Consider the following 57,671-nt stretch of genomic DNA (forward strand, 5'->3'; position numbering starts at 1 on the left):
CGGGGGCCACCGAGGCCTTGTTTGCCGCCATTACTGCCGTGGTCCGCCCGGGTGATGAGGTCGTGGTTTTCGAACCGGCTTTCGATTCTTATGTACCGGCCATCCGCCTAAACGGCGGGACGCCGGTCTATCTCTCCATGAAAACGCCCGGCTACCTTATCGACTGGGATGAGGTCGACGATGCCATCGGCGAGAAAACGCGGCTGATCATCATCAACTCGCCGCACAACCCCACGGGGACCGTGCTCTCGCCGGCGGACATCGCGGCCTTGAGGCGGATCGTGGCGGACCGGGATATCTTTATCGTCTCCGATGAAGTCTACGAACACATCATCTTTGACGGCCTGGCCCACGAAAGCCTGTTGAAAGACCCTATGCTGTACGCAAAAAGCTTCGTGATCAGCTCCTTCGGCAAGACCTACCACACCACCGGCTGGAAAATCGGCTACTGCGTGGCACCGCCAGGCCTTACGCGAGAGATCCAGCGGATTCACCAGTTTCTTACCTTTGCCTCGAACACTCCCATCCAATGGGCCTATGCCGATATGCTGGCGGACAAATCCCTGTATCTCGGGCTGTCGGCGTTCTACCAGAAAAAGCGGGATCGGTTCCTCTCCCTGCTCGGCAACTCACGGTTCAAGCCCCTGCCCTGCCACGGCACCTATTTCCAGATGATGGACTATTCAGCCATTTCCGACCTGGACGAGGTGGCCTTTGCCCGCCAGATGACCCGGGTGCACAAAGTGGCGGCCATCCCGCCGTCGGCATTTTACCACGACGGACAGGACAACCGGGTCCTGCGGTTCTGCTTTGCCAAGAAAGATGAAACCCTGGAACAAGCGGCGGAGATATTGTGCAGGATCTGAAACATCGCCGATCGGACCTCCTTGCGGCCGGCCGCGGGGTATGTTCCGCCGCAGCGGGTATAGGTTACCTGAGATGAATTGCCGGCCTGGACACATGCCGATGGCAAGATGGCGGCCGGGTCGTCCGGGAGGGTTATCGGAACAGAAAACGGCCCAGCTTGCCGTAGTGGTCGGTGGTTTGGAAGTCCAAACCCACGATGTTGGAATGGATGCGCTGGACGATGCCCGCTTCGCGAATCTGTGAGCGGTCTTCGTCGTTCAGGGTGAATTCGATGGTCAGTCTATCCCCCACTTTGAATTCGGGCATGCTGTTGACCGAAAACTGGATGCCCGACTGGGAGATATCCCGTATCCGGATCAATCCTTTGACCGGATCACCTTTGACGTCCTGAAATACATAGGTACCCACCAGGTTCACCGGCTTTCTGAAATGGCGCCGGCGTTCCAACAGCACCCGGTAGGCGTTGCCGCAGCTGCATTTGCATTTGAGCCGGACCGCGGTGCGGGTCTCGGCGAACTGGCTCAAGTCCTTGATGACGCCTTTGTCGCAGGCCGGACAGATAAACGTCCCCTCTCCCCGGTCATTGATGAAAATCCGGTGTTCTTTCTTTTCAACGGCCACGTCGCCCGCGGCAGGGGGTTTCGGTGATGACTTTGCTTCCGGAACCATGAAGCGCTCCTTATTTATCCTAATCTATTTGACATCTTGATATTTGTATCGCCACGCAATCGAAATACTTGAGAGGGAATCTGCGGGGTGCGTGGTCTGGCAACCACGGCCAGGCGCCGCTTCCGTCCGCACGGCATCTGCCGCCGGGCGACGCGCTGCCATATCGTGGACACGATCGGCTTCGGCCGGTTGGAGAAGTTCCGGGTTGAACCCTTTACGCGGCAAGCCGCGGGGGTTCGCCGCAAGGATGAATATCGATTTTCAGTTTGCCCGCCAGCCCCGCCGCAAGCGGCGGGAAATACTCCCGCTATTGCGGCTCATAACCGACATCCGGAGGCAGATCCGGCAAGGCGGCCGCCTGGGTGGCCAGCTGGTCGCATCGCTCGTTTCCGGGGTTGCCCGCATGCCCCTTGACCCAGACCCAATGGACGTCGTGCCGGTGGCAAAGTGACAGCAGGCGCTCCCACAAATCGATGTTCAGGGCTTGCCCGCCGTTGCTCTTGCGCCAGTTGTTGCCCTGCCATTTTTTCGCCCAGCCCTTGGTGATGCCATCCACCACGTAGCGCGAATCACTGTACAGGGCGACCGCCGAGGGGATTTCGAGTTGTTCGAGACCGACGATGCAGGCCAACAGCTCCATGCGGTTGTTGGTGGTCAGACGAAAGCCGCCGGAGAGTTCCCTCTCTTCCCCGGACGACGAAATGACCACCCCGTAGCCGCCGGGACCGGGATTGCCCAGGCTGGAGCCATCCGTGTAAATGACGGTTCGCCCGGCAAGGGCTGCCGTCGGGGTCGCCTGTTGTGCGGCGGTCGATCGGGGTTTTTTTGGTCGTGACGGCGTGGCGCGCGGCTTTTCGCCTGAACGCCGGTCCCGGATAAACTCCAGGGCTTCCTCGCGCGTCGCAAAGCCCTTGTACCGGGCGCCTTGAAAACCGACCACCTGTTTCTGGGCGCCGTCATCGCCGAACCACTGGGTATAGACGCCCGGCCGCCTGCCGACGGCAACGGCATAGTATTTTTTCTTGGGCATGACGATTGATCACATCCGTCCCGCGGCAAGCCGCTGAGACGGCTAAATAGATGGGTTCGATTGACTGTCCGTTGTCCTGTCCCGCCGTTTTGGAAAGGGGTTCTATACCCGACATGACCGGTGCTTGGCAATGGTCGATTTCATCCGCCGACCTGGGGCGGACGAACGGTTGCCCGCCCGCGGGTCACCGTTTTCTTTTGCCGAACAGCCAGATGGCCATCAATCCGTAGACACAAAGGATGCCCACGCTGATGAGAAAGGCATACAGAAGGGAGCCCGACCAGTTGTAGATGATCGGGAAAAAGAACCCGTTGACCATGGCAATGATCACCAGATGGACAAGCAGTGGCGGGCCTGAAAAAAAAGCTGTCATTGGCTGCTCCTGAAAAGGAGGGTGCCGGATCCGGTCAGGGGGAAATCCCGAACCGGAGCCACTTGAAATCCTGGCGAAGCGCGTCTGACACCTCGCTGCCGATGCGACCCATGAAGAGGTTTTCGGGTTTCAGGCAGATATTGGGCTCGTTGGTCTGCAGTTCGATAAAACCGTGGGGGCTGAACAGCCGGATGAGCATGTTGCGGTATTGCTGGGCGTTCATGCCCGACCCATCCAGGTCCCAGGTCCATGAATAGCCGACCATGTAGGCAATCATGCGTTCGATCTTCGGGTGGGTCAGCATCAGGCGGACCATGTCTCCCGCGATCCTGCAGGATCGAAGGATTCGGCTCACCTCCACCGCCCTTACCTCCATCATCTTGCCCGGCCCCAGCTCCGCCCACCGCTCGTCGGCCTCCGGTTGGCTGAAAACGCCGAATCCCACGATATTCCGGTTGTCCGTCAGGGCGAGCACCACATTGGCATCCGTCCGGGCGGCATGCTTTTCAAGGGTTTCTCTTTTGGTGTAAATGGATTTGTACTGGGCATGGGTGCCGAACTGATCGTCGAAACGATAGGTTCGGATTTCATCGGGGGTGCAGAAGGACCGAATCTGTACCGGACCGACCGGGGTGGACCGGACCGTCTCCTTTGGCATGGGATCGTTCAAAAGCGTCTGCCTTCTCCATGGTGATGGGATGCCGCAACTGTCCGGATAGGCGTGAATGCCGCCGGACGTGGACCCGCATGCGGTCAGAAGTCACTCCACTCCTTGTGCAGTCGTTTGACCATGATCACCAGGTCCTGGCGGTTGCCCTGGATATCCTTCATATACTCCTTGAGTTCGGCAAACTTGAAAAAATCGAACTTCTTGACGGCTTCGATGGCGCCGTCCTCGACGCCGGCCACCAGGTCCGCCCGCAGCATCTCCAGGTTCCGGTCCATGGCCAGTTGAATCAGGTCCAGCAGCAGCCAGGTGCCCAGGCGCATCTGCCGGTATTCGGGCAGGACCACGATGCGGAATCGCCCCACATGGCTGGTGGCGCCGAAACCGCGCAGATAAAGGCTCCCCTGCCCCACGACCGTCTCGTTGCAGAAGGCCAGGATGGAGCAGATGTTGCCTTTTTCCACGGCGTCGAACCACATGTCCATCACCGCCGTGTCCATGACATCGTAATTCATGAACCAGCGGTCCGATTCGGGAATCCGGCGGTAAAATGCATCCAGAAGCGGCCGGTCTCCGGGTTCCAACGGGCGGATCACCGCCTCCACACACTCCTTCAGGACACACTCTTTCGGGTATCTCACGGTCTCGACCTCCTTGGCCGATGGTGTCAGTCGGCCCCAGAATGTTATGAACTAACCGGTTCGGAGCGGTGCAGTCAAGGTTTCCGCACCCATCGCACGGCCATCCGGAAGGCAATCCGCCCGTCAGGAAAGCGATGGGCGGAAGATGTCCGCTGGCCGGGCGATCATGTCAACCGCCTGCCCGTAAAAAGGATATCAAACAGGCTGGTTTTTTTTCTTGACTAACCCTATTCGTAGCTAATATATAGCTAATATGTAACCTTTTATCAAATGAATTTTATCCATTATTTGATTTTGTTTCAAAACTGATGTCGTCCAGCTTGTCCCCCGAACCATACGTCCCGGTATCACCGGAACAAAGCGATTCCTTAACCTGCGGTCTGTAAGCGAGCCGCCCAAAGGGAGGTAACGATGAGTGACCTGAGTTGGCTGCCGAGAGAATCCGGTATCAAGAACCATCACCTGTGGAGCGAGGAACACTTCTCCAGCGAGGCACCGGGAGTCATGTTCGAAAAACGCCCCATCCTGGATCCGTCGGGAAATCCGGTTGACGGCCTTTACTCGGCCTGGATTATCCTGAACAACCCGAAACAGTACAACTCCTATACCACCGAAATGGTCAAGGGCGTCATCGCCGGGTTCCATCGCGCTTCCGCCGACAGTTCTGTCGTGGCCGCGGTCTTCACCGCCATGGGCGACAAGGCGTTTTGCACCGGCGGCAACACCAAGGAGTATGCCGAGTATTATGCAAAGCGGCCTAACGAATACGGGCTTTACATGGATCTGTTCAACGCCATGGTCGACGGCATCCTCGGCTGCAAGAAACCCACCATCTGCCGGGTCAACGGCATGCGCGTGGCGGGCGGCCAGGAGATCGGCATGGCCTGCGACCTGACCCTGTCCAGCGACCTGGCCATCTTCGGCCAGGCCGGCCCCCGGCACGGCAGCGCACCCGACGGCGGCAGCAGCGATTTCCTGCCCTGGATGCTGCCCATGGAGCTGGCCATGTGGAACTGCGTCTCCTGCGAGATGTGGAGCGCCTACAAGATGCAGCGGCTGGGCTTGATCTCCAAATGCGTCCCGGTCATCAAGGATGCCGATGGGTGGGTGCGCAATCCCGCCATCCAGACCGATCGTTATGTGGCCGACGGTGAAATCGTCTACGGCGAGTACAAGACCGGGGATGCGGCCAAGCAGGCCCGGGCCTACGTCAAGACTGCCAAGACCGATTTCGAGCGGCTGGACAACGAAGTCAACCGCATACTCTGGACCTATACCAACCTCTTTCCGGGGTGCCTGATCAAGAGCGTGGAAGGCATTCGCCTTAAAAAGAAGTTCTTCTGGGATCAGGCCAAGGTCATCAACCGCCACTGGCTGGCCGCCAACATGAACGGCGAAGCCTTCCTGGGTTTCAACGCCTTCAACACCAAAAAGATCACCGGCAAGGATACCATCGACTTCATCGAGTACCGGCGCCGCCAGGCCGCCGGGGATGCCTTCGACGTCGAATTCATGGCCGCCGTACTTGGCCGCCCAACGACATAAGGGAGAAACGCATATGCTGCTGGAAGGTAAAAATGCCATCGTCACCGGCGGGTCCCAGGGGATCGGCACGGCCGCCAGCCTGGAGCTGGCCAAAGAAGGCGCCAACGTCTGCCTCACCTATCGACGCCATGAAGAAGAGGCCAGGGCTGTTGCGCAACAGATTGAGAAGATGGGCCGCAAGGCCGTCTGCGTGGCCTGCGACATTGCGGTCTTCGCCGAAGCCGAAGCCGCGGTCAAGGCGGCCGTGGACGCATTCGGCCGCATCGATATCCTGGTGAACAACGCCGGCATGAACTGGGACGGCGTCTGCTGGAAAATGTCCGAGGAGCAGTGGGACCGGGTGATCGCCGTCAACCTGAAGGGGTATTTCAACTTCACCCGCCAGGTGGCGCCCTTGCTCAAGGAGCAGAAGTACGGCAAGATCATCAACGTCACCTCCATCAACGGCATGCGGGGCAAGTTCGGGCAGACCAACTACTCGGCCTCCAAGGCGGGCATCATCGGCTACACCAAGGCCGTGGCCAAGGAATTGGGCGCTTTCGGCGTCAATGTCAACGCCGTGGCCCCGGGCCTGATCGAAACCGCCATGCTCAAGAATTCCGAGGCCAGGGACAAGATCGTCGACCTGGCCATGGGCGAAATGGCCTTGAAGCGCATCGGCCAGCCCGAAGACCTGGCATCGGTGATCGCCTTTTTGGCTTCCGACAAGGCCCGCCACATCACCGGCGAAGTGATCAAGGTTGACGGCGGACAGTACATTTAGGTCAGAAGACGGATGTCGGCGGTCGGAAGACCGATGACGGATTTTCCATATCGGGCCACGGATGGTGTGTGCCGTATCGCACTTAAACGATCCACCTGCAGCCTAAAAACCTATTTTACCGAGGACTGCCACTATGAATGACGTTGCCATTATCGGTGCGGGACAGAGCACCTTCGTACGTTTCTACCCGGGATCGGTGCGGGAACTGGCCTTCGAAGGCTTTTCCGATGCCCTGGGCCACGCCGGCATCACCGCCGCAGACATCGACGCCTCGGTGGTCTGCTCGGCACCGGAATACGACCTGCAGCGCTCACCGGCCGGCGTGTTCGCCGAATACCTGGGACTCAACCCCGGTCCCACCTTTTATGTGGAAACCCTGTGCTCATCGGGCAGCACGGGCCTGAAACTGGCCTACAGCCTGGTCAAGTCCGGGCTGCACGACGTGGTGGCCGTGGTCGGGTTTCAGAAAATGTCGGAGATCTCCTCCGCCGAAACCCAGGAGCGCATGGGACGCGGTGCGGACATCCAGTGGGAGAGCCCCTTCGGCACCATGATGCCCGCCTACTACGCCATGTACGCCCGGGCCCACATGCAGGCCTACGGCACCAAGCCCGAAGACCTGGCCGCCATTCGCGTCAAAGCCTCCACCTACGGCCAGCTCAACGACCGGGCCGTCTACCGCAAGGCCGTCACTGCCGAGATGTTCACCGACACGGAAAACATGATGAGCGGGTCCGTGGCCTCTCCCTTGCGGGTGGGCGACTGCTGTGCCAATGCCGACGGCAGTTCCTGCATCATCGTGGCCAGCGCTGAAAAAGCCAGATCCCTGTGCGACAAGCCCGTGTGGATCCGGGGCATCGGTTCGGCCTCCGCGCCGGTCAACCTGGCCGGCAGGGATCTCTTCAACGGGTTGGCCGTGGCGCGCCAGGCAGGCGCCCAGGCTTACCAGATGGCCGGTGTCGGCCCCAAGGATATCGACGTGGCCGAAGTCCACGACTGTTTTACGATTGCCGAAATGATGGCCTACGAGGACCTGGGCTTCGCCGGACCCGGCGAAGGCCGCGACCTGATCAACGGCAAGGAGACCTATCTGGGCGGAAGCATACCGGTGAACGTGGACGGCGGACTGCTCTCCAAGGGCCACCCCATCGGCGCCACCGGCGGCAGCCAGATCCGCACCATCGTGCTGCAGTTGCGCGGCGAAGCCGGTGAGATCCAGGTGCCCGATGCCGCCGTGGGACTGGTCCATAACATCGGCGGTGTGGGACTTTACGGCAACGTGACCATTCTTTCCAGATAAATCGATCCCGGCCACACGGGTGGACGGGCATGTGAAGATAAGGAAAAACAGCCATGGGTAAGAAGGAAAAGGACGAACGGTTCAGAAAATTCGGCACGGTCAGTTTTACCGGCACCACCCGGGTCAACGACTTCATCGACCACCTGGAGCAGGGCAGGGTCACCGGCACCCGCTGCCAGTCCTGTGGGAAGGCGTTCTTCCCCCCCCGGGCGGACTGCTGCACCTGCCGCTCATCGAAAATGGAGTGGTTCGATGTTCAGGGGGCGGGAAAACTGCTCACCTACAGCACCCTGGCCTTCGGCCCGAAAGGGTTCGAAGGGGACCTGCCCTATACCATCGCCCTGGTGGATTACGGCGACTATAAGGTATTCGGACGAATCGCCGCCGGCATTGCCGAATCCGAGCTCTCCATCGGCATGGCCCTGTCGGCCAAAGCCAACCCGCTGGTCGACGGACGGGTCAATTACGTGTTTCACAAAGCCTGACCATTTTTCCACTCACCCTCCCCTCTCCAGCCAAAAAGAAGGGGAATACAAGGAAAAAAACATGTCACATCTGAAATTCATCAACCATGAGATCGCCGACGGTGTCGCCACCCTGACCTTTAACCGGCCCAAACACAACGTGCTGAACATTGAGATGATGAACGAACTCAACGGCCAACTGGAGACGCTGGCCAACGACGGGTCGCTCAAGTGTGTGGTCCTGGCGGCCGAGGGCCCCAGCTGGTGTGCCGGCGTCGAGGTGGCCGACCACCGGCCGGAAATGGTGGACGAAATGATCGCCACCTTCAACCGCATCTTCGAACTGACCCGACGCATGCCGGTGCCCACCATCGCCGCGGTCCACGGCGCCTGCCTGGGAGGCGGCATGGAGGTGGCCATCGCCTGCGATATCATCGTGGCATCGCCCAAGGCCGTGTTCGGCCAGCCCGAAATCAAGCTGGGGTTTTTTCCACCTTACGCGGCCATCCGGCTTCCCGAATTGGTGGGGCCGGCCCGCGCCGTGGAGATCTGCACCACGGGCCGCCGTTACAAGGCCGACGACGCGCACCGCATGGGCCTGGTGGCCCACCTGTCCGGCGAAGACGACTTTAGCGACACGGTGGACGGCATCGTCGGTGAAATCAAGGCATGCAGCCCGCTGATCATCCGGCTCAACAAGCGGGCCGTCAACGCCCACCTGGGTTTGGATTTCAAAAAGGCGTTGTCCGGCGTCAGCGACCTGTTTCTCAACACCCTGATGAAGACCGAAGACACCCTGGAAGGCATCAAGAGCTTCGAGGAAAAGCGCCGCCCGGTGTGGAAGAACAGGTAGGCGTCCACCTTTCCGGAGCTGCCCTTTTTGGTCCGCATCCACCCGCCCCATCCGGTTGCATGCAGACACGGCTTCCGGTTGATCATCGACCGTTTAACCGATAACCGCTTAACCCGATAACGGTGATGAAAAGCAAATCGAGAAAAGGAGAACCAGCGATGGCGTCCATGATATCCTGGCAGATGACAGAACCCGGAAAACCACTGGCAAAGATCGAGTCACCCATCCCCCAGCCCGGCCCCGGCGAAGTGCTGGTCAAGGTGGCCGGATGCGGGGTGTGCCACACGGACCTGGGCTTTTACTACGACGGCGTGCGCACCAAATCCCCGCTGCCCCTGACCCTGGGCCATGAAATCAGCGGCATCGTCACCGCCACCGCTCCCGATACCCGACAATGGGAGGGCAAGGCGGTAATCATCCCGGCGGTCATGCCCTGCGGCGAGTGCGATGTCTGCAACCGGGACCTGGGCAACATCTGCACCACCCAGAAGATGCCCGGCAACGACATCCAGGGGGGCTTTGCCAGCCACATCGTCGTGCCGGCCAAGCAATTGTGCCAGGTTCCGGTAGACGACCAGTACCGGCCCGTCGGCCAGGCAGACGTGACCCTGGCCCAGATGTCCGTCATCGCAGACGCGTTGACCACGCCCTACCAGGCCGTTGTCGATGCCGGCCTGTCCGCCGACGACACGGCCATCTTCGTGGGCGTGGGCGGCGTGGGCGGCTTCGGCGCCCAGATCGCCAAGGCCTTCGGCGCCCTGGTGGTGGCCATCGATGTGGATCAGGCCAAGCTCGATGCCCTGGCTCCCTATGTGGACCAGACCTTCAACGCTGCCGAGATGGCTTTCAAGGATCTGCGCAAGGCGGTGTCCGCCTTCGTCAAGGAGCAAGGCAAACGCCGCACGGAGTGGAAGATTTTCGAGACCTCCGGCACGGCCGCCGGCCAGAAAACCGCCTTCGGCCTGATGACCTTCGGGGCCAATCTCTCCGTGGTGGGCTTTACCATGGACACGGTAGACATCCGCCTGTCCAACCTCATGGCCTTCAACGCCACCGCCCGGGGCAACTGGGGCTGCCTGACCCGCTACTATGCACCGGTAAGGGACCTGGTCCTGTCGGGCAAGGTGAAGATGGCGCCGTTTGTCAAAACCTTTGCGCTGTCCGAAATCAATTCAGTCTTCGACATGGTCCACCATAAAAAGATCGTCGAGCGGGCGATCATGGTGCCCTGACGCGATCGCCGGCTGCAAGCGCTTTTGCGGCGGCCCGGAACGCTGCCATCCCATCAAACCAGCCGCCCCCGTGTGGCGAAACCCAAACAGGAAACAACGATGCACAAATTACTTACAGACAGTCCCGGAGAAAAGATGCTGCTCCTGGGCAACGAAGCCATCGCCCGCGGCGCCATCGAGGCCGGCGTAGCCTTTGCCTCCACCTACCCGGGCACGCCCTCCTCGGAAATCTCATTGAACCTGTTCCAGGTTTCCCAGGAGAGCGATCTGTACTTCGAGTACAGCACCAACGAGAAAGTGGCCCTGGAAGTGGCCGCCGCCGCCGCCAACAGCGGTGTGCGCACCTTCTGCATGATGAAGCATGTGGGCCTGAACGTGGCGGCCGATCCGCTGATGACGCTGGCCTACGTCGGGGTAAAAGGCGGGATGGTGATTCTCACCGCCGACGATCCGTCCATGTTCTCCAGCCAGAACGAACAGGACAACCGCTACTACGGCAAGCTCTCCGGCCTGCCCATTCTCGAACCGTCATCGGTGGAGGAGGCCCGTCAGATGACGGCCGAGGCCTTCGACCTCTCCGAACGGCTGGGCGAACCGGTGATCCTGCGCACCACCACCCGCATCAACCACTCCAGCGCCTTCGTGGAACTGGGCCGGCTGACACCGCGCAACACCAGGGGAGACTTTAAAAAAGACCCGTTCAACCTGGTCACCGTGCCGGCCGTCTCCCGCCGCCTGCATGTGCGCCTGCTGGAAAACTGGGACAAGGCCCAGGCCCTGGCCGAATCCTCCGCCTACAACTTTATCGAGGGCACCGGTTCCTGGGGTATCATCTGCAACGGGGTCAGCTACAGCTATGTGTCCGATGCGGCCAAGGAGTTGGGCATCACGGACAAGGTCCGGGTCCTGCGCCTGGGTTTTTCCCACCCCGCCCCGCCGAAGCTGATCAAAACCTTTCTATCCGATTGCGACCGTGTGCTGGTGGCCGAGGAGGGCGAACCCGTCATGGAGGAGTCCGTCAAGGCCTATGCCCAGGAGGCCGGATTGACCCTGACCATCGCCGGCAAGGGAGAAGGTCTCTTCTCCCGGCTGTACGAGTTCGATCCGGCCATGGTGCGCCGCGTGATGGCCGGATACTTCGGTGTGCCGCACACGGAAAGCCGGCCGCCCGACTTGTCGGACGTGCCCGAAATACCCCAGCGGCCGCCCAACCTGTGCGCCGGCTGTTCCCACCGGGCCACCTTCTATGCGGTCAAAAAGGCCGCCGAGGGCGAAGAGACGATCTATCCCACCGACATCGGCTGCTACACCCTGGGCTTCCTGCCCCCGTTGGCCATGGGCGATTTTCTGATCTGCATGGGCTCGTCGGTGAGCACGGCCAGCGGCTTTTCCCAGACCACGGACAAAAAAGTGATCTCTTTTATCGGCGACTCGACCTTTTTTCATTCGGGCCTGACCGGTCTGGTCAACGCCGTCTACAACAACCACAACTTCACCCTGGTCATCCTGGACAACGGCACGACGGCCATGACCGGCCACCAGCCCAATCCCGGGGTGGACATGAGCAACTTCAACCTTTCCGGTTACGGCCGCATCTCCATCGAAGCGGTGGTTCGCGCCATCGGTGTCGAACACGTCACGGTCATCAAGCCCTACAAGGTGAAAAAGAGCATCGAGGCGGTGCGAGCGGCCCTGGACCACGAGGGCGTGTCGGTGATCATCTCCCAGGAGATGTGCACCCTGTACGCCCGCGGTCTGAACCAGCTCAAGGTGCGGGCCTTCGCGGTCACGGACAAATGCAAGAACCACCGGGACTGCATCAACGAGATCGCCTGCCCTGCGTTTTACCTGGATGGCGAACGGGTCCAGATCAATCCCAACACCTGCGTGGGCTGCGCGGTCTGCGCCCAGATCTGCCCGGAGAACGCCATTACACCGGTCAAGGCGAAACAGGCCGGTTGAGCGCCTGAACGGCAAGACATCAACCTTCGGCTGCGGTCCACGGCTTTCCGGGAGATTCGATCAACCGGGTCAGCCGACCGGCAGCCCTTACCATACAGGAAACGACCATGGAGACAACAAGACTGATTATCGTGGCGGTAGGCGGTCAGGGCAACCTGCTGGCATCCAAAGTGCTGGGAGAAGCGGCCCTGCTTTCAGGTGTACCGGTGCGCATGAGCGAAATTCACGGCATGGCCCAGCGCGGCGGTGTGGTTGAATCGGCCATCGTTTTCGGCGATGCCAAGAGCACGATCATTTCCGACGGCGAAGCCAACGTGCTGGTGGGCTTCGAACCCTCCGAGACCCTGCGGGCCCTGAACAAATGCAGTGCCGACACCACCGTGATTACCAATCTGGCTCCCCTGCCGCCCTTTACCGTGGCCATCGGCCGCGGCACCTATCCGGACCTGGGCCAGGCCCAGGACCTGATCAAAGCCAAAACCAAACGACTGATTGCATTCGATGCCGTTGACCTGGCCACGACCGCCGGCAGCGTCATGTCGGTGAACATCGTGCTGCTCGGCGCGCTGATCCAGACCGGCATCCTGCCGATTTCCAAGACGGCTGTGGAGGAAACCATTCGCACCAAGACCAAAAAAGCCTTTGTGGACGCCAACTTGAAGGCATTCGAATTGGGCTATGGTGCTGCGGCCCATGCATGAGGGTCTGTCCATCGCGTGCATGGACCGGTTGCATATAAACGGGATGCCCCCCCGGCGGACCCATGGGTCTGCCCCGAAGGAAAACGACCACTGACAAGGAGGAAACGATGCCCTGGAATGAAAAGAGTGAATGCATGCCGGTAGCCCAGATTCAGGCGCTTCAGGTTGAAAAGCTCAAGGAGACGCTGGAGTGGGTCACCAAACGCGTTCCGTTCTATAAGAAAAGCTTCAAGGAGGCCGGTATCAAAGCCGCCGACATCAAGGGCATCGAGGACGTTGCCAAACTTCCTTTCACGGTAAAAAATGATCTGCGTGACAATTATCCGTTCGGCCTGTGCGCCGTTCCCTTGAAAGAGGTCATGCGCGTTCACGCCTCGTCCGGCACCACGGGCAAACCCATCACGGGCCCCTATACTGCCGACGACCTGGCCCAATGGGGCGAGTGCATGGCGCGCAACTTTCATGCCGCGGGCGTGCGGCCCGGCCACGTGGTTCAAAACGCCTACGGCTACGGCCTGTTCACCGGAGGCCTGGGTTTTCACCAGGGTGCCACGACCATGGGCTGCACCGTCGTGCCCACCAGCTCCGGGCTTACCGAACGCCAGATCACGCTTTTGAAAGATTTTGAGACCAACGTCCTGTGCTGCACCCCGTCCTATGCCCTGACCATTGCCGAACGGGCCGAGGAACTCAAGGTGGATCTGAAAAAACTGCCCCTTTCCATCGGCATTTTCGGTGCAGAACCCTGGACCGCCGGCATGCGTGACGAGATCGAGGCGCGCATGGGCATCAAGGCCATGGAGGCCTATGGCCTCACCGAACTGGGCGGCCCCGGTGTGGGCTTCGACTGCGAGGCCCAGAGCGGTATCCACATCAACGAAGACTATTACCTGGCCGAAGTGGTCGACCCCATCACCCTGGAGCCCGTTCCGCTGGGCGAAAAGGGCGAACTGATCTTCACGTCGCTGCAGCGCCGGGCCATGCCGATGATCCGTTACCGCACCAAGGACATCACCCGCCTGTACCGCGAAAAATGTGTCTGTGGCCGGACCTTCGTCAAAATGGACAAAATTTTTGGTCGAACGGATGACATGCTGATCATCAGCGGCGTCAATGTCTTTCCATCCCAGATCGAATCCCTGCTGCTGGATATCGAAGAGGTGGAGCCCCAGTACCGCATGCTTGTCCGCAAAAAAGGATACCTGGATCAACTGGTGGTGCAGGTAGAGGCCAAGCAGGAGGTCTATGCGGCCGGTGACCGCAAGAAGTTCGAAGTGGAAGCCAAGATCATGGCCCATATCAGAGGCAACATGGGGATCAGCGTGGAGGTGAACCTCGTGGAGCCCAAGTTCATCGCACGAAGCGAGGGCAAGGCCCTTCGCGTGGTTGACGAACGTCCCAAGCAGTTCCGGTAGTCTATGGGGCACCGACGGCCAGGCCGAACAACCACCAGAACAATGGGAGGTGCAACCATGCCAGACAAACAACCCTTTGTCCCCAAAACCTTTGCCGTTATCGGTGCGGGCCCCGTGGGCTGTATCGTGTCCGCCTTTTTGGCCAAAGGGGGCCATCGAGTGATCTTGTGCGATGTCATTCCGGATCTTCTTGAACCGACGCTAAAACGGGGAATCATCATCGAAGGCGCCGAGAACGTCACCCAGACGGTCAGCCACACCTGCACCAGCATCGACGCCCTGCCCGACTACAAGCCCGACGTCATTTTTGTCACCGTCAAGGCCAATGTCCTGCCGCTGATCGCCTCGGCCATCGAGGGCTTCCACCACAAGGGGATCTACGTGGTGAGCTGGCAGAACGGCATCGACACCGAACTGGTGCTGGCCAGCAGTCTGGGCAGGGAACCGGTGATGCGTGCAGTGGTCAACTACGGCTGTGGCCTGCTGGGGCCGGCCCATGTGACCATCCCCTTTCACCACCCGCCCCATTTCATCCAGGAACTCGACCCGGAGGCCAAGTTCGCCGCCGTGGCCATTGCCGATGCGCTGACCACCTGCGGCCTGCCCACCCGCCATACGGACGACATCGTTGCCATGGTATGGCGCAAAGGCGTCCTCAACGCCTGCATGAACCCGGTGTGCGCCGTCACCGGCCTGACGATGTCCCAAGCCATGAACGACCCGATTATTTTCAACCTCGTGGACGCGTTGGTCAAAGAGTGCGTCAAGGTGGCCCGGGCCAATGAGATCATGATCGGCTGGGATTACTATCCCAAGGCCATCGAATACATGCGCAACGCCGGGAACCACAAACCATCCATGCTCATGGACATCGAGAACGGCCGCCGCACGGAAATCGACTACATCAACGGGAAATTCGTGGAATACGGCCGTCAGGCAGGCATCGAGACCCCCTACAACATCAGCCTGCAAAGCCTGGTCAAAGGGTTGGAGTCCCGCCTTTGAAGCGCAAGTCAATCGAAAGGGATCAGGGGGATTGATCAATCAATGACCACAGCGCAACCATCCACCGTCGATCAGGTCGCTCCGGTCTACTTCGCCGGCACCGACGTGGGGGCCTCCAGAACCAAGGTCGCGGTCATCGATGCCGATGGGCACATGGCCGGTTATTGTGTGCTCCGCTCGGGAACGGATTTCACGGCCACTGCCGATCGATGCCTGACCGAGGCGTTGGCCATGGCCAATATCGGCAAGGATCGGATCGGTCGCACGATCTCCACCGGGTACGGTCGCAAGAATGTTTCCTATGCCCAGGATCACCGTACTGAAATAAGCTGCCACGGAAAAGGGTGCTTCCACTATTTTCCTTTTGCGATCACCATTATCGATATCGGCGGGCAGGACAACAAGATCATCAAGATCGATGCAAAGGGCCGGCGGACAGCCTTTAAGATGAATCGCAAGTGCGCCGCCGGTACCGGTGCCTTCCTGGAGGAAATGTCCCCCCGCCTGGACATCCCTCTTTCGGAAATGAACGGCCTGGCCGAGGCATCCACGGACATGGTCAAGCTGGGCAGTTTCTGCACGGTCTTTTCCGCCACTGAAGTACTGGAGAACATCCGCCGGGGCAAGCGGGTCGAAGACATCGTCAAGGGGTTGTTTTTTTCAGTCATCTCAAGAATCACCGAGATGGATGCCTTCACCGAAAAGGTGGTCATGACCGGCGGGGTGGTGGCCCACAACCCCTACCTGGTTGAGATGACCCAGGAGCTGATCAGCCGCCCCATCCTGGTGCCGGAGCTGCCCCAATTCACCGGCGCCCTGGGAGCGGCCCTTTACGCAAGAGAAACATTTGAATATTGAGGATTGAGGGATTGGGGAATTGAGGAATTAATAAGTGCTTTTCATCCGCCAATTCTCGAATCCCTCAATCCCAGAATTCCTCAATTACGACATCGGAGGTAAGGCATGACCGAAGAGAAAAAGATAAAACTGAAACGGCTGGAATCGTCCAAGGTGCTGGGCAAGTTCATGGCCGATTACTACTACGAGCTGGACAACGCCGCCAAGACCGGCGAGCGAAAGATCGCCTGGTGCACCAGCGTGGGACCGGCGGAAATTCTGCGGGCCATGGGCTTTCTGGTCTATTTTCCCGAAACCCACTCGGCCATGCTGGGATCGTCGCGCATGGCCACGGAGCTGATTCCCAAGGCCAACGCCATTGGCTATTCACCCGACATCTGCTCCTATCTCACCGCGGACATCGGTGCCTACCTAGAAAAGGTCTCGCCCCTGGCCAACATCTTCGAAGGCATCCAGGGCCCGCCCAAGCCAGATGTGCTGGTGTTCAACACCAACCAGTGCCGCGACGTGCAGGACTGGTTCAATTTCTACGGCGAAGAGTACGACGTGCCGGTGGTGGGCGTCCACTCTTATGTGGGTGTCCAGGAGGTCGAAGCGGCCCACGTGAAATCCATCGCCCGGCAGATGGAAGATCTGATCCCGCCGCTTTCGCGCGTCATCGGCAATACCCTCGACATGGATCGCTTCAAGGAGACCGTGGCCTTGTCCAGGGAGTGTTCGGATCTGTGGAAGCAGGTTCTCGATACGGCCGCCGCCGTCCCATCCCCCCTCACCTTCTTCGACGGCACCACCCTCATGGGCGCTGCCGTGGTGGGCCGGGGAACCCAGCGGGCCAACGACTGCTATCGCACCCTGCTGGCAGAGCTGAATCAGCGCATCGCCGACAAGGAAGGCGCCGTCGAAGACGAGCAATTCCGGATCTACTGGGACGGCATGCCCGTGTGGGGCCGGCTGTCCGCCCATGCCAAGCTGTTCGCCTCCCTGAAAACCAACGTGCTGGCCTCGACCTACTGCAACTCGTGGATTTTCTCCGCCCTGGATCCGGACGATCCGTTCAACTCCATGGCCCGGGCCTACACCGAGCTGTTCATTGTGCGTGCCGACGCGCCCAAGGAAGCCTATATCCGGAAGATGCTGGAGTTCTTCAAGGTGGACGGCATCATCTACCATGACGCCAAAACCTGCCCCAACAACTCCAACTGCCGTTATGGCATGCCCCAGCGCATCGAACGGCAGTCAGGCATCCCCAGTTTGACCATCAACGGCGATTTGAACGATCTGCGCCTGATTTCCGACGAGCAGACCAAGACCAATGTGGAGGCGTTCATCGAGCAGCTTTCTGAAAATAAATAAGAATTGCGAATTAAGGAATTAAGGTATTGAGGAATTTGGTTCTAACTATAGTCGGCAGCATTCCTTGAATCCCTGAATTCCCCAATTCCTCAATTCCCAATTCATTCTTATATCGCTCTCGCAGGTGATGGACCGAAAAAAGGAGCCTACAAATGAGCAAAAACATGCTTGAGACCCTTTTCAACCCCAAAGGCGTGGCCGTCATCGGCGCGTCCGGAAAAGAACTTCACATCGGCAACCGGGTGATCAAGAACCTGGTCGATTTCGGTTACCAGGGGGGCATTTACCCCATCAACCCCAAGGCCGACGAAATCCGCGGAATCAAAGCTTACCAATCCATTCTCGACGTTCCCGGGCAAGTGGACGTGGCCCACATGGTGATCCCGGCCCGGTTCGTGCCCATGGCCGTTGAAGACTGCGGTAAAAAGGGCGTCAAACACATCATCATCAACTCGGGCGGTTTTTCCGAAACCGGCCCCGAGGGCGCGGAAATCGAAAAGGCCTTCATGGAAAAGGCCAGGGCCTACGGCATCCGTGTCTTCGGCCCCAACTGCCAGGGCATCATCAACACCGATCCGGCGGTCAAAGCCTACTGCAATTTCACCTTCACCTTTCCGGAGGCGGGCCACATCTCCATCGTGGCACTGTCCGGCGGGGTGGCCGAAGTGATCCACCAGGGATTCTCCGCCATGGACGTGGGTACCCGCATCTACGCGTCCAACGGCAACGCCTGCGACGTCTCCATCCCGGAGATCATCCGCTACCTGGCCGACGACGACGGCACCCGTGTCATCGTCACCTACGTGGAGGGTCTCAAGGATCCCATGGGTTTTTTCGAAGCGGCCCGCCAGGCCACCAGCCGGAAGCCCGTGCTGGCCATGAAGGCCGGCCGGACCATGGAAGGCGCCAAGGCGGCCGCCTCCCATACCGGCGGACTGGCCAGGGAAGACATGGCCACGGACCTGATCTTCAAAAAAGCCGGCATCGTCGATTTCAGGGACGAAGGTCACCTGATCAACGCCGCCGTCGCTTTCGGCTCACAGCCGGTTCCCAGGGGCAACCGGGTGGGCATCATCACCAACACCGGCGGGCCGGCGGTGATCGCCACCGACATCCTGGTAGATGCCGGCCTGACCCTGCCGCCGCTGTCCGAGAGCACCCGGGCGCTGCTCGCCAAAAAGCTCTACCCCGAGGCATCGATCAGCAACCCGGTGGATGTTCTGGCCACGGGCACGGCCGACCATTACCTGGCCTGCCTGGAAGCCCTGATGGCCGATGACAGTTTCGACTGCATCCTGGTCCACTTCGTCACGCCTTTTTTTGTGGACACGAAGCGCATCGCCGAGGCCATCGCCCGGATCAACCAGCAGCAGCTCAAACCCATGGTCTGCAACCTGATGACCGACCGTCGCCAGTGGGCCGAAACCGTTACCATCCTCAAAACCGGCGGCGTACCCTGCTTCGCCCTGCCCAGCGATGCGGCCCGTGCCTTGGGCGCCCTGGTACGCTACCGCAACATTCTCGACCGGGAACCGGGCCGGGTTCGTTCCTACGCGGACGTGGACACCGATGCCGCCAGGGCAGTCTTCGACCGGTCCGACGGCCAGACGATGCTGACGTCCGATCAGGTTTACGAGATTCTCGAAGCCTACGGCATCGATGTCCCCGAATGGCGCATGGCCGCCGACATGGATGGCGCCGTGGCTGCCGCCGATGCCATCGGCTACCCGGTGGTCCTCAAGGCCGATGCCGCCTCCGTGGTCCACAAGAGCGACATGGGCGGTGTGGCCGTGAACCTGACCGATGCCGATGCAGTGAAGAAAGCCGCCCGAAAGATGACCGAACGGATCGACGCCCCGGACCTGCGCTTTTTCGTCCAGCAGTTTGTTCCCGGTGGGCGGGAGGTGATTCTGGGTGCCAAGGCCGAGCCCGGTGTGGGGCATCTGATCATGTTCGGCCTGGGCGGCATATTCGTCGACGTGCTCAAGGACGTGGTCTTCAACCTCACCCCGGTTACCGACGCGGAAGCCCGGGAAATGGTGGGCGGCATCCAGGCTTCCGCCCTGCTCGACGGGGCACGCGGCGAAAAACCGGTGGACAAAACCGCCCTGATCGACCTGATTCAACGCCTGTCCAAGCTGGTGACCGACTTTCCCCAGATTAAAGAGCTGGACCTGAATCCGGTCCTGGCCTTCGAAAAAGGGGCGGTGGCGGTGGATGCGCGGATTGCCCGGTAACATCGACGGTGTCGGCGGCCAATCCGTATTCTGACTTCTGTCTTCTGACATCTGAATTCGGTTGGGACCGAAAGCGTGCGGCAAGATCGACTGACTTCAAAAGTCCCATAATATGACATCGAACAAATTGGAGGTCCTTTCCATGGCCCACTGGATGAACCTGGGACAGCAGCTCAAGATGAACGCCAAGAAATATCCCCGGACCGTCGCCTTGTGCGACGCCCGACGCCGATTCACCTACCCCGAAGTCAACCGACGGGTGAACCGCCTGGCCCACCGCCTCATGCAGATGGGCCTGAAAAAAGGTGACAAGCTTGCCGTGCTCATGGAAAACAGCATCGAAATCATCGAGTTCTACCTGGCCACCGCCAAAACCGGGATTGTCATCGTCCCGGTCAATTTCCGCTTGGTGGGACACGAGGTGGCCTACATCGCAGACAATGCCGACGCCAAGGCCATGGCGGTGCACCACGAATTCACGCCGTGCGTGGACGCCATCAAGGATCAGCTGAAACAGATACCCCCGGAGAATTACATTGTGGTGGACCAGCCCAAGGACGGCTACCGGGAATACGAATCGCTGCTGGAGGAGGCGCCGGACAGTGAACCGGATGCAGCGGTAGCCCCTTCGGACACATGGATTCTCATCTACACCTCCGGCACCACCGGGAAACCCAAAGGGGTCCTGCGCTCCCACGAATCCCACATCGCCTTTTACCTGATCAACGCCGTGGACTTCGGGTTCGAGCAAAAAGACGTGTGCATGAATGTCATGCCGCTTTGCCACATCAACTCCACCTTCTTCACCTTCACCTTCACCTATATCGGTGCCACGGTTTACATTCACCCGGCCCGTTCGTTCAAGCCGGAAGAGATTCTGGAGATTGTGGAACGCGAGAAAATCAGCTTCATTTCCCTGATCCCCACCCACTACAACCTGATCCTCAACGTCTCCGACGAAGCCAGGCGACGGGACATCCGTTCCATCAGAAAACTGCTCTGCAGCAGCGCCCCGGTGAGAAAAACCATGAAGACCGCCATCATGGAGTTCTTCCCCGGGGTCGACCTGTACGAGGGGTATGGCTCCACCGAGGCCGGCATCGTCACCATGCTGCGCCCCGAGGATCAGATGCGCAAGCTCGGCTCCATCGGGATGGAGAGCCTGGGCACCGACCGGGTCAAAATTCTGGACGCGCAGGGCAACGAAGTGGCGCCGTGTGAGGTGGGTGAGCTCTACTCAAAGGGCCCCATGCTGTTCGATGCGTACTACAAGCTTCCCGAAAAAACCGCCGCCGCTTTCAAAGACGGCTGGTTTTCCGCAGGCGACATGGCCCAGATGGACGAGGACGGCTTCTACCAGATCGTTGACCGCAAGGACAACATGATTATCACCGGCGGCGAACACGTCTACCCCAGCGAGGTCGAAGAGACCATCGGCAGCCACCCGGACGTGTTCGACGTGGCGGCCATCAGCCTGCCGGACGACAAATGGGGTGAGAAGGTCGCGGCGGTAGTGATCCCCATGCAAGGGTCGGATCTTTCGGAATCGACCATTTTCGATTGGTGCCGCGAAAGGATGGCCGGCTACAAGCGTCCCAAGAAGGTGATTTTCATCCAACCGGACCAGATGCCGCGCACGGCCACGGGAAAGATCCTCCACCGCGTTCTGCGGGAAGCGTACGCCGAGGGCAAACCCGTGTTCCCGGAAACCGACAGCTGCCCGGCGCCCAAGCCATGATGGTCGCGATCATTGCATGAACTGATTGCTAACCTGAATTATTCTGAGGACTTTAACTCACAAGAATAACATTAATGACGAGGAGGTTTTTTTCATGCTGAGCAAAGCGTTCATTCCCTACAAGGGTTACTACTCCACCCCTTTTTGCCGCTGGCAGGGTGCCATGGCCAATGAGAATTCCATCGTGCTGGGCGCCAAGACCGCTGCCCGCTGGATTGCCGACAAGGGCTGGGAGCCGGGCATCTTCGACTACCTGGTCTTCGGCAACACCATCAGTCAGCTGCACCAGTTCTACAGCGCACCGTGGGCCGCCGCTCTGATGGGCTGCGGCGGCATTCCCGGCATCGCGGTCAGCCAGGCCTGCACCACCGGCACCACCTGCATTTTCCAGGCGGCCACATTCATCGAAACAGGCATGGCGTCCAATGCCTTCGTTCTCACCACCGACCGCACCTCCAACGGCCCCCACACCATCTGGCCCAACCCCAACGGTCCCGGCGGCGAGGTGATCAGCGAGAACTGGCTGATGGACAACTTCAATGCCGATCCCAATGTGGGGCTGCGCATGGTGGAAACCGCCGAGAACGTGGCCAAGGAGGAGGGCATCACCAAGGAGGATTGCGACCGCCTGGCCGTGCGTCGCTACGAGCAGTACCAGATGGCCCTGGCCGACGACCGGGCCTTTCAGAAGCGCTACATGTTCGCCGCCGAAATCCAGCTCTCCCGCAAGAAAAGCATCCTCGTGGAAGCGGACGAAGGCATCATGCCCACCACCGCCGACGGGCTGGCCAAACTCAAACCCCTGGTGCCCGGCGGCGTGCTGAGTTTCGGCGCCCAGACCCACCCGGCCGACGGCAACGCCTCCATGGTGGTCACCACCAAGGAGAATGCCGAACGCCTGAGTGCCGACGCATCCGTCCCCATCCAAGTGATCGCCTATGGCTTTTCCAGGGAAAAGAAAGGCTACATGGCGGCCGCACCGGTACCGGCTGCCCGAATGGCCCTTGCCAAAGCCGGCCTGTCCATCGGCGACATCACGGTCATCAAGACCCACAACCCGTTTGTGGTCAACGACATCAATTTTGCCAAAAAGATGGAGATCGACGTCGACGGTTTCAACAACTACGGCTCGTCGGTGGTTTACGGCCATCCCCAGGGCTCCACAGCCACCCGGCTGATCATGGAAGGCATCGAAGAAGCGGTCATGCAAGGCGGCGGGTACCTGCTGTGGACGGGCTGTGCCGCCGGCGACTGCGGCGCCTCGCTGATACTGAAAATCGGTTGACCAAAGACCCTACTGCCATGGGGCATAGTAAAAGCGGACCGGAGGGGGTTACCCCCGGTCCGCTTTTCTCTTTTTGGCCTCGTCAGGCCAATCGAATAGGTTTCACCGATCGTCTGAACCCATCGGTCCGGTCGCCCCGCCAGGCCGGTTGCGGCCCGTCGCCAGCTGTTTTCCGGCCCCTGCCTTACTTGCCCAGATAGATATTTTGCCTCTCCTGCCTGCGTCGCCAGGCCCGCAGACCGAGCATTCCACCGGCACAAAAGACCATCCCCGCCGCAACCGTCAGGTAGGCCGACCATACGTGACCGACCTTCAACACGGCGATGGATGGTTCGTCGGGATCGTAGTAAACGGTGAGGTCCATGCCCTCGGGGTAGTCGTCCAGCACCTGTTGCGCCTTCCCGCGGCTGATACCGGAAGCGACGCCGAAGGCCATGCGGTCTGCCGTGTAGGCTTGCCCGAATACGCGATAGACGTATTGAATCCTGGGATAATAAACGACCACCGTTTCATTTTCTTTCCTGTGTACCACTTCCTGAAGCGTTGAAAGCGATACGGTACCGATGGTCGACGGCCAGCGCTGGCTGTCCATGGCCCGCTCCAATTCAAAACCGCCCCACCCCCCGATCGCCAGGCCGACGGCAAGCATGATTAGGGCCACGATGCGCAGGCCGCTGCCTGTTTTGGCATTCGACGAGGATGACATCCTCGGCTGTTGCGGACGCGGCCGGTTCAATTCGCCCCCATGGGGGGGTGGGGGTTCACCCTTCCCTGACGGCTTGCCGATCACCCTGGAACCGCCCGCGGACAGCCAGATGGACCCAAACGGCGATGCGTAACGACGTTGTCACCCATTGGCGTGGGCTTCCTTGAATTCGTGCCACTCATCATGATCGACGATACCGTCGCCATCAAGATCGACGGCCTTGAATACGTCCGCGGTGGTATCCGGGAACCGCTGCTTGAACTCCTCCCAGGTCACCGCGTCATTACCGTCGGCATCCAGCTCATGGAAATGGATCATGTAAGGTCCGGGATCGGGCATTGAGCCCTGGTGAAATTTATTATGGCCGCAACCACCGACAAGGATGGCGATCGACATCAGGACTGCCACGAAAATTATTCTCATAAGACTTCATCCTTTCTGATTGTTGACATCCACCCGTCAGAAATCCCACCGTTGGACCCAGGTGAGGTTCGGTGAGACATGTATCGATCAAAATAAGGCATCCTGCGCTGTCTGCAAATGGAGAGACCCTTTTTTTGAATCATCTGCTGCGCTTCGGACGATACACGCCTGTCATCCGCCGGCTTGCTGATTCGCCCGTTGAACGATTGCACAACGCGCGTCCAAGACGAATCTGCAGTATTGCGTTCAGAGGACAGATAGGTTACAGATATTAATTATTCTTCCAGCCGATTCGGCATCTCAATGAAAGTGGTCCAGCTTATGTTTGATCGGGTTGTTTTGGGGACGGGTGCGTTTTAGCGATACGGATTGCCTGTTCGCCATGACCCGGGCTGTTGAACAGCGGGAGCCCGAAATGAAGAAACGCTATCTGTTATGCCCTCAGTGTGGGACCCACCGGTTTTTCATAATAACCCAGCGCGGCGAGAATCTCTATTTTCATGTGGGCTGGGATCAGATCCCCTTCCCCACGGAAATCTCGTCAGCCGACCTGTCCGGTGTCGATTTTTCCGTTGTGCACAGCACCGGTTGTGCATGGAAAGGCAGCATCAGCGGGCTGGTAAAATACCTGCGATAGGCAGCATCGAGGGACCGTCGGATAAGCGATCCGTTGACGTTTCTTGCAAGAGTGATTGACTTGTCATCGGTTTCGACCGATGATTATACCAATGGAACAAACGCCAGTTTGTTTTGACCTGTCGACCTGAAGCTGAGTGAGAGCAGCGAGAACTGCTATAATTAAATCCAGGGAGAGGCACCATGAAGAAGCTGGTCGAAGAGATTGCCAAGGCACTTGTTGACGCTCCGGAGCAGGTATCGGTCAATGAAATTGAAAGCCAGCAGAGCATCGTCGTCGAGTTGGCCGTTGCCAAACAGGATCTGGGGAAAATTATCGGGAAAAAGGGCCAGAACGTGCAAGCCATCCGGACCATCCTGAACGCCGCTTCGGGAAAAAGCAAAAAACGCATCATCCTCGAACTGCTGGAATAGACATGCGCGTCGCTGGATTACGCCATTCATGGCTGCGTACTCCCGGCCTTCAACTTGGATTACGCATTCCTATTGAAAGCCTTCCGCGCCAAGAGGAGTAACGCGTCATCCGGAAACCACACGGACCGGGTGAGGATCACACGCCCCCGCCTTTCATCGTTCTTGGAAAACCGATTCACGCCATTCCATCGCTTTCACAGCATTTTCAGGAAGCAACGATCACAGGGACATGGGGGGGGGCGACGACCGCCGGCTTTTACCCTGCAACCGCAACCCGGCCCATCGTACAACCGGACCATTCCTGCACACGAAGGTCACTCATGCCCGACTCGTTCAAACAACGAGCAAAAGCCGCCGCCATCAGCTTTCTGGCAGCCTGGTTTGCCCGTTTTTGGTTTGCTACCGTCCGTATCTCCATTGTCAACAGGGAGGTTTACGATCGGCACTTCCGGCAGATCGAGATCCCTCACCATGTTGTCGGCGCCGCCTGGCACCGCAATGCCGTTTTCCTGTTCTACTTCTTCCGGAACCTGGGTGACCGGCTGATCATGATCAGCCGCAGCCGCGACGGCGAAATCGCCGCCGGCGTGGCCAAGCGGTTCGGTTACACCCCGGTTCGCGGTTCCTCTTCACAGGGGGGCGGCGAAGCATTGCGGCAGATGATCGATGTCATGAACGGCGGGCCGAAAAAATTCCTGTGTGGCACTGCCGTTGACGGCCCGCGGGGACCGGCCCGCAAGTTAAAAAAGGGCATGGTTGCCCTGGCCGGGCAGACCGGCGCCCTGTTCGTACCCATGGCCTGTTCCGGCAACCGCCTCATCACCTTTCACAAATCATGGGACAGGACCATTGTTCCGAAACCGTTCAGTCGCATGACCGTCGCTTTCGGCGAACCGGTTGCCATCCCGGCCGAACTCCACCCGTCGGACCTGGAACGGCTCTGCCGGAAACTGGAGGATGACCTGAACCGACTGACGGATACGGTGGACCACAGCTGCGGTTATCCGGAGTCAAGGAGGCCTCGATCAGGGGCAAAGACCATTGACCGGTGAGATCACCATCTCCGTCTGGTTCTTTGTCCTGCTGGTCGCCGTGGCCGTGGTCGCGGTGCTGGACAGGGTGCTGATCCCCAGCAGCCGTTGGTTTCTGCGCCGGCGAATCAACCGGGTCATCGAGGAGATCGGAACCCGGTTGGACATCGAAATCCGGCCGTTTCAACTGACCAAGCGCCAGGTCTTGGTGGACCGCCTGGTTTACGATCCCATCGTCATCGAATCGGTGAGAAACTACGCCCGCGAGCAGGACATGCCCCTGGAAGTGGTCCAGGAGAAGGTGGCGGCCTACGCGCGTGAGATCGTCCCTTCCTTCAATGCCTATTTTTATTTCCGCATCGGTTACTGGATCGCCAAGCGGGTCGCCCGCATGCTCTACCGGGTAAGGGTGGGGCTGCTGCAGGATGAGCAATACCGGTCCATCGATCCGGCCTCAACGGTGGTATTTGTCATGAACCACCGCTCCAACATGGATTACGTGCTGGTGGCCTTTCTGGCGGCCGAGCGAACCACCCTCTCCTACGCCGTGGGCGAATGGGCCAAAATCTGGCCGCTGCACATGCTGTTCCGCTTCATGGGCGCGTTCTTCGTCAGGCGCAATTCCGGAAATCCGCTCTATCGCCGCATTCTTGAGCGGTACATCCACATGGCGACCCAGGAAGGTGTCTGCCAGGCGGTGTTTCTGGAAGGCGGCCTCAGCCGCGATGGCCGCCTGCAGCAGCCCAAGCTCGGACTAATGGACTACATGCTGCGCCGGTTCGATCCCCAACAGGACCGCGATATCGTCTTCATCCCGGTGGGGATCAACTACGACCGAACCATCGAAGACCGCAGCCTGCTGCGCAGCCTGGACCCGGATTCCCGGCGACGCAGCCTGTGGTTCGTCTTCAGGACGACCCTCGGTTTCACCCTGCGCAATCTCACCTTGATGGTTCTCAGCCGTTGGCGACGCTATGGCTACGCCTGCGTCAACTTCGGCTTGCCCCTGTCGGTCAAGGCCTATTGCGCTGACACCGGAACCGATTTCAGCAAATTGGAACGAAAGGACCGTTTCCCGGAAATCCAAACCCTGTGCCAACGGCTCATGGATGCCGTCGCGCAGGTGATACCGGTATTGCCCGTTTCCCTGGTATCCGCGGTGTTTTTAGACGCGCCGGCAACGGCATTGGATCCGTTGCAGATCGAGCAGCGGGCGAGCCTGCTAATCGACGAGCTTCGTAAAACCACCGCGCCCATTTTAGACACCCCGCACAGCACCCGCATGGCGGCCATTGCCGACGCCATCGACCTGATGCGGCTGCGCGGACTGGTTACCCCATCCGACGGCCGGTTCATGGCCGCAACAAAGGAACTGCCACTTTTGCGTTACTATGCCAACGCCATCGTCCATTGGCTGCCCGATCGCAAGTGGTAGCAAGAAAGGATTTTTCGATGTTCTCGGAAAAAATCAGCATCGGTCTCGACGAACACGGCCATGTCTCGGGCATTCTGGCGGGTCCGGATCATCCATCCCAAGCAGGCCGCAGCGGCGTGATCATCGCTCATGGCGCCGGCAACGACATGAACCACCCGCTGCTTGCCTCCGTTGCCGAAGGACTGGCCGCTGCCGGCTACGCCACCTTGCGCTTCAATTTCCCCTACGCCGAAAACGGCAGGAAATCGACCGATTCCCAGGCAAAGCTGATCCAAACCTGGCAGCATGCATACGACTGCATGGCGGGCAATCAACACTTTTCAATCGAATCGATCATCGCGGCCGGAAAATCCATGGGCGGCCGGGTGGCCTCGCAGGCTATCGCCGACGGACGAATGGATGCAGCCGGACTCATCTTCCTCGGCTATCCCCTGCATGCCCCGGGCAAAAAGGATCAACTGCGGGATGACCACCTCTACCGGATCGACCAGCCCATGCTTTTCTTTGCCGGAAGCAAAGACCCCCTGTGCGATCTGGAACAACTGAAACGTGTGACGGACAACCTGTCATGCCCTTGCGAGGTGGAGGTTGTCGAGGGTGGCAATCACTCGTTCAGGCTGGCCAAGTCGGCCAACCGGCCCGAAGCCGACGTACACAGCCAGGTCCTGAAAAAGTGCGTGTCGTGGCTCGGCCGATTCGAAGAGTGATCGGTCCCGGCGGGCATGGTGGTGGGCTGGCAACAAGCGCAGGCGATCAATAGGACCGGATTCCTAAAAGGGGCAAACGCCAGTCGGAGGGCGATCGATCGCCTTTTCAAGCTGCTCCAGAAATGATTTTCTCGGTATTTCCCGGGCACCAAAACGGATAAGATGATCCGTTCTCACCTGGCAGTCGATAAGCTTGAATCGCAGACGATTCAACGTCTCAACGAGGGTAACGAAGGCGACCTTGGAGGCATTGCTGACCCGGCTGAACATGGATTCTCCGAAAAAAGCCCGTCCGATGGAAATGCCGTAAAGCCCGCCGGCAAGCGTTCCCCCCTGCCAGGCTTCCACCGAATGGGCATATCCTTTGCGGTACAGATCGCAATAGGCGTCTTTCATCTCACCGGTGATCCAGGTTCCCTCACCGTACGACCGCTTCGCTTCGGCACACGCCTGAATCACGGATTCAAATGCCTTGTCGAACGTAATGCGAAAGTTCTTCTTCTTGATGACCTTGCGAAGTGATTTCGAAATATTGAGCTCATCCGGATACAACACCAGCCTCGGATCCGGCGACCACCAGAGGATGGGGTCGCCTGAACTGTACCAGGGGAAAATACCGCTTCGGTATGCCAACAACAGCCGCTCGGTGCTCAGGTCACCACCGACGGCCAGCAAACCCTCCTTGATGGCGAGATGGGCAGGGGGAAATGAAATTTTATTGGAGAGGGTGAAAACGGGCATCAACTATACTCGAAAACCAGTTCTTCTCCCTTCAGATCCAGCCTGACAGATCCACCCTTCTCCAAGCGGCCGAAGAGGATTTCATCCGCCAGCACATCTTTGATCTCGGTCTGGATGACACGGGCCAGGGGCCGGGCACCGTATTTGGGATCATGGCCTTTCTTTGCGAGCCATTGTCTCACCTTGCCCGAATACTCAATGGCAACTTTTTTGACCGTCAACTGGTCGGCAAACTCTTTCATGAATTTATCGACGATCATGGCCATGATTTCACGGTCGAGGGCGTTGAAGGTGATAATGCCGTCCAGTCGGTTTCTGAATTCCGGGCTGAATATTTTCTCGATAGCCTTTTTACCCCTGCCGGTAGAATCGCTTTTGGGATCCCCGAAACCGATGGTTGCGCTGCTCATCTCGCGTGAACCGGCGTTGGATGTCATCATGACGATCACATTGCGAAAATCCGCCTTTTTGCCGTTATTGTCCGTCAAGGTGGCGTGGTCGAGCACCTGCAGGAGGATGTTGAACAGGTCTTCGTGGGCCTTTTCGATTTCGTCGAGCAACAGAACACAGTATGGGTGCTTGCGGACGCCATCGGTGAGCAGACCGCCCTGGTCGAAGCCGATGTAACCGGGGGGCGCACCGATAAGCCGGGCAACGGCATGCTTTTCCATGTACTCGCTCATGTCATAGCGCATGAATTCCACATCCAGCTGCCGGGCCACCTGCCGAGCCACTTCGGTCTTGCCGACGCCCGTGGGGCCGGTGAACAGGAATGAGCCCACCGGTTTCTCCGGCTGTCCCAGGCCGGCACGAGAGCGCTTGATAGCGGTCACCAGCGCATTGATGGCGTCGTCCTGGCCAAACACCACCCGACGCAGCTGATCGCCCAGATTTTCGAGTTTGGCCTTGTCCGGTGTGGAAACGTTGACCGCCGGGATTCGAGCGATCTTGGAGACGATCTTTTCGATATCCGACGGATGAATCCATTTTCGGTTGGTTGCTCCGGAAAGCCGGATCGCCGCGCCGGCTTCATCGATGACGTCGATGGCCTTGTCCGGCAGGAATCGATCGTTGATGTACTTGGCCGACAGTTCACAGGCGGCTTTAAGCGCCGCTTCCGTGTATTCAATCTCGTGGTGCGCCTCGTAACGCGAGCGCAGTCCCTTGAGGATCTTGATGGCTTCCTTGACCGGCGGCTCCATGATGTCGATCTTTTCGAAGCGCCTGGACAGGGCACGGTCCTTTTCGAAATGATTCTTGTATTCCTCATAGGTCGTGGAGCCGATGCATCTCAGCTCACCGGTGGACAGGAAGGGCTTCAAGATATTGCTGGCATCCATGGAGCCGCTGCTGGTGGCGCCGGCGCCGACGATGGTGTGAATCTCATCAATGAACAGGATGGCGTTTTTGCGCTTTTTGAGTTCGGCCACGACGCCCTTGAGGCGCTGTTCGAAATCGCCCCTGAATTTCGATCCGGCCAGCATGCCGCCCAGATCCAACGAATAAATTCGCACCTCTTTGAGCAGGTCCGGGACCTCTCCGCCCCAGATCTTCTGGGCCAATCCTTCGGCCATGGCCGTCTTTCCCACACCCGGATCGCCAACGAAAATGGGGTTGTTTTTCCTGCGCCGGCAGAGGACCTGCATGGTGCGCTCCATTTCCAGTTCGCGGCCGATCAGCGGATCCAGCTTGCCTTTGGCAGCCTGGTCGATCAGATTCACCGTATAGGCTTCCAGCGGGCTGGATTTTTTCTTAACGCTTTTCTGTTCGGCCGGCGCGTCGGTTTCAGGCGTATCGTCGGTGATGCCCGTCGGCATTTCATGGGAGATATTGCGCAGCACATCCAGCCGGGAAATCCCCTCTTCGTTCAGGAAATAGACCGCATGGGAATCCTTTTCCATAAAAATGGAGGCCAGGATATCGCTGACGGCCACCTCTTTTTTCTCGGCCGAGCGAACGTGGTTGACGGCCCGTTGAATCACCCGCTGAAACCCGATGGTCTGCTGGAGCACGTACTCGCTCTCTTCCGGAAGCATCTCGATATTGTCCTTAAAGAACATTTCGAGATTGGCCTTGATGTTCTCTGGATTGCCGCCGCACCGTTCGACAATTTCAAGACCTGAACTGTCATGCAATATGGCAAAAAGCACGTGTTCGACACTGACGTATTCATGTCGCCGTTTTTTGGCCTCGCGTACCGCAAAGCCCAGTGTGGCGCTGAGTTCCTTACTGATCATAGTCTATTCCTGTTCCATGCTGCAGCGCAGCGGATAGCCGCTTTCACGGGCAAGATTGTGAACGGTATCGACCTTGGTTTCGGCAATTTCATGGGAGTAGCTGCCACATACCCCGATGCCCTTTCGATGGACATTCAACATGATTTTTGCCGCCGATTCAGGCGACTTGTTAAACACGTACATCAGTATCTCGACGACAAACTCCATCGTGGTGTAATCATCGTTGTGCAGCAACACCCGGTACCTGGGCGGTTCCCTGGTTTCATCCCGGGTTTCTGAACTGAGCTCTTCCTCTGTCTGGTAACGCTCGCGGGCCATAGGGTTGCGCTTGTCGGGCTTAATCGTCACTGACCGTTCATGGCCAACCGCCGGTTAACGGCGAATTGAATCCGTAGTGGTCATCTGGACCGGTGGCCGGCCCATAACTGATTTAAATCACGAGTTTCCTTTTATCTTGGGCGACTACCGGTCCGTATCGGCATAGTAAGATTATAATCATCGCCGATATGGATTGTAAAGTGCATTTCTTGGCCGGAAAAAAGGCGGGGGGGATCCGATTCCGTTGATCGGATTGTCCATCTGCAGGCATACCGTCGAGCGGTTGCCATGCGCGACGATCAGCACTCGATGTCGATAATACGGGAAATCGCGGCACCGTTTTCAATTCGAACGCTGGCGATAGAAACCGGATAGTTGAACCGTCGGTGTCCGGCACTTCCCGGATTGAGGTAGGTGACGCCATTTTTATTGAACACTTCAGGCTGGTGGGTATGTCCGCTGACAACCACATGGATTCCGGCGGTATACGGGTCAAGGTCGAGCTGGTGCAGGTCATGGAGAATGTAAAAAAAGATCCCTTCGATCTCGACCATCTCCCTGATCGGCAGCGTATGGGACCAGGAACCGTGGTCCATATTTCCTCGGACCGCCATTACCGGCGCGATCCGCTTTAGCCGGGTCAACACCTGTCCGTCGCCCACGTCACCAGCGTGTAGAATGTGCTGGCATCCCGCCAGTGCCTCTTCTACCTCCGGGCGGAGCAGTCCGTGGGTGTCGGAAAGGATGCCGATGGTTGTCGGGTTTGTCGGGTTTGTTGGGTTCATTGAGTTTGTTGGGTTCTGGGTTCGGATTGTAGAATGAAACCAAAAAAAATGTTTGACCGGCAGCCGGGAAACTTAGCTTTTTTTTAAGTCACCGATATTTTATGATTTTAATTTTCAGTCCGTGTGCGTTCAGAAGTGGTAGATTGCGGTTCAGATCAAGGCCGCAGCGTTTTTGAAACCGGAGGCGTAGCAACGCTAGGTCGAGGATATCAAAAAGGCGAGAACACTGACCTGGGCCGCAAGATGCCGTTTCTGAATGCACGCTATCCTCCGCAGCACTTCTTGTACTTCTTGCCGCTGCCGCAGGGACAGGGATCGTTGCGGCCGATTTTTGCGGATTCTCGCTTGACCGGTTTTTTGGTGGCCGGGGAATCGCCGCTACCGGAAAAGATCAGCTTCTGCTCCTTGGGCTTTTGCAACTCATCGATGTGGTCGGGCTGGGCCAGTTGGATCCGGAAGAGAATGCCCAGGGTTTCCGATTTGATGCGGTCGATGGTCTCCTGGAACATATCGAAACCTTCTTTTTTGTATACCAGCAGCGGGTTCTGCTGGGCGTACCCGCGCAGCCCGATGCCTTCCTTCAAGTGATCCATTGACAGCAGATGGTCCTTCCACAAATTGTCCACGGTCTGAAGCATCACCATCCGCTCCAGCTGGCGGAAATCATCCTCACTGCCCAGCATGGCGACTTTTTTGGTATAAATCGCGTGGGCCTGATCGTATATCTCCTGGATCAATCCCTCGTCGGTGAGCCCGTCCAGGGTATCTGCGTCCATTTTGGCCAACCGGAAATTGAACTGCTGGAATACGGCGTCTGAAATAGCCTCCCAGTCCCAATCGGCGGGAAGGGCCCGCTCATCCGCAAACTGGGTTCCGATCTCCTCGGCCGCCTCCATCATGATATCTTCGATGGTGGATTTCAGGTCAACGCCGGTCAGCAGGTCGCGGCGCTGCTTGTAGATCACCTCGCGCTGCTGGTTCATGACATCGTCATATTCGATCAGGTGCTTGCGGATATCAAAGTTGTGCGCCTCAACCTTGGATTGGGCATTCTCGATGGCCCGACTGATCAGGTTGTGCTCGATGGGTTCACCTTCTTCCATGCCCAGGCGCTCCATGATACCGGTAATGCGCTCGCCGCCGAAAATGCGCAGCAGGTCGTCCTCCAGCGCCAGATAGAAACGGGAGGAACCCGGGTCCCCCTGGCGTCCGGAGCGGCCCCGCAGCTGGTTGTCGATACGCCGGCTCTCGTGGCGTTCGGTGCCCAGGATATGCAGACCACCCAGTTCGGTCACGCCCTCGCCCAGGACAATGTCAGTACCGCGCCCGGCCATGTTGGTGGAAATCGTCACCGCCCCCTTCTGTCCGGCCATGGAGATGATCTCCGCCTCCTTCTCATGATTTTTGGCGTTGAGCACCTCGTGGGGGATGCCCTGCTTTTTCAGCTTCTTGGCCAGCTGCTCGGAGATGTCGATGGATACGGTACCCACCAGCACCGGCTGACCTTTCTGGTGAAGCGCTTTGATCTCTTCGATCGCGGCGTCGAACTTTTCCCTGCGGGTCTTGTAGATCACATCGGGAAAGTCGATGCGGATCATGGGCATGTTGGTTGGGATGACCGAGACGTCCAGGTTGTATATCTTCTTGAATTCTGCGGCCTCGGTGTCTGCCGTACCGGTCATGCCCGCCAGCTTGTCGTACATCCGGAAGTAATTCTGGAAGGTGATCGTGGCCAGGGTCTGGTTCTCGTTCTCGATCTTGACGTTCTCCTTGGCTTCGAGCGCCTGGTGCAGCCCTTCGCTGTATCGGCGGCCAGGCATGAGCCGCCCGGTAAATTCGTCAACGATGATCACCTCGCCATCTTTGACGATATAGTCTACATCGCGCTTGAACAGGGTGTGGGCCTTGAGGGCCTGGTTGGTGTGGTGAAGCAACTCGATATTGGAAGGATCGTAAAGGTTTTCGACACCCAGCAGCTTTTCTGCGTGGGCCACCCCGTCCTCGGTGAGAGCGGCGCTCCGGGCCTTCTCGTCAATCTTGAAATCCACATCCGCCTTGAATTTGGGGATGATCCCGTTGACCTGGTAGTAGAGCTGGGTCGACTTTTCGGCAGGACCGGAGATGATCAGGGGTGTCCGGGCTTCATCGATGAGAATACTGTCCACTTCGTCCACGATGGCAAAATGAAGATCCCGCTGGACCAGCGACTGCGCGTCGAATTTCATGTTGTCACGAAGATAATCGAAACCGAACTCATTGTTGGTCCCGTAGGTGATGTCAGAGCCGTAGGATTCCTTTCGCTGCCGGTCGTCGAGTCCGTGCTGGACCGTTCCCACTGACATCCCCAGGTAGGTGTAGATTTGGCCCATCCACTCCGTATCACGCCGTGCCAGATAATCGTTGACCGTGACCACATGCACGCCGCGGCCGGTGAGTGCGTTGAGGTAGACGGGCAGCGTGGCCACCAGGGTCTTGCCCTCACCGGTCTTCATCTCGGCAATTTTTCCACCGTGAAGCACCATTCCGCCGATGAGCTGAACGTCGTAGGGACGCATGCCCAGTGTGCGCATCGAGGCTTCCCTGACGGTGGCAAAGGCTTCGGGCAGCAGGTCATCCAACGGTTCCCCGTTGTCGAGGCGCGTCTTGAGCCGCGGTGTCTGGTCTTTTAGCTGCGCCTCGCTCATGGCCTTCATGTCCGGCTCCAGGGCATTGATGGCTTCCACGAAGGGTTGAAGTTTTTTCAGCTCACGTTCATTTTTGCTGCCGAACATCTGAGTTAAGAATTTACCAATCATCTATTCAATCTCCAATTTCTTCGATCGGATGTTTTCTCTGGGCGAAGTTTGCACGGGGATATCATTTTGGTATCCATACCGGTATCAGCGCGCCGGCATCCTAAACCATTTTGCCGGACCACTCAAGCGCAAAGGGGCGATTCACCTTCCCAGCACCATTGGTTCGGCCGATAAAGGCGCGATACGACCAATTTCGGGTCGGGAAAACCGCTATGCAGGTCGGTTGGACGTCTGCCTGTCAGTTCAGGATATACGTGGCGGGATTCACGGGAACGCCGTTGAGGTGAACCTCATAGTGCAGGTGGGGGCCGGTGCTGCGGCCACTATTGCCCATCTGGGCAATGATGTCGCCGCGTTTGACTTTTTCCCCCTGTTTTTTCAAGGCTTCGTTGAGATGGGCGTACCGGGTGAGCATGCCATGGCCATGATCGATGACGATCACATTGCCCATGGGCCCCTTTTTCCCCGCATAGGAAACGATGCCGTTTGCGGTCGCCAGGATAGCGGTACCCTCCCGGTTGGCGATGTCCACTCCTTTATGAAACTCTTTTCTGCCGGTAAACGGAGAAATCCGGTGACCGAAACGGGAGGTCATCCAACCATCGGTCGGTCGAATGGCCGGTGTCGAAGCCAACAGGTTGCGCTGGCCTTCCAGTTTGTCCAGCAGGTTACCGAAGCTGTTCTCCTGGCGCTGGGTCGCCGTATTGAGTTCATCCACCTGCTGGTGCATTTCACGCATCAGCCCTTCGTGTCGCTGGGTCAGCTCGAGTTGAGGGTCCAGATCGTCGGGAGCGGCCCCACCCACACCGAAAAGGTTGTTGTCGACGTGGCTGGGTGCCAGATTGGCAATCACGCGAATTTTTTCCTCGAACTGGTCCAAACCGACCAGCTTTTCCTTGAGCGCATTGATTTCATGGGCGAAGGCTTGAATCTGAAGCCGCTGCTGTCCGATCTCTTCCCGTTGCTCCTCAATGGTTTGGGCCACATAATGATTGGCTGCAAGGGATCGTCGAAGCATCTGGTAATCGTGGAAGGAAATGCCGACAAAGGCGATACCGATGGTGGTTGCCAGTGCCATGGCCACCAGCAGGGCAACGGGGATCGACAATTGTTTGACCGTCGTTCCCGAGTTGCTCAGAACAATAAGCGATAACTTTTTAGCCATTGCCTTCCGGAACCAGAATCAGATATTACATTTTTTATCAAAATATCAATTAGTTACTGACAAATTGAGCACAAACAAAAAAAGGCTACCATGATAAAGACATCATGTCAATACCACGGTAGCCGTTATGTACTTTTAACTCCCCATTTTAATTGGCAAATAGATCCAATGGGATCTAAGGGAAGTGCTTCTTTTCTCGCCTATGCGATGCCCAGTTTGAACTTTAGCGACTTCAGGGTGTTGAGCATGAGCATAGTAATGGTCATGGGGCCCACGCCGCCCGGAACCGGGGTGATGGAACCGGCAATTTCCTTGGCGGCATCGAAGTCCACATCGCCTTTAAGAATCGCTATCTTCTTGCCTGTCTTTTCACTGATTTTCTCACCCACGCGGTTGACCCCGACATCGATGACACAGGCACCGGGTTTGATCCATTCCGGCTTCACCAGATCCGGCACACCGGCGGCGACGATCAGGATGTCGGCCCGCTTGCAATGGCCGGCCAGGTCCTTGGTCCGGGTGTGGACGATGGTGACGGTGGCGTTGGCCCCGGGGCCTTTCTGGACCATCATGTTGGCAATCGGCTTGCCCACGATGTTGGAGCGTCCCACCACGACAACCTCGGCACCGCTTGTCTCGACCCCGGCACGAACGATCATCTCCTGGATTCCGGCAGGGGTGCACGGAGGAAACTTGACTTCCGAGCCACCGATCATCAACCGGCCCACGTTGACCGGATGGAAGCCATCCACATCTTTGTCCGGATCGATTGCATTGAGAACCTTTTTCTCATCAATGTGTTTGGGCAGCGGAAGCTGAACCAGGATTCCGTTGATGCTCTCATCCTTGTTGTACTTATCGATCAGCGCCAACAGATCCGCTTCGGAGATGTCCACCGACTGGTTGTCCTGAATTTCCTTGAACCCGACGCGGTGAGCGGTTTTTATTTTCAGGGTCACGTAGGAAATGGATGCCGGGCTCTCACCAACAAGGATGGTGACCAGGCCGGGAACGACGCCGTGCTTTTCCTTGATCTGTTTTACCTCGGCGGTAATTTCCTCGAGGATCTGCTCACGGATATCGGTCCCCTTAATAAGCGTTGCTGTCATCTCCACTCTCCTTTCACATTGATGGTTTCGGTGCGAAATGGTTCAAATAAAAAGCCGTTGGCGTTTTCAAAAACGATTGTGGGCAAATGGTAAAACGGCAAGGGATACGGATTTTGTCCATGGTGAAAACGCCCCTTGTTTAGTCCAAAACAGCCTGGATGTCAACATAGCGATCCCGCCGGAAATACCTGCCGCAGCTAAAGCGGAAAGGGAACGCCGTCCAAGCCGGCGGTTTCCTCGAAGCCGAACATCAGGTTCATGTTCTGGACGGCCTGCCCGGCGGCTCCCTTGACCAGGTTGTCGATGGCCGACATCAGGACCAGCCGGCCGCTGCCGGGGTCCACCACCCACCCGATGTCACACACGTTCGTACCCCTGACATGCAGGGTGTCCGGGAAGCGACCGCCGGGCAGCAGACGAATGAAAGGCTTGTCGCGGTAGTGCGACTCGAGGCAATCTCTGATTTGCCTTTCATCGGCGCCTGGCGAAAGCGTGACATAGACCGTGCTCTCCATCCCGCGGGTCATGGGCAACAGGTGGGGCACGAACGTGATCTTCACCGGCGCGCCCGCGAACCGGGCGATATTTTCCTCGATCTCCGGTGTGTGACGGTGTGCACCAACCTTGTAGGCTTTGAACGACTCGTTGACGTGGCAGAAATGCGTGGTGGCCGTGGCTTCGCGGCCGGCCCCGCTCACTCCGGATTTACAGTCGGCGATAACGGTGGCCGGATCCACCAGCTTGGCTTTGACCAGCGGTAGCAGCGGCAGCAGCACACTGGTGGGATAGCAGCCCGGGTTGCCGATCAGATCCGCGGCGGCCACCGCATCGCCATAGATCTCGCACAGCCCGTAAACCGCCTCGACCATCAGGTGGGCACAGGTGTGGGCCTGGTAGTGCAATTCATAGGCATCCCGGTTGCTGAACCGGAAGTCCGCCGAGAGGTCCACCACCCGCCGTCCCGCGTCAAGAAGATCGGGGACCATGGCCATGGAAGCCTTGTGCGGCAGTGCAAGAAAGACGACGTCGGCTTTTTTCGCGACAGCCGCCGGATCGCTCTCCGCACATTCCAGGTTCACGACCCCCCTCATGGCGGGGTAGATGGTGTCGTAAGCAATTCCGGCATCCTGCCGTGAAGTGATGACGGACAGGGAGACATCCGGATGGCCGGAAAGGATTCTGACCAGTTCGGCCCCGGCGTAGCCGGTGGCGCCGATCACGGCTGCACGAAGCATGATGACTCCTTTGCCTTTCATTTTCGGCGTTCAGCGTTGAGCGTTCAGACTCGAGCCTGCTTATCCGCCCAGATAGGCTTTCTTTACCTCGGGATCATTGATCAGGGTGTCGGAATCGCCTTCGAGCACCAGGCTTCCATTTTCCAGGACGTAGCCTTTCTGGGAAAACTTCAGGGCCAGCCGGGCATTCTGCTCAACCAGCAGTATGGCGGTGCCCTCCTGCCGGTTGATCTCTTTTAAGGCCTGGAACACATTCATCATCAGCAGCGGCGACAACCCCATGGAGGGTTCGTCCAGCAGCATCAAGCGGCGGCCGCTCATGAATGCCCGGCCGATGGCCAGCATCTGCTGCTCTCCACCGCTCATGGTTCCCGATGCCTGTGAGCGGCGCTCTTCCAGCCGGGGAAAGATTTCGAACACCCGTCGTATGTCTTTTCTTACATTGTCCCGATCTTTGCGGGCAAAGGTGGCCAGTTGGAGGTTCTCCATTACCGTCAGGTTGCCGAACAGGCGGCGGCCTTCGGGGACATGGGTGATGCCAAGCTGGCTGACCACTTTGTCTGCCGGAAAAGCGAGCAGGTCCTTCCCCAGGCAGGTCATGGCCGACCCCGCCTCAACCGGCACCATTCTGGAAACCGCGCGCAAGGTCGTGCTTTTGCCGGCGCCATTGGCACCGATGATGGTCACGATTTCACCGGCGTCGATATTGAAACTGATGCCTTGCAGGGCTTTGATATTGCCGTATGACACCCGGAGGTTCTCCACGTTGAGCAGCATCAGAAGTCCACCTCCTGTTCGCCGATGTAGGCCTCGATGACCTTGGGGTTGTTCTGGACCTCGTTGGGCGTTCCCTCCACGATGACCTGGCCGAAAACCAGCACCTGAACGCGCTGGCAGAGCTCGTGGACCACCCGCAGTCGGTGTTCGATAAGGAAAATGGCCAGGTTGAATCGCTTATGGGCGGTGCGGACCACCTCGATCATGGCCATCATCTCGTCCGGTGTCATGCCCACCGTGGGCTCGTCCAGCAAGAGCACCTTGGGTTCGATGACCATGGCACGGGCCATCTCCACGCGTCGCTGGGCACCGTAGGGCAGGTTGACCACCAGTTGGTCGGCAAACTGGTCCACGGCGAACATCTTCAGGTATTCCATGGCCAGCTCCGTGGTATGGCGTTCTTCGCGACGGCGCTTGGGGGTATCCAGAAAAGCCCCCCACAGGCCGTAGGAGAGTTTCGAGTAGCGGGCCATCTTGATGTGTTCCAGAACGGTCATATGGCGCCACAGCTTCATCTCCTGGAAGGTGCGGGCCAGCCCCATGGCAGCGGTCTGGTTGGGCTTTTTGCCAACCAGTTCCTCGCCATCGAAGACCACGGACCCCTGGGCAGGACGGTAAATGCCGGTCATCAGGTTGAAGATGGTGGTTTTGCCGGCCCCGTTGGGGCCGATGAGTCCGGTGATCTGGCCAGGGTCCAGGCTGAGATTGTATCCGGAAACGGCCTGCAGGCCGCCGAAATTGTGGCTCATATCAGTGACGTGAAGCAGCGGCATATTATTCCACCTCCTTGGGCCCGAACACCTGCCGGACATCGAATTCCTTGAAGGCGATCAGCCCGGTGGGCCGATAGATCATCACCAGAATCAGCAGCAGGGGAATGACGATCCATTTGAGAATTTCAAGGGGCCGCAGCGCCTCGCCCAGCAGGCTGATGGACACCGCACCGACGATGGACCCGTAAACCGAGTTCAAGCCGCCGAAATAGACCATGGCCAGCACTTCGGCCAGTTTCTGGACGCTGAACATGGCCGGGTTCACATAGCGCAGCACGTGGGCCAGCAGGCCGCCGGCCACACCGGCCCAGAACGCACCGAACAAAAAGGCCGTCATCTTGGTTTTACGGGTGTCCACGGTCATGGCCTCGGCTGCCGATTCATCGTCGCGCACCGCGTTGAGGGCTTTGCCCATGGTGGACGTGACGAAGTTGTTGATGGTCCAGATACCCAAGGCCATGGTGATGAATATCACCGGCAGCGTCGCCCAGTCCGGCTGTCCGGAAATGCCCCGGGAGCCGCCCAGCGCCTGCATGTTTTCGAAAAAGCTTTTCACGATGAAAAGAAAGGCCAGGCTGATGATCGCCAGGTAGTCGCCCCGCGTCTTGAAGGAAGGGATGGCGACGATCAGCGCGCCCAGAGCGGCCGCCACGCCGCCGACGATCAGCGCAAGGGGAAAGGTGAGATAGGCAACGGAAATGTTGAAAACTGCCTCTCCCAGAACCTTGTCGCTGGCAAACAACCCCACGGTGAAAAGGCTGGACATGTATGCGCCGATGGCCATGAAGCCGGGATGTGAGCACGAGAATTCGCCCATGTAGCCGTTGATGATATTCAGGCTCAAGGTAAACAGGACGGCGATCAAGGTCAACTTGAGGAAAATCAACCGGTAGTCGCTCATCTCGGCCCAGATGTGCAGGACCGCATACATCAGCCCCAGCTGAACCAGCGCGGTGACGATCAGGGGAAATCCTTGAAGGTACCGAGCCAGTGCATTGGCCGGCTTGACCACGGCCCGTGCCACGACGGCCAGCGGGAGCAGGTAGATGGCGGTCAGGTAAACCAAGGCGGCGGGAATGTGCACCCAGGTGGCCCAGTTGAACGCGTCCCCCTTGATCAGAAAATTGATGACCCCGGCCAGTACTTTGAAAATGGTAAGCAGGCCGAAAAGTACCGGCAGCTTGGGCAGCCCCAGCAGCGCAGTCAGCCATTCACCGGCCAACTGCTCCAGGAGGGCACAGGCCAGGAACCCGATCAGGTATCCCAGCAGGGGCACCGGTTTGTAAAACAGTCCCACCCGGTAAAAAATGCCGCCGGTCGGTTGCGGTGTGAGTGTTTCGTCCATGGTCATATTTCCTTGTGCGCAAATAAGCTCAGGATGCGGATTAGAGTCGCAGTTTCGCGCTGTATGCCTGCCCGAAAAGTCCGTGTGGCCTGAAAATAAGGATCATCAGGACGATGGAATAGGCGATCAGATCGCGCAGGTTGGAACCGATATTGAGTGAAAACAGACGGTTCACAATCTGAATCGCCGGTACGGTCATGATTTCGATAAAACCCAGCATGAAGCCGGCAATGCACGCGCCCATGATGGATCCGCGACCGCCGAGGATGGCCGCCACGAAGGCTTTCCACCCGAAACTGACGCCCATGTAAGGGTCCAGCACCGGATAGGCCAGGCCGAACAGGATGCCGGCGGCGGCGGCCAGCGCCGAGCCGATGGCAAAGGTCATGGCGGCGATGGTGTTCATGGGTACGCCCACCAGGGGAACCACCACGTAATCGTAGGCCATGGCCCGCATGGCCATGCCCCAACGGGTCCGGCTGATAAACTGGTGCAGGGCCAGCATCAGCCCGATGGAGACCAGAACGATCATGATTTTCTTGTTGGTCACGAACACGCCGCCGATGTTGTAGGTGGTCGATTCGATAAGCTGGGGGAACTTCAACCGCGATCCGCCCAGAAAGAGGATGTTGGATGTTTCCAGGATGATGCCGATCATCAAACCGGTGATGGCGGCAGATGCCCGGGGAGCCTCGCGCAGAGGCCGGTATCCCACCCGTTCGACGATAATGCCCACGAAGGCGGTGAGGAACATGGAGATCAGCAGCGTCATCACCAGCAGCACCCAGCCGGGAAAAACGGCTGCCGCCCCGGTGCCGAAAAGGGACAGCAACCCGATGGACACGCCAAGCCCGATATAGGCCCCCACCATGAAGATATCCCCATGGGCGAAGTTGAACAGCATCAGGATGCTGTACACCATGGAGTACCCGAGGGCGATCAGGGCGTAAAAGCTGCCCCACTGCAGGGCATTGATCAGGTTCTGCAAGAAAAAGTTAACGGTCATGGGCAGCGGCTCCCGTCAAAAGGAAAGGGAAACAGGCATGCCCGCTCCCTTTTTTTGTTGAGTCGGCCGCCACCCCGTAAAAGGGAGGCGGCCGGTGGATCACAGCAACAGCTTGTCGGATTGAGGAATTATTTGGGGCAGACCGATTTAAAAAATTCAAATTTGCCCTCGTCGTTGATCTTGACCACCACGGCGCATTTCTTCGGATCCCCGTCGGGGGTGAAGGTCATGCCGCCGGTGATGCCGGGGTAGTTCTTGATGGATGCCAGGGCGTCTTTCACCTTGGTGCGGTCGGCTTTGATATCTCCGGAAAGCTTGCCGGTGTCCTTGATGGCCTGGATCATCAACCCCAAGGAGTCCCAGGTCAAGGCGGCCACATCGTCGGGCGTTTTGCCATATGAGGCGGTGTATTCATCGATAAAAGCCTTGGTTTCTCCTTTGGCGCCGGCCGCCGCATAGTGGGTGGAAAAGTAGTACCCCTTGCAGTCGTCACCGCACAGGCCCATCAGGTCGCCGCCGCCCCAGGAGTCGGAACCCAGGATCGGCTTGGTCCAGCCCATCTCTTTGGCGGCACGCACGATCAGGGGCACTTCGCTGTAGTACTGGGGGGTAAACAGCACGTCGGCGCCGGACATCATGATATTGGTCATCTGGGCGGAAAAATCCTTGTCACCGGTGGTAAAGCTTTCGAAGGCCACGACGGAACCGGAGCCGTGGATCGACTCGAAGGCCTCCTTGAAAAACTCGGCCAAGCCCTTCGGGTAATCGGCCGCGATGTCATAAAGCACGGCCGCTTTCTTGGCGCCCAGCTCGTCAGTAGCGAAATTGGCAGCCACCGGCCCCTGGAACGGATCCAGGAAGCAGCCCCGGAAAACATAGGGTCGGTCCAGGGTGGTGTTGGGGTTGGTGGACCAGGGGCTGATCATGGGGGTGGCATAGTTGTTGGCCACCTCGCCGGCAGGCACGGCCTGGCTGGAAGACTGGGGGCCGATGATGCCCAGGACACCCTCTTCGGTGATCAGTTTCGTGCTGACCTTGACGGCAGATTCGGCCTTGTATTCGTTGTCGTCGAAGACGAACTTCAACGCATAGGTTTTGCCCCCCACGGTGACTTTCGGATTTTTCTTCAGATACATTTCCGCGGCATTTTTGGACGATGCGCCGACGTCAGGGTTGTCGCCGGTAAGGGGAATGTTGAATCCGATCTTGATGGTATCCGCTGCGCCGGCGTCCACCGCCGCAAACGTAAAGGCAATTACCGCAACCAGAGAAAATACGAGACCAACTGAAAATTTACGCATGTCACTCCTCCTTTTACTGCCGATTGGGTGGGTTTGGATGGAAAACGAGATAAATTGATTTAAATTGCCAAGGATTTCGGTTCGTCTTCAAGGCGAAGCGATGGTGGCATCACTGGGTCTGCTGCCGTTGATGCAACGCGGAAAACGGACGCAAAGACGAGCAATTGGGTTCAGTCTATCACGTTCACGATCCTGTGTTGGGGGATGAACACCCCGAAGTGGATAGCCTGACTAATTAGCATGGGCACATGTGTTTTTCAACGCCAATTTGCCTGAAGGGTTTCAAGTTCCGGATTCGGGGTTCACGATTCCGACCTCAGACCTCCAGTTACTTCCGGATCGCCTGGGCCACCATCTGTTTTAGGATCACGAGCACGTTTTCTCCCCGCTCCCGGGCAATGCGGTGAGCATCATCCACCAGTTGCCGGGCATGCCCTTCCAGCAACGCCCTTTCCGGCAACGGTTGACCGTTTCTTTCATACTGCCAGGCCAGTAGACGAAGGGCCACGTTGATCTGCTGATTTTTGAAAAAGCCCACGGTTGACCTCACTGTGGAAAATGGAAATGGCTTTGCCGTCCACCGGCCGACCCCGCTGCAAGCGACGGGTGTTTCGCTAACGGTGAACGCCTCGCCTCCATCAAGCAGGCGGCGGGATGCCGCTTCCCTCGAAGGTGTCCATCAACGCCCGCATCGATTTCAGCGTCTCGTCTGCGTTGAGTCTCTCCGGCAAAGACCGATCAGGAAGGTTTCCAGCAATATCCGCGGGTCCTGGCCAGTGGATTTCATGCGCAGATCGGTCTGGCTCAAGTCGACCATGGCCGATGTCAGCGCCTCTATGGAAAAGCTGTCTGCCTTTTTAAGTGTCTGGAAAACCGGAAAGGGGCTTTTTGGATTCTTGGACAAGACCAGATCGCTTGTCGCTGCCTTTTTCCGTTTCTTACCCTCGGTCAAGGGATTCAGGAGCGACTCCCACGCTTCCGTGAGCGATGCAAACACCGCGTCATCGGCCTGAACCGCCTTGAACGGACCGGCTTTAAACTGGGGGAAGGTCATGCGGGCTGACCAGGACCGGCCCCGGTCCCGCACGATGAAGTCCTTGGCCAGCAGCAACCGGCGAATCTGGTTGGCCACGGCCGCCAGCAGTTGCAACGGATGGATCCCGTCATCCAGCAGGCTTTGCATGAAAAACAGGACGGCAGGCAGGTCACGATCCGCCACCGCATTGGTAAACTCGAAAATGGGATCCTTGCGGGTGCGCCGCAACACGCTCGTCACATCCGCATCGGTAATCGTCTGGCGATCACCGACAAAGCTGACCAGCTTCTCCAGGTTGCCGGAAAGGGTGCGAAGATCGAATCCGGTCCACTGCATCATCCGCTTGCGGGCATCCACAGCCATTTGTTTTGAGGCCTGCGTCAGGGCTTCGTCCATGGCCGCCTGCATGACCGCATCCTGGGCCATGCGGTCCGCCCGCGTCTCCCCTTTGGGAACGGTGCAGTCCACCACCAGGCCCGTTTCATCGACAGCTTTGAACAGGGCTTTGCGGCGATCGACGAAATCAGTAGTCATCACCAGACGATGCCCGTCCGGAAACCCCTTGTCCATGGCTGTTTTGAGCAGACCCGCCTCGTCGTGCCGTTCCGGAATACGGAGCCCGTTTTCGCGACAATAATCCATCAACGGCGACAACCACGACGGCGCTTCGCCGTCGACATCATCGGCCACCTTCGTTCTCAGTGCCGGTGTGGCCAGATCGTCAATGGCCATTCCGGCAAGCGACATCAGGTTTAAAAATGGCCGCGACGCCTTTTTCATGTCGCCGCTTTGGGCGGCCTGCGCGATCTTTTGACGCAGCCCCTGCTGGGCCTTGGCCGAGTAAAACAGCCGTGCGTCCTGCAGCATCACGACTTTGGAACCGGAAAGCAGGGCATAGGTGTTCATGCTGGCCAGTACCCCGCCAATGGGCGCCTCGCCGCCGTCGAATTGCTCGACCCCGAGGGCTCTGTCCGCTTGGGGCATCAACGCATCCAGGATCCCCTCGCAGGCCTTTTTGCAGAGCATTTCTTCTCCGCATACCAACGTAACCGCCGGCCAGTCGGCAGCGGAAGCACGGCTCAGATAGTCGGCAAAGGCATGGTAGGCGATGGTTGGCATAATGGTAGTTGATCGCTCAAAGCTGAAAGCTGAAAGCTGGTCGGTCTATTCAAAGCAGAGGTCTGAAGGCGGATGACCGATGTCCGGAAAAGGACAAAATCTTTACGGGCGATCGGTGCTTGGTCCTTACCTTTTCGCCTTGAGTTCTCAGCTTAGCGCTCAGCGCTTAACGCTATTCCGGCATTTTTCCGAGCACCAGATGGACGATGAAGACCGTAATCCCCACGGTGATGGCACTGTCGGCCACATTGAAGGCCGGCCAGTGGTAGGTCCCCACATAGACATCTAAAAAATCCACCACCTCGCCGAAGCGCAACCGGTCGATCAGGTTGCCGACGGCTCCCCCGAAAATCATGGCCAGGGCCGAGGCCAGATACGGATATGTTTTGGGCGTACTCCGGTAAAAATAGACAATCAGCCCCATGGCGAAGATGGAAACGCCGACGAACAGGAGGTTGCGGACCCCCTGGCTGCCGGCCGCCATAAAACCGAAAGCGCCTCCGGGATTGCGTATATGCGTCAGGCTGAAAAACCCCTCGATCACCGGAATGGAATGATACAGCGGCATCTTTGCCAGGACCAGGAGTTTGGTCGCCTGGTCCAGCAACACAACCATCCCGGCAATCAACGCGAACGGCTTTAATCCCATCGAGGGATTCGGCGTTTCGCCGGCTGCTTTTTTTCCGGTCTGTTTTGAAGGATGGTCCGCTTCGCGGGCATCCGGTCGGGTGGTTTTCATGGTCGGCCGATCACGATGCCGCATCCATCAAATCGATCTGCGCCAGCGAACTGCCGCAACGGCTGCAGATCGTGGGATGCTCGGCAATCTGTCCCACGCTGTCGTCATAGACCCAGCACCGCTGGCACTTCACGCCGCCGGCCGGCTCCACCTTCACCCATACGCCCTCGGTCTCCTGGCCGACGTAGGCACCGGAAATCTCCCCTTTGGCCATCACGGCCCGGGAAACGATGAGAATGGATCGAAGATCGTCCTTGAAATCGCTCATGATGGCATAAAGATCATCGCTGAGCCCCACAGTGACCGACGAATCCAGGGAGTGGCCGATCACCTTTTCCGCGCGGGCCTGCTCCAGCGCCTTGGTCACCTCGGCCCTCACGCTGATCAGGGTTTCCCATTTTTTGGCCAGGCGATCATCCCGGAGTCCGGGATCCGGTTTGGGAAATGCGACCAGGTGAATGCTTCCCGCCTTTTCGTTCAAGGCCGGCATATGGCGCCATATCTCCTCGGCCGTAAAGGGCATGATGGGCGCCATGATCCGGGCCATGGCATCCAGGATGGCATACATGGCCGTCTGGGCGCTGCGCCGGGCCGTGGATGCCGCCGGGCTGGTGTAAAGCCTGTCCTTCAGGATGTCCAGATAAAAGGAGGAAAGGTCAACGGTGCAGTAGTTGTACAGACGGTGGTAGATCACGTGAAACTCGTAGGTGTCGTAGGCCTTGAGCGCCCGTGCCACCAACCCCTGGAGCGTGTGCAAGGCAAAGCGGTCGATTTCCAGCATCTGGTCGGCCGGCACGCCGTCGGTCTCCGGCGAAAAATCGTTCAGGTTCCCCAACAGGAAACGGCTGGTGTTGCGAATCCGACGGTACGCATCGCTGAGCTGTTTAAGGATGTTGTCGGAAATCCTCACATCGTCCCGGTAGTCGGACGCCGACACCCACATGCGCAGGATCTCGGCCCCGTATTTGTCGATAACCGTCTTGGGCGCCACCACGTTACCCAGGGATTTGGACTGCTTCTTACCCTCGGCGTCCACCACAAAGCCATGGGTCAACACGCTGCGGTAGGGCGCCTCTCCCCGGGTGCCCACGGCGGTTAGCAGGGCGCTGTGAAACCAGCCCCGGTGCTGGTCGCTGCCTTCCAGGTAAAGATCCGCAGGCCACTGCAGGTAGTCACGGTCTTCGAGGACGGCCGCATGACTGACGCCCGAATCGAACCAGACATCCAGGATATCGGTCTCCTTGGCAAAGGATCCATGGCCGCAGCTTTTGCAAACGGTGCCTGCCGGCAGCAGGTCGGCCGCCTCCTTTTCGAACCACACGTCGGCCCCGTGGGCGGCAAACTGATCGAACACATGGCTCATGGTCGCCTCGTCCATGTGGACGGCGTCGCAGCTTTCGCAGACGAAGACCGTGATGGGGACACCCCATGCCCGCTGACGGGATACGCACCAGTCCGGCCGGTTTTCGATCATGCCGAAAATGCGTTCCCTGCCCCAGTGGGGAATCCACTTGACCCGGTCGATCGCCTCGAGGGATTTTCTGCGCAGGCCCGTCTTCTCCATGGAGATGAACCACTGGGGGGTCGCCCGGAATATCACCGGCTGTTTGCATCGCCAGCAGTGGGGGTAACTGTGCTTGATATCGGCCTTGGCCAGCAGCACGTCCTTGTCCGCCAGGGTCTGGTTGATATTGTCGTTGGCCTTGAAAACGAACTGCCCGGCAAACCGCTCGACTTCATCGGTGAACACACCGTTGTCGTTCACCGGCGAATAGGCGTCCAGACCGTATTGAAGCCCCACGTCGTAGTCCTCCCGACCATGGCCGGGGGCGGTGTGCACGCAACCGGTTCCCGCTTCCAGGGTGACATGGTCGCCCAGGATGATCAGCGAGTCCCGCTCATAGAACGGGTGCCGGCAGCGCTTGTTTTCCAGGTCCTTGGCCTTGAGGTCGGCCAGGATACGGTAGTCGGCGATGCCGAAGGTCTTCATGCAGCTGTCCACCAGGTCCCGGGCCAGGATCAGGACCTGTCCGTCGTCGGTTTCGACGGCCGCGTAGTCGAAATCGGGATGAAGGGCCACGGCCAAGTTGGCCGGCAGGGTCCAGGGAGTGGTGGTCCAGATCACCACGGAAACCTGCCGACCGGACAACTCCGCGGCAATTTCTCCGAGGTCGTCTTTCAGGGCAAATTTGACGTACACCGAGGGAGACGTCTCGTCGTGGTATTCGATTTCAGCTTCGGCAAGGGCGGTCTTGCAGCTGCAACACCAGTGGATGGGCTTCTTGCTGCGAAACAGGCTTCCGTCCAGGGCGAACTTGCAGCACTCTCTGGCAATGGTCGCCTCGTAGCGATAGTTCATGGTCAGGTAGGGGTTGTCCCACTCGCCCATCACGCCGAGGCGCTTGAACTCGTCTCGCTGGATGTCGATGAACTTCTCGGCGTAGGCCCGGCACCGGCGGCGAACCTGGGCCTGGGTCATCTCCTTTTTTTTGGATCCGAGTTCCTTGTCCACGTTGTGTTCGATGGGCAGGCCGTGGCAGTCCCAACCCGGAACGTAAGCCGCGTCGAAACCGGCCATCTGCCGGGAGCGGATGATGATGTCCTTTAAGATTTTGTTCAGCGCCGTCCCGATATGGATATGACCGTTGGCATAAGGCGGGCCGTCATGCAGAATGAAGGTGGGACGCCCCTTTGACGCCTCCCGGATCTGGCCGTACAGTCCCATGGCATCCCACGTTTCCAGCTGATCGGGTTCGCGGGCAGCGAGGTTTGCTTTCATGGGAAAGCCGGTGTTTGGAAGGTTCAGGGTCTTCTTGTAATCCATCGATGCCTCCGTATCGGTAAATTCATGGTAAACAGGGATTTTTACTTTGAATGCCGGTTCATGTCAAGCCAATAGAACGGCGGCCTTGCCGATATTGTACCTTGAAAACTGGCCGATTTTGGGTCAGTATGTTGATTTTATCTGGAACCTGAGTTAAGCGCCTTGTGATCAAAGTGAGCCAATCATGGATTGTCAACGCCTGGAACGGCAGATCGCGTTTGTCCGCGAAGTGGACAAACTCAAAACCATCGAGCGCCAGACCCTGCTTACCGATGCATCCCGGCAGGAAAATGACGCCGAACACTCCTGGCACCTGGCCCTGATGGCCCTGGTGCTGGGTGAATACGCCGGCGGCGGGAACATCGACCTGCTGCAGGTTATCCGGATGGTCCTGGTCCACGACCTGGTGGAGATCGATGCCGGCGACACCTACTGCTACGATGAAGCGGGGTATGCGGACAAGGCCCTGCGGGAAACAACGGCGGCCGACCGCATCTTCAACCTGCTTCCGCCGGACCAGGCCGCCGATATGCGGGCCCTGTGGGACGAATTCGAGGCATCCCGAACGCCTGAAGCCAAATTCGCCAACGCACTCGACCGCCTGCAGCCGCTGATGCACAACGTTTTCACCAACGGGCTGATGTGGAAAAAACACGGCATTGTCGGCTCCCAGGTGGTCGGCCGGAACCGGAAAATTGCCGACGGCGCCCCTGACCTGTGGACAGTTGCCCGTGAGATGATCGAAAAAGCGATGGATGACGGCCATTTGGCACCCTGACGCGGACGCTTTGCAATAGAACAGGCTGCTGCACAAATGAGATGCTTTTGACGGCAGGATTGACAGGGATCCGGGTTCAAGCAACGTATATAGGAACCCAGAAACCCAATTTAAGGAGAGACCATGTCGCCCCACACCCCCATGAAAAAAGTCCTCATCATCGGCTCCGGCCCGGTCAAGATCGGACAGACCGGCGCATTCGACGACGCCGCCTGCCGGGCGTGCGAGGTATTTAGAAAAGCGGGACTCCAAACGGTGATGATCCACTGTGACCCGTCCGCCCTGGCTGCAGACATGGAAACGGCGGACCGCACCTACATGGTTCCCCTGACCCTGCAGTCACTGAAGGAAATCATTCTAAGGGAAAAACCCGACGCGCTGCTGCCCACCGTCGGCGGTCCGACAGCCATGCGGTTGGCCAACAGGTGCCGTCAAAGCGGTCTGCTGCAAGAAAACGGCATCCAGCTGTTGGGGGTGACCGACAGGACCCTTTCCCTGATCGACAACCCGACGGCATTGTTCGATATCGCCGATGACCTCGGCCTGAGATCGCCGAACGGACAATCCGCCGATGGCCTGTCGGATGCGGCGGCCGTTGCCGAGGCCATCGGATATCCTGTCTTTGTGCGCGCCGCCGATCCCGCCGGTCCGATGCGCCAGGGTATTGCCTACAACGTCGAAGAGTTGCGCCTGCTGGCTTCAGGCGGACGCCTGCCGTCCGAAAAAGTGGGCAGATTACGCGTCGAGCAGGCGCTTTCCGGGTATCGCGAAGTAGAGGTGGAACTGCTCAGCGATGCAGACAATCGCGTGCAGCTCGTCGGCATGGCCGAAAACATGGACCCCGCGGGCATTCACAGCGGCGATTCCGCAGCCGTGATTCCCCCGGTCACCATCGGGGAAGAGACTCTCCGGCAGATTGAAGCGGCGGCGTGCAGCCTGGCCCGCCAGATCCGGGTGGTCGGTGCGCTGAACGTCAAATTTGCCGTCGCAGCGTCAGCGGATCAGGAACTGGTCCTGGCCGTCAACCCTTGGTTTTCGCGCATGAGCGCCTTTTTCTCCAAGGCCTTCGACATCGACCTTGCCACCCTCCACGCCCGTCTCAGCCTGGGCGCAGAGCTGGACGATGTCCTGGCCAACGAGGGACTGCCCGCTTCGGGCATCCGCACCGGCGCCACGATCGCCGTTCGTCTGCCGGTATGGGAATTCGAACGCTTTGCAGGGGAAACCGCCAGGCTGGATGCCCGCATGAAGTCCACCGGTGAGGCCATGGGACTTGGCCGCAGTCTGCCGGAAGCCCTTCAGAAGGCGGTGCGCGTCCGGTCACCCCGGCATCCGCTGATGGGCCTCAGGTCCGAACTGGGCCAACTCAACGTCGATGATCTGATGCGCAGGCTGGTCCTGCCATCACCACAGCGCCTGTGCATGATGCACCAGGCACTGAAGCAGGGGGCCGATCCGCAAGCTCTGGCCGCGGTCACCGGTATCCACATCCACTGGATTCATCAGTTGGCTGATCTGGCGGTTCTGGAATCGAAACTGGCCGACCTGGCAGGCAATTCGCCGCCGGCTGCCCTGATCGAACAGGCGGCCGCCGCCGGTTTTTCCGAATCCGCTTTGGCCCGCCTGCTGGGTATTACGCCGGATGCGGCCGGGCGCCTGCTATCCGACGCCGGCGTCAGGATCAGGCCCCGTGCGTCGGCTGATCCGGGGCCATCCCGGATCTGGTTCAACACGACCGCCGGAGAACATACCCGGCATGCCCCATTGGGTAAAAGCGCACTGATTGTCGGACCCGGTTCCGGCCGCATCGGCCACGGCATCGAACTGGACCACTGCTGCGTACACGCTGCCAAAGCGCTGCGGGCCGCCGGCCGCCAGGCCGTCATGGTCAACGCCAATCCCGCGGCTGCAGGCGGATTGAACGATGTTGACCGCACCTATGTCGAACCGTTGACGGCCGACGATCTCAAGGCCGTCTATCGCTCGGAAAATCCCGAAGGGGTGATTCTTCAGTTCGGGGGATACGCAGCCATGGACCTGGCCCGCGAATTAAGCGAGGCCGGCTTGCCGGTATGGGGTACTGCCCATGAGCAGGTGGCCCTCTCACAGGACCGCCTGCGGTTCAGCAGCCTGCTAAAGGACATGGGCATTCCGCATCCCCACATCGGCATGGCCCACAGCCCGGAACAGGCCATGGATCTGGCCGAGGCCATCGGCTATCCGCTGGTGACCAGTGTGCCGGCAGACAGGCAGCGGAATCGCTACGGCATCGTCATGGATGGCCACATGCTGGAACAGGATTTGATGAATACAACCGTTTCCGCCGAATCGCCCATGCTGGTCGAGCAGTTCCTGGAATACGCCATCGAAGTGGAAGCCGACGCCCTTTGCGACGGCAAGGCGGTTTACGTGCCGGCCATCATGGAGCACATCGAACTGGCCGGTGTGCATTCGGGAGACTCGGCCATGGTGATGCCGCCCTACAGCACACCGCCGCGCCACCTGGAGACCATCACCGCCTACATCCAGAAGGTTGCCCTGGAGCTGGATGTCAAGGGGCTGCTCAATACCCGTTTCGCCGTGTACAATGACTCGGTCTATCTGCTGGCCGCCCGTCCATGGGCGTGCCGCTCACTGCCGCTGGTTTCCAAGATATGCAACATTCCCATGGCCGAACGGGCCGTGGAAATCATGCTCGGCATGACCGTGGACGAAATGGACCTGCCCCGGCGGTTGCTGCCCCACTACGGCATCCGCTCCTCGGTGTTTCCCTTCGATACGTTCAAAGAGGCCGATCCGCTCCTGGGGCCGCAGATGCGGTCCACCGGTCAAGTCATGGCCCTGGCGGAGATTTTCGGCATGGCCTACTACACCTCCCAGGAAGCCGCCGGCCCCACCCTGCCCCGGCAGGGAAAAGTACTCATCACGGTCACCGACGCCGACAAGCCGAGCATTTTGGAACCGGCCCGTCTGTTCAAGGAGATGGGGTTCGGCATCCAGGCCACGCGCGGCACCCATTCTTTCCTGAAGAAAAACGGCATCCCGGCCGAATTGGTCAAAAAGCTCGGCTTCGGCCGGCCCGACCTGGTGGACGCCATTAAAACCGGTGATGTGGCGCTGGTGGTCAACACCCCCAGCGGCAGACAGAGCCAGCAGGACGATGCCCATATCCGCAAGACCGCCATCCGGTACCACATCCCGGAGGTGACCACCCCGGCGGCTGCGCTGGCGGCTGCCAAGGGGATCGCCGCCCGAAAACGGGGACAGGAGGCGCTGTGCACCCTGCAGTCCTATGCGCGGGCCCTGAAGTGAACGGCGGCAGGCGGTCAGAGAGTCATCTTCATCATGATAGAGCAACATCCAACCGCAATCGACCGAACCCAAATGCATTGATCTATTGAATCGTTCAGGTGAATCGTTCAGGTGAATCGTTCAGGAGGCAGTCTCGGCGCTGTCTGCAGGATGGGCGGCTTGGTATGGATCCAACGAGGCTGAATTGTGGAAATTCGCGATGTACTGCAGATACCCGTACCCGCCAACTTCATCCAATAGCCCGTGATCGGCCAGATACCACGAAAGATTTTCCACATCGATAGGGTGTTGCATACAATAAAGCTGCGCAACCGCCTGACGGATGATCCGATGCCGTTTTAACGAAACACTATACGGGTCGATACATTGCCGCAATTTCCAGATTTTGGAATCGTCGTTGAGAATCTCGTTAAGAACTGAAATTTCGGCAAACAACCGTATTGTTTTGGGTACTGCCATCGTCTTAACCGCAATGATTAATTGTCGTACCAGTATCGTCAACCGTTGCTTCCAGATTATATATCGAAACTATTCGAGAAAACTTTAGCCGGGGTGTTTAATCAGCCAGGTGGTGTTTACCGCAGAAAATCGACAATGCCCGATCAGCACCCTCTGAATAATGAAAAAAAATAGATTCAATCGTGTGTGCGCTTATCTGGATTGAACTGCAGGCTCATTGGAGAAATGATTATCAGGGCTTTGTACGAAATAGCCATATCGAATAAAATCAGGAAATCGGAACGGGAGTTGTGGAAGGATGGGTGTGGCTGGCCGACACAGGATCATGCCTCGGTCGGTGACTCTCCGATATCACCAGTCTTATGAAGTCAATCGTTATTCTGAACCGTTGGCGCCGCAATTTCGACCGGGCTGAGTGCTTGTTGGTATATTGACCTGATCTGCACCTTGAAATCAAACAGGCCGGACACAACATATTGTATCCGGCCTGCTATTATTGCGAAGCATTCCGGTTAAAAATCTCGTCTTTTGCCCCGTGTTTTTTTTAAAGACTTGATTTTTAAAGCGACCGCTTTCCAGCGTTCCTTTTCGACCCGGTCGGAAGTCTTATGCTGCCGATCAGAAAAATACATCATTTCACGTTTCAGCTTATGGTAGCTTTCAATTCGGTCATACGTAATGTCCCCTTCGGCTAACGCCTGGTTAACCCGGCAACCCGGTTCGTGCATGTGGCTGCAATCCGAAAAACGGCATTTTATGGCAAAATGTTCAATTTCCGGAAAGGCGAGTTCAAGGCCGCCATCACCGTCCCAAAAAGCGATCTCCCGAATACCTGGATTGTCGATCACCATTCCGCCTTGGGGCATTGCTATCAGGTCTCGACTGGTGGTGGTATGCGTCCCTTTACCCACATTTTCGCTGACTGAACCGGTGGCCTGGACCGACCTTCCGTATAGACGATTCACTAGCGTGGATTTACCGGCGCCAGATGACCCAATCATAGTGATCGTCCGTCCGGGGGAAAGATATTCTTCCAGTTGAGCCAAACCCAGGGAATCCTTTGCAGAGACCACGTGTACCGGGACCCCGAAAGCGACGGGTTCAACCTCATTGATAAACTTTTCCGGAGATACGTGCAGGTCTGCCTTTGTCAGAACAATTGCGGGATTCAAACCGCAGTTGTAGATCAGCGCCAGGCACCTTTCAATGCGTCGCAGATTGAAATCACGGTCCAGACCGCAGACGACAAACACGGTGTCGAGGTTTGCAGCGATAACCTGTTCCCGTGTGGGTTGCGTTTTCTGTTTTCCATGCCTGCCTGCAGCGCCCCTGGACAGCGCATTTTTTCTTGGCAGAACATTAAAAATCACATTATCACTCGTAAGCACCCAATCCCCTGCGACGGGATACAAGCAATCAATTTGGTGGTTGAGCCTTCCTGCCACCGTAGCGAGGCGCTCGCCCTTTCCTTGGCTGACATAGAAACGATTCTTCCTCACACCGACTACTCTGGCCGGTTCAAGCATACCATCATATACATTGTCCAGATGCGTCTGAAAAAAAGGGGACCATCCCAGCTTTGAAAGCGGCTGGAAGCGGCCCATCGTAGATTCGGTTCCTGAATGTCTCATTGTGCTCATTATTGACCTCCACGTTGTTGCCTTTGATTTTTTCAATAACGATCAGGTGCTTGCCTTCAAGACCAGTGTACGCAAAGCACCTGAATTATAGTGTAACTCATTGATATTTTGTTTTATCATTCGTTACTGACGAAGAGGGCAACGATTGCGGTGGGTGTAGGGGTGAAATCTGCAGTGGAATAAAGCGGGAGAAACAGATTTCGTTAAAAAACCGCTTTGGTATCTATTATTGATTTCCGGTCAATCCGCCGCCGTTGAATGCGTCCTCTTGTCGGCAACGATTGGCACAATATCCATTAATGTCTTGAACATGAAAACTTCTCTCATTCAATATCTCAGGTACGCCTGTCTTTTCTGCTTCAGATTACCTTGTCGTGTCAATGCTTTTATATAAAACCTGACGGTCGGTCAATAGGCACCGATGAATGTGCTTATATACCGGTATTCCGGACAACTCAAACTGACGATTCACTCGGATCAATGGTTAAGCGGTCCTTGTCAAGACATTGGCTGTCAGAATGCAATATCAGAATAACCTTATATTTTCAATATTTTATTTTGATTTACACGCCCAAACAGGATTGATTTGATAAACACATACCGGCAAAAAACGATTTCAAGCAGGAGCTTTATTTAGATGCACGGCCACCATGTTGAAATACGTCATCAACTTCAATCTGGAAACCATTGGCCAAGGCATTGGTCTGGTTTGCCATGCCAACAACTGCCATCAGTTCGGCTAACATTTCTTCACTCATACCCTTTTTTCTGGCAGCCGCCGTGTGACTGTTGACACAGTACTTACAACTATTGGTCACACTGACGGCAACATAGATCAATTCTTTGGTAAGCGCATCGATGGTCCCTGGAGCCATCACCTCCTTAACACCACTCCACGTGCGCCGTAAAAGCCCCGGTTGAACCGCCAATACTTTCCAGAAATTATTAATCCAGTCAACATTTCGAGTAGTCATAATGTCATCGTAGACCTCTCGTACTTCAGGGCTGGCTTCCTCGTACTCGATAAATTCAACTATAGCCATGAGAAGACTCCTTTCCGTTAAAATGGATTTTACCGCTATTGATTGACGGGTGCGTCAGTTAATCTGCCTGAGAATTCAACACGCCAATGCTTTCAACTTATTTCCATATTCTGACATACGATGAGTAAGGTCTCTCGTGGAAATAAGGGCTGCATGCAATCTGCCCGATATGCCTTGAGCATGAGTCCTTATTTTTCGGATGTAATGGAGACTGCTGTCCGCCCACCTCTGTCTTCAGCCCTCAGCTCTCGTTCAAAGGCATCAGCATGACCAGGCTCCGCCGGGCATCCAAAAACGGCAGACGATAACGGTGGATCCGCAGCGAAAAGGAGATGCCCCCGAGGATGATGGCGCCGTCATCCTTCTGGTTGGCGGTTTCGTGCGAGTGGTTGGCCTGGGGTCCTTTCATGGCCAGCAGGCATCCTCCCGGAGCCAGGAAAGGCAGAGCAAGGATGGCGAAGTCTTCCAGCGAGGAAAAGGCCCTGCAGACCACCCGGTCGAATTTCGCCCGGTATCCCGGCAGCCGGCCCAGGTCCTCCAGTCGTCCGTGGACGGCATCGATGCCGCTCAGCCCGAGGGTCCGGATGGCATGTTTGAGAAAGGAGACCTTTTTGCGGACGCTGTCCACCAGGATGACCGACAGGCCCGGCTGCATGATGGCAAGCGGGATACCGGGAAACCCGCCGCCGGAGCCCGCATCCAGCACCCGGGTCCGGTCGCCGATCCAGGGCACCGCCGCCAAGGCATCTACATAGTGCTTGAGCGCCACGTCCAGGGGGTCGGTGATGCTCGTCAGGTTGGTGACCCGGTTCCACTGGATCAGT

51 protein-coding genes (2 of these 51 cut by a window edge) are annotated in these 57,671 nt (G+C 58.1%); 23 read left to right on the forward strand and 28 right to left on the reverse strand.

Translation table 11 applies throughout. The features are described 5' to 3' along the window. Positions 1-866: the 3' portion of a methionine aminotransferase gene (locus ACZCED_RS06640; RefSeq protein WP_462969465.1), read on the forward strand. It extends 277 nt beyond the left edge of the window; only the last 866 of its 1,143 coding nucleotides appear in the window; its start codon lies off the left edge, out of view; its stop codon occupies positions 864-866. A gap of 133 nt (positions 867-999) precedes the next feature. On the opposite strand, the gene ACZCED_RS06645 is transcribed toward ACZCED_RS06640, so the two are convergent. From ACZCED_RS06645 to ACZCED_RS06665, 5 genes are all read right to left on the reverse strand, one after another. Next, on the reverse strand, positions 1,000-1,536 hold the full coding sequence (locus tag ACZCED_RS06645; protein WP_462969464.1) for a PilZ domain-containing protein: 537 nt from the start codon (positions 1,534-1,536) through the stop codon (positions 1,000-1,002). Between the two features lie 307 nt (positions 1,537-1,843). Continuing rightward, positions 1,844-2,566 carry a ribonuclease HI gene (gene rnhA / locus ACZCED_RS06650; RefSeq protein WP_462969463.1) on the reverse strand — a complete coding sequence of 241 codons (723 nt, stop codon included), beginning with the start codon at positions 2,564-2,566 and terminating at the stop codon, positions 1,844-1,846. A 184-nt stretch (positions 2,567-2,750) separates the two neighbouring features. Beyond that, positions 2,751-2,939: a hypothetical protein gene (locus tag ACZCED_RS06655; RefSeq protein ID WP_464860469.1), complete on the reverse strand. Its 189-nt coding sequence runs from the start codon at positions 2,937-2,939 to the stop codon at positions 2,751-2,753. 34 nt (positions 2,940-2,973) lie between these two features. Next, on the reverse strand, positions 2,974-3,609 hold the full coding sequence (locus ACZCED_RS06660; protein WP_462969461.1) for a hypothetical protein: 636 nt from the start codon (positions 3,607-3,609) through the stop codon (positions 2,974-2,976). A gap of 83 nt (positions 3,610-3,692) precedes the next feature. Further along, a complete protein-coding gene (locus ACZCED_RS06665) occupies positions 3,693-4,247 on the reverse strand; it encodes an N-acetyltransferase family protein (RefSeq protein WP_462969460.1) in 555 nt (184 codons plus the stop codon). Between the two features lie 411 nt (positions 4,248-4,658). Between ACZCED_RS06665 and oah the strand changes: the two genes are divergently transcribed. The 15 genes from oah (at position 4,659) to ACZCED_RS06740 (ending at position 22,958) form a co-directional block, all read left to right on the forward strand. Beyond that, the gene (gene oah, locus ACZCED_RS06670) at positions 4,659-5,792 is read left to right on the forward strand and encodes a 6-oxocyclohex-1-ene-1-carbonyl-CoA hydratase (protein ID WP_462969459.1); all 1,134 of its coding nucleotides are present in this window, start codon (positions 4,659-4,661) and stop codon (positions 5,790-5,792) included. A 13-nt stretch (positions 5,793-5,805) separates the two neighbouring features. Then, a complete protein-coding gene (locus tag ACZCED_RS06675) occupies positions 5,806-6,555 on the forward strand; it encodes an SDR family NAD(P)-dependent oxidoreductase (RefSeq protein ID WP_462969458.1) in 750 nt (249 codons plus the stop codon). Between the two features lie 133 nt (positions 6,556-6,688). After that, positions 6,689-7,855 (forward strand): thiolase C-terminal domain-containing protein, encoded by a 1,167-nt coding sequence (locus ACZCED_RS06680; RefSeq protein ID WP_462969457.1) that lies wholly within the window; start codon positions 6,689-6,691, stop codon positions 7,853-7,855. Positions 7,856-7,908: 53 nt separating this feature from the next. Beyond that, entirely contained in the window at positions 7,909-8,340 is a 432-nt protein-coding gene (locus ACZCED_RS06685) for a Zn-ribbon domain-containing OB-fold protein (protein WP_462969456.1), read from the forward strand. 61 nt (positions 8,341-8,401) lie between these two features. Further along, positions 8,402-9,172 (forward strand): enoyl-CoA hydratase/isomerase family protein, encoded by a 771-nt coding sequence (locus ACZCED_RS06690; protein WP_462969455.1) that lies wholly within the window; start codon positions 8,402-8,404, stop codon positions 9,170-9,172. 158 nt (positions 9,173-9,330) lie between these two features. Beyond that, positions 9,331-10,404: a 6-hydroxycyclohex-1-ene-1-carbonyl-CoA dehydrogenase gene (gene had, locus ACZCED_RS06695; RefSeq protein ID WP_462969454.1), complete on the forward strand. Its 1,074-nt coding sequence runs from the start codon at positions 9,331-9,333 to the stop codon at positions 10,402-10,404. Positions 10,405-10,503: 99 nt separating this feature from the next. Next, positions 10,504-12,366, forward strand: coding sequence for an indolepyruvate ferredoxin oxidoreductase subunit alpha (gene iorA, locus ACZCED_RS06700; protein ID WP_462969453.1), 1,863 nt, complete (start codon positions 10,504-10,506; stop codon positions 12,364-12,366). 107 nt (positions 12,367-12,473) lie between these two features. Further along, entirely contained in the window at positions 12,474-13,067 is a 594-nt protein-coding gene (locus ACZCED_RS06705; RefSeq protein WP_464860470.1) for an indolepyruvate oxidoreductase subunit beta, read from the forward strand. Positions 13,068-13,174: 107 nt separating this feature from the next. Then, entirely contained in the window at positions 13,175-14,482 is a 1,308-nt protein-coding gene (locus ACZCED_RS06710) for a phenylacetate--CoA ligase family protein (protein ID WP_462969451.1), read from the forward strand. A gap of 57 nt (positions 14,483-14,539) precedes the next feature. Next, complete coding sequence (locus tag ACZCED_RS06715; RefSeq protein WP_462969450.1) at positions 14,540-15,487, forward strand: ketopantoate reductase family protein; 948 nt, start codon at positions 14,540-14,542, stop codon at positions 15,485-15,487. A 42-nt stretch (positions 15,488-15,529) separates the two neighbouring features. After that, a complete protein-coding gene (locus tag ACZCED_RS06720) occupies positions 15,530-16,345 on the forward strand; it encodes an acyl-CoA dehydratase activase (RefSeq protein ID WP_462969449.1) in 816 nt (271 codons plus the stop codon). Between the two features lie 105 nt (positions 16,346-16,450). After that, the gene (locus tag ACZCED_RS06725; RefSeq protein WP_462969448.1) at positions 16,451-17,698 is read left to right on the forward strand and encodes a 2-hydroxyacyl-CoA dehydratase subunit D; all 1,248 of its coding nucleotides are present in this window, start codon (positions 16,451-16,453) and stop codon (positions 17,696-17,698) included. Positions 17,699-17,850: 152 nt separating this feature from the next. Beyond that, the gene (locus ACZCED_RS06730) at positions 17,851-19,935 is read left to right on the forward strand and encodes an acetate--CoA ligase family protein (protein WP_464860471.1); all 2,085 of its coding nucleotides are present in this window, start codon (positions 17,851-17,853) and stop codon (positions 19,933-19,935) included. Positions 19,936-20,047: 112 nt separating this feature from the next. Continuing rightward, the gene (locus tag ACZCED_RS06735) at positions 20,048-21,673 is read left to right on the forward strand and encodes a class I adenylate-forming enzyme family protein (RefSeq protein WP_462969446.1); all 1,626 of its coding nucleotides are present in this window, start codon (positions 20,048-20,050) and stop codon (positions 21,671-21,673) included. Between the two features lie 94 nt (positions 21,674-21,767). Further along, complete coding sequence (locus tag ACZCED_RS06740; protein ID WP_462969445.1) at positions 21,768-22,958, forward strand: thiolase family protein; 1,191 nt, start codon at positions 21,768-21,770, stop codon at positions 22,956-22,958. Between the two features lie 184 nt (positions 22,959-23,142). Here ACZCED_RS06740 and ACZCED_RS06745 read toward each other — a convergent pair whose 3' ends face one another. After that, the gene (locus ACZCED_RS06745) at positions 23,143-23,664 is read right to left on the reverse strand and encodes a DUF3592 domain-containing protein (protein WP_462969444.1); all 522 of its coding nucleotides are present in this window, start codon (positions 23,662-23,664) and stop codon (positions 23,143-23,145) included. 141 nt (positions 23,665-23,805) lie between these two features. Further along, positions 23,806-24,087 carry an EF-hand domain-containing protein gene (locus ACZCED_RS06750; protein ID WP_462969443.1) on the reverse strand — a complete coding sequence of 94 codons (282 nt, stop codon included), beginning with the start codon at positions 24,085-24,087 and terminating at the stop codon, positions 23,806-23,808. Positions 24,088-24,502: 415 nt separating this feature from the next. Here ACZCED_RS06750 and ACZCED_RS06755 point away from each other — a divergent pair, with 415 nt between their 5' ends. The 5 genes from ACZCED_RS06755 to ACZCED_RS06775 all read left to right on the forward strand — a co-directional run bounded on the left by ACZCED_RS06755 (position 24,503) and on the right by ACZCED_RS06775 (position 28,310). After that, complete coding sequence (locus ACZCED_RS06755; RefSeq protein WP_462969442.1) at positions 24,503-24,724, forward strand: hypothetical protein; 222 nt, start codon at positions 24,503-24,505, stop codon at positions 24,722-24,724. 182 nt (positions 24,725-24,906) lie between these two features. After that, positions 24,907-25,137: a KH domain-containing protein gene (locus ACZCED_RS06760; RefSeq protein ID WP_462969441.1), complete on the forward strand. Its 231-nt coding sequence runs from the start codon at positions 24,907-24,909 to the stop codon at positions 25,135-25,137. 320 nt (positions 25,138-25,457) lie between these two features. Next, positions 25,458-26,189: a lysophospholipid acyltransferase family protein gene (locus tag ACZCED_RS06765; RefSeq protein WP_464860472.1), complete on the forward strand. Its 732-nt coding sequence runs from the start codon at positions 25,458-25,460 to the stop codon at positions 26,187-26,189. Next, positions 26,179-27,603, forward strand: coding sequence for a 1-acyl-sn-glycerol-3-phosphate acyltransferase (locus tag ACZCED_RS06770; RefSeq protein WP_464860473.1), 1,425 nt, complete (start codon positions 26,179-26,181; stop codon positions 27,601-27,603). Before ACZCED_RS06765 ends, ACZCED_RS06770 begins: the two co-directional genes overlap by 11 nt. A gap of 17 nt (positions 27,604-27,620) precedes the next feature. Then, positions 27,621-28,310: an alpha/beta hydrolase family protein gene (locus ACZCED_RS06775; protein ID WP_462969438.1), complete on the forward strand. Its 690-nt coding sequence runs from the start codon at positions 27,621-27,623 to the stop codon at positions 28,308-28,310. Positions 28,311-28,373: 63 nt separating this feature from the next. Here ACZCED_RS06775 and aat read toward each other — a convergent pair whose 3' ends face one another. From aat to ileS, 17 genes are all read right to left on the reverse strand, one after another. Beyond that, entirely contained in the window at positions 28,374-29,051 is a 678-nt protein-coding gene (gene aat, locus ACZCED_RS06780) for a leucyl/phenylalanyl-tRNA--protein transferase (RefSeq protein ID WP_462969437.1), read from the reverse strand. Beyond that, on the reverse strand, positions 29,051-31,288 hold the full coding sequence (gene clpA / locus ACZCED_RS06785; protein WP_462969436.1) for an ATP-dependent Clp protease ATP-binding subunit ClpA: 2,238 nt from the start codon (positions 31,286-31,288) through the stop codon (positions 29,051-29,053). Before clpA ends, aat begins: the two co-directional genes overlap by 1 nt. A gap of 3 nt (positions 31,289-31,291) precedes the next feature. Further along, entirely contained in the window at positions 31,292-31,636 is a 345-nt protein-coding gene (gene clpS, locus ACZCED_RS06790) for an ATP-dependent Clp protease adapter ClpS (protein ID WP_462969435.1), read from the reverse strand. 269 nt (positions 31,637-31,905) lie between these two features. Continuing rightward, complete coding sequence (locus ACZCED_RS06795) at positions 31,906-32,391, reverse strand: metallophosphoesterase family protein (protein WP_462969434.1); 486 nt, start codon at positions 32,389-32,391, stop codon at positions 31,906-31,908. 263 nt (positions 32,392-32,654) lie between these two features. Next, positions 32,655-35,186 (reverse strand): preprotein translocase subunit SecA, encoded by a 2,532-nt coding sequence (secA, locus tag ACZCED_RS06800; protein WP_464860474.1) that lies wholly within the window; start codon positions 35,184-35,186, stop codon positions 32,655-32,657. A gap of 238 nt (positions 35,187-35,424) precedes the next feature. After that, a complete protein-coding gene (locus tag ACZCED_RS06805; RefSeq protein ID WP_462972083.1) occupies positions 35,425-36,351 on the reverse strand; it encodes a peptidoglycan DD-metalloendopeptidase family protein in 927 nt (308 codons plus the stop codon). 200 nt (positions 36,352-36,551) lie between these two features. Then, positions 36,552-37,460 carry a bifunctional methylenetetrahydrofolate dehydrogenase/methenyltetrahydrofolate cyclohydrolase FolD gene (gene folD, locus ACZCED_RS06810; protein WP_462972082.1) on the reverse strand — a complete coding sequence of 303 codons (909 nt, stop codon included), beginning with the start codon at positions 37,458-37,460 and terminating at the stop codon, positions 36,552-36,554. 197 nt (positions 37,461-37,657) lie between these two features. Next, positions 37,658-38,695 carry an N-acetyl-gamma-glutamyl-phosphate reductase gene (gene argC, locus ACZCED_RS06815; protein ID WP_462972081.1) on the reverse strand — a complete coding sequence of 346 codons (1,038 nt, stop codon included), beginning with the start codon at positions 38,693-38,695 and terminating at the stop codon, positions 37,658-37,660. A gap of 60 nt (positions 38,696-38,755) precedes the next feature. Next, positions 38,756-39,472, reverse strand: a complete 717-nt coding sequence (locus ACZCED_RS06820) for an ABC transporter ATP-binding protein (RefSeq protein WP_462972080.1) — start codon at positions 39,470-39,472, stop codon at positions 38,756-38,758. After that, on the reverse strand, positions 39,472-40,245 hold the full coding sequence (locus ACZCED_RS06825) for an ABC transporter ATP-binding protein (RefSeq protein ID WP_462972079.1): 774 nt from the start codon (positions 40,243-40,245) through the stop codon (positions 39,472-39,474). The genes ACZCED_RS06820 and ACZCED_RS06825 overlap by 1 nt, the downstream gene beginning before the upstream one ends. Before the next feature lies 1 nt (position 40,246). Beyond that, the gene (locus ACZCED_RS06830; RefSeq protein WP_462972078.1) at positions 40,247-41,590 is read right to left on the reverse strand and encodes a branched-chain amino acid ABC transporter permease; all 1,344 of its coding nucleotides are present in this window, start codon (positions 41,588-41,590) and stop codon (positions 40,247-40,249) included. Between the two features lie 40 nt (positions 41,591-41,630). Further along, the gene (locus ACZCED_RS06835; RefSeq protein WP_462972077.1) at positions 41,631-42,596 is read right to left on the reverse strand and encodes a branched-chain amino acid ABC transporter permease; all 966 of its coding nucleotides are present in this window, start codon (positions 42,594-42,596) and stop codon (positions 41,631-41,633) included. A 128-nt stretch (positions 42,597-42,724) separates the two neighbouring features. Then, positions 42,725-43,897: an ABC transporter substrate-binding protein gene (locus ACZCED_RS06840; protein ID WP_464860475.1), complete on the reverse strand. Its 1,173-nt coding sequence runs from the start codon at positions 43,895-43,897 to the stop codon at positions 42,725-42,727. Between the two features lie 328 nt (positions 43,898-44,225). Then, a complete protein-coding gene (locus ACZCED_RS06845; protein WP_464860476.1) occupies positions 44,226-44,435 on the reverse strand; it encodes a hypothetical protein in 210 nt (69 codons plus the stop codon). A 159-nt stretch (positions 44,436-44,594) separates the two neighbouring features. Further along, a complete protein-coding gene (gene holA / locus ACZCED_RS06850) occupies positions 44,595-46,052 on the reverse strand; it encodes a DNA polymerase III subunit delta (protein ID WP_464860477.1) in 1,458 nt (485 codons plus the stop codon). Positions 46,053-46,224: 172 nt separating this feature from the next. Next, positions 46,225-46,791, reverse strand: a complete 567-nt coding sequence (lspA, locus tag ACZCED_RS06855; protein ID WP_464860478.1) for a signal peptidase II — start codon at positions 46,789-46,791, stop codon at positions 46,225-46,227. Positions 46,792-46,801: 10 nt separating this feature from the next. After that, entirely contained in the window at positions 46,802-49,615 is a 2,814-nt protein-coding gene (ileS, locus tag ACZCED_RS06860) for an isoleucine--tRNA ligase (protein ID WP_464860479.1), read from the reverse strand. A gap of 184 nt (positions 49,616-49,799) precedes the next feature. Here ileS and ACZCED_RS06865 point away from each other — a divergent pair, with 184 nt between their 5' ends. Beyond that, entirely contained in the window at positions 49,800-50,393 is a 594-nt protein-coding gene (locus ACZCED_RS06865; RefSeq protein WP_462971404.1) for an HD domain-containing protein, read from the forward strand. Between the two features lie 123 nt (positions 50,394-50,516). Then, on the forward strand, positions 50,517-53,705 hold the full coding sequence (gene carB / locus ACZCED_RS06870) for a carbamoyl-phosphate synthase large subunit (protein ID WP_462971403.1): 3,189 nt from the start codon (positions 50,517-50,519) through the stop codon (positions 53,703-53,705). A gap of 120 nt (positions 53,706-53,825) precedes the next feature. Here carB and ACZCED_RS06875 read toward each other — a convergent pair whose 3' ends face one another. The 4 genes from ACZCED_RS06875 to rsmG form a co-directional block, all read right to left on the reverse strand. Continuing rightward, positions 53,826-54,164, reverse strand: a complete 339-nt coding sequence (locus tag ACZCED_RS06875; protein WP_462971402.1) for a DnaB-like helicase N-terminal domain-containing protein — start codon at positions 54,162-54,164, stop codon at positions 53,826-53,828. A gap of 512 nt (positions 54,165-54,676) precedes the next feature. Beyond that, the gene (gene rsgA / locus ACZCED_RS06880; protein WP_464860480.1) at positions 54,677-55,804 is read right to left on the reverse strand and encodes a ribosome small subunit-dependent GTPase A; all 1,128 of its coding nucleotides are present in this window, start codon (positions 55,802-55,804) and stop codon (positions 54,677-54,679) included. 629 nt (positions 55,805-56,433) lie between these two features. Continuing rightward, on the reverse strand, positions 56,434-56,847 hold the full coding sequence (locus ACZCED_RS06885; RefSeq protein ID WP_464860481.1) for a carboxymuconolactone decarboxylase family protein: 414 nt from the start codon (positions 56,845-56,847) through the stop codon (positions 56,434-56,436). A 241-nt stretch (positions 56,848-57,088) separates the two neighbouring features. Next, positions 57,089-57,671, reverse strand: the 3' portion of a protein-coding gene (gene rsmG / locus ACZCED_RS06890) for a 16S rRNA (guanine(527)-N(7))-methyltransferase RsmG (protein ID WP_464860482.1). It continues 110 nt past the right edge of the window; 583 of the gene's 693 nt are visible here — the last part of the coding sequence; its start codon lies beyond the right edge, outside the window — the gene reads right to left on this strand; its stop codon occupies positions 57,089-57,091.

Source organism: Desulfosarcina sp. (genome assembly GCF_055467485.1).

Bases quoted from the DNA above. Each gene is read 5' to 3' on its own strand.
- ACZCED_RS06645 (WP_462969464.1), bottom strand. From the start codon at position 1,536: ATGGTTCCGGAAGCAAAGTCATCACCGAAACCCCCTGCCGCGGGCGAC.
- rnhA (WP_462969463.1), bottom strand. From the start codon at position 2,566: ATGCCCAAGAAAAAATACTATGCCGTTGCCGTCGGCAGGCGGCCGGGC.
- ACZCED_RS06655 (WP_464860469.1), bottom strand. From the start codon at position 2,939: ATGACAGCTTTTTTTTCAGGCCCGCCACTGCTTGTCCATCTGGTGATC.
- oah (WP_462969459.1), top strand. From the start codon at position 4,659: ATGAGTGACCTGAGTTGGCTGCCGAGAGAATCCGGTATCAAGAACCAT.
- ACZCED_RS06675 (WP_462969458.1), top strand. From the start codon at position 5,806: ATGCTGCTGGAAGGTAAAAATGCCATCGTCACCGGCGGGTCCCAGGGG.
- ACZCED_RS06680 (WP_462969457.1), top strand. From the start codon at position 6,689: ATGAATGACGTTGCCATTATCGGTGCGGGACAGAGCACCTTCGTACGT.
- ACZCED_RS06685 (WP_462969456.1), top strand. From the start codon at position 7,909: ATGGGTAAGAAGGAAAAGGACGAACGGTTCAGAAAATTCGGCACGGTC.
- ACZCED_RS06690 (WP_462969455.1), top strand. From the start codon at position 8,402: ATGTCACATCTGAAATTCATCAACCATGAGATCGCCGACGGTGTCGCC.
- had (WP_462969454.1), top strand. From the start codon at position 9,331: ATGGCGTCCATGATATCCTGGCAGATGACAGAACCCGGAAAACCACTG.
- iorA (WP_462969453.1), top strand. From the start codon at position 10,504: ATGCACAAATTACTTACAGACAGTCCCGGAGAAAAGATGCTGCTCCTG.
- ACZCED_RS06705 (WP_464860470.1), top strand. From the start codon at position 12,474: ATGGAGACAACAAGACTGATTATCGTGGCGGTAGGCGGTCAGGGCAAC.
- ACZCED_RS06710 (WP_462969451.1), top strand. From the start codon at position 13,175: ATGCCCTGGAATGAAAAGAGTGAATGCATGCCGGTAGCCCAGATTCAG.
- ACZCED_RS06715 (WP_462969450.1), top strand. From the start codon at position 14,540: ATGCCAGACAAACAACCCTTTGTCCCCAAAACCTTTGCCGTTATCGGT.
- ACZCED_RS06720 (WP_462969449.1), top strand. From the start codon at position 15,530: ATGACCACAGCGCAACCATCCACCGTCGATCAGGTCGCTCCGGTCTAC.
- ACZCED_RS06725 (WP_462969448.1), top strand. From the start codon at position 16,451: ATGACCGAAGAGAAAAAGATAAAACTGAAACGGCTGGAATCGTCCAAG.
- ACZCED_RS06730 (WP_464860471.1), top strand. From the start codon at position 17,851: ATGAGCAAAAACATGCTTGAGACCCTTTTCAACCCCAAAGGCGTGGCC.
- ACZCED_RS06735 (WP_462969446.1), top strand. From the start codon at position 20,048: ATGACATCGAACAAATTGGAGGTCCTTTCCATGGCCCACTGGATGAAC.
- ACZCED_RS06740 (WP_462969445.1), top strand. From the start codon at position 21,768: ATGCTGAGCAAAGCGTTCATTCCCTACAAGGGTTACTACTCCACCCCT.
- ACZCED_RS06745 (WP_462969444.1), bottom strand. From the start codon at position 23,664: ATGTCATCCTCGTCGAATGCCAAAACAGGCAGCGGCCTGCGCATCGTG.
- ACZCED_RS06750 (WP_462969443.1), bottom strand. From the start codon at position 24,087: ATGAGAATAATTTTCGTGGCAGTCCTGATGTCGATCGCCATCCTTGTC.
- ACZCED_RS06755 (WP_462969442.1), top strand. From the start codon at position 24,503: ATGAAGAAACGCTATCTGTTATGCCCTCAGTGTGGGACCCACCGGTTT.
- ACZCED_RS06760 (WP_462969441.1), top strand. From the start codon at position 24,907: ATGAAGAAGCTGGTCGAAGAGATTGCCAAGGCACTTGTTGACGCTCCG.
- ACZCED_RS06765 (WP_464860472.1), top strand. From the start codon at position 25,458: ATGCCCGACTCGTTCAAACAACGAGCAAAAGCCGCCGCCATCAGCTTT.
- ACZCED_RS06775 (WP_462969438.1), top strand. From the start codon at position 27,621: ATGTTCTCGGAAAAAATCAGCATCGGTCTCGACGAACACGGCCATGTC.
- aat (WP_462969437.1), bottom strand. From the start codon at position 29,051: ATGCCCGTTTTCACCCTCTCCAATAAAATTTCATTTCCCCCTGCCCAT.
- clpA (WP_462969436.1), bottom strand. From the start codon at position 31,288: ATGATCAGTAAGGAACTCAGCGCCACACTGGGCTTTGCGGTACGCGAG.
- ACZCED_RS06795 (WP_462969434.1), bottom strand. From the start codon at position 32,391: ATGAACCCAACAAACCCGACAAACCCGACAACCATCGGCATCCTTTCC.
- secA (WP_464860474.1), bottom strand. From the start codon at position 35,186: ATGATTGGTAAATTCTTAACTCAGATGTTCGGCAGCAAAAATGAACGT.
- ACZCED_RS06805 (WP_462972083.1), bottom strand. From the start codon at position 36,351: ATGGCTAAAAAGTTATCGCTTATTGTTCTGAGCAACTCGGGAACGACG.
- folD (WP_462972082.1), bottom strand. From the start codon at position 37,460: ATGACAGCAACGCTTATTAAGGGGACCGATATCCGTGAGCAGATCCTC.
- argC (WP_462972081.1), bottom strand. From the start codon at position 38,695: ATGCTTCGTGCAGCCGTGATCGGCGCCACCGGCTACGCCGGGGCCGAA.
- ACZCED_RS06820 (WP_462972080.1), bottom strand. From the start codon at position 39,472: ATGCTGCTCAACGTGGAGAACCTCCGGGTGTCATACGGCAATATCAAA.
- ACZCED_RS06825 (WP_462972079.1), bottom strand. From the start codon at position 40,245: ATGCCGCTGCTTCACGTCACTGATATGAGCCACAATTTCGGCGGCCTG.
- ACZCED_RS06830 (WP_462972078.1), bottom strand. From the start codon at position 41,590: ATGGACGAAACACTCACACCGCAACCGACCGGCGGCATTTTTTACCGG.
- ACZCED_RS06835 (WP_462972077.1), bottom strand. From the start codon at position 42,596: ATGACCGTTAACTTTTTCTTGCAGAACCTGATCAATGCCCTGCAGTGG.
- ACZCED_RS06840 (WP_464860475.1), bottom strand. From the start codon at position 43,897: ATGCGTAAATTTTCAGTTGGTCTCGTATTTTCTCTGGTTGCGGTAATT.
- holA (WP_464860477.1), bottom strand. From the start codon at position 46,052: ATGCCAACCATCGCCTACCATGCCTTTGCCGACTATCTGAGCCGTGCT.
- lspA (WP_464860478.1), bottom strand. From the start codon at position 46,791: ATGAAAACCACCCGACCGGATGCCCGCGAAGCGGACCATCCTTCAAAA.
- ileS (WP_464860479.1), bottom strand. From the start codon at position 49,615: ATGGATTACAAGAAGACCCTGAACCTTCCAAACACCGGCTTTCCCATG.
- ACZCED_RS06865 (WP_462971404.1), top strand. From the start codon at position 49,800: ATGGATTGTCAACGCCTGGAACGGCAGATCGCGTTTGTCCGCGAAGTG.
- carB (WP_462971403.1), top strand. From the start codon at position 50,517: ATGTCGCCCCACACCCCCATGAAAAAAGTCCTCATCATCGGCTCCGGC.
- ACZCED_RS06875 (WP_462971402.1), bottom strand. From the start codon at position 54,164: ATGGCAGTACCCAAAACAATACGGTTGTTTGCCGAAATTTCAGTTCTT.
- rsgA (WP_464860480.1), bottom strand. From the start codon at position 55,804: ATGAGCACAATGAGACATTCAGGAACCGAATCTACGATGGGCCGCTTC.
- ACZCED_RS06885 (WP_464860481.1), bottom strand. From the start codon at position 56,847: ATGGCTATAGTTGAATTTATCGAGTACGAGGAAGCCAGCCCTGAAGTA.